This is a genomic window from Acinetobacter sp. WC-743 (assembly GCF_000335555.1).
GTDB lineage: Bacteria > Pseudomonadota > Gammaproteobacteria > Pseudomonadales > Moraxellaceae > Acinetobacter > Acinetobacter bereziniae.
Genome location: NZ_AMFQ01000152.1, coordinates 57,672 through 106,977, shown reverse-complemented (window position 1 = coordinate 106,977; position 49,306 = coordinate 57,672). Strand labels below are relative to the sequence as shown.

General features: G+C 35.7%; 40 protein-coding genes, 1 tRNA gene and 1 CRISPR repeat array (1 of these 42 running past the window's edge). Of the genes, 16 read left to right on the top strand and 25 right to left on the bottom strand.

Annotated elements, in window-relative coordinates; translation table 11 throughout:
- The coding region (locus ACINWC743_RS23470; RefSeq protein WP_009587243.1) for a filamentous hemagglutinin N-terminal domain-containing protein at nt 1-842 on the bottom strand (842 nt) is incomplete at its 3' end.
- A 1,231-nt stretch (nt 843-2,073) separates the two neighbouring features.
- A CRISPR array of direct repeats spans nt 2,074-3,125; the repeat unit is 28 nt; unit sequence TTTCTAAGCTACCTATACGGTAGTGAAC.
- 1,057 nt (nt 3,126-4,182) lie between these two features.
- On the bottom strand, nt 4,183-7,284 hold the full coding sequence (locus ACINWC743_RS23465) for an SIR2 family protein (protein WP_009587272.1): 3,102 nt from the start codon (nt 7,282-7,284) through the stop codon (nt 4,183-4,185).
- A gap of 176 nt (nt 7,285-7,460) precedes the next feature.
- On the opposite strand from ACINWC743_RS23465, the gene ACINWC743_RS23460 reads away from it, so the two are divergent.
- Complete coding sequence (locus tag ACINWC743_RS23460) at nt 7,461-8,054, top strand: recombinase family protein (protein WP_009587245.1); 594 nt, start codon at nt 7,461-7,463, stop codon at nt 8,052-8,054.
- 3 nt (nt 8,055-8,057) lie between these two features.
- Nucleotides 8,058-8,576 (top strand): hypothetical protein, encoded by a 519-nt coding sequence (locus tag ACINWC743_RS23625; protein ID WP_052012589.1) that lies wholly within the window; start codon nt 8,058-8,060, stop codon nt 8,574-8,576.
- A gap of 93 nt (nt 8,577-8,669) precedes the next feature.
- Here ACINWC743_RS23625 and ACINWC743_RS23450 read toward each other — a convergent pair whose 3' ends face one another.
- From ACINWC743_RS23450 to ACINWC743_RS23440, 3 genes are all read right to left on the bottom strand, one after another.
- A complete protein-coding gene (locus ACINWC743_RS23450) occupies nt 8,670-8,930 on the bottom strand; it encodes an AlpA family phage regulatory protein (protein ID WP_052012590.1) in 261 nt (86 codons plus the stop codon).
- A 19-nt stretch (nt 8,931-8,949) separates the two neighbouring features.
- The gene (locus ACINWC743_RS23445; protein ID WP_009587229.1) at nt 8,950-9,903 is read right to left on the bottom strand and encodes a phage/plasmid replication protein, II/X family; all 954 of its coding nucleotides are present in this window, start codon (nt 9,901-9,903) and stop codon (nt 8,950-8,952) included.
- Between the two features lie 380 nt (nt 9,904-10,283).
- Nucleotides 10,284-10,805, bottom strand: coding sequence for a hypothetical protein (locus ACINWC743_RS23440; RefSeq protein ID WP_035301624.1), 522 nt, complete (start codon nt 10,803-10,805; stop codon nt 10,284-10,286).
- Between the two features lie 169 nt (nt 10,806-10,974).
- Between ACINWC743_RS23440 and ACINWC743_RS23435 the strand changes: the two genes are divergently transcribed.
- Nucleotides 10,975-11,376 (top strand): hypothetical protein, encoded by a 402-nt coding sequence (locus ACINWC743_RS23435; protein WP_009587240.1) that lies wholly within the window; start codon nt 10,975-10,977, stop codon nt 11,374-11,376.
- 45 nt (nt 11,377-11,421) lie between these two features.
- On the opposite strand, the gene ACINWC743_RS23430 is transcribed toward ACINWC743_RS23435, so the two are convergent.
- The 9 genes from ACINWC743_RS23430 to efp form a co-directional block, all read right to left on the bottom strand.
- Nucleotides 11,422-12,630, bottom strand: coding sequence for a tyrosine-type recombinase/integrase (locus tag ACINWC743_RS23430; RefSeq protein WP_009587233.1), 1,209 nt, complete (start codon nt 12,628-12,630; stop codon nt 11,422-11,424).
- A 176-nt stretch (nt 12,631-12,806) separates the two neighbouring features.
- A tRNA-Val gene (locus ACINWC743_RS23425) sits at nt 12,807-12,883 on the bottom strand.
- 44 nt (nt 12,884-12,927) lie between these two features.
- Nucleotides 12,928-14,943 (bottom strand): transglutaminaseTgpA domain-containing protein, encoded by a 2,016-nt coding sequence (locus tag ACINWC743_RS23420; protein WP_009587253.1) that lies wholly within the window; start codon nt 14,941-14,943, stop codon nt 12,928-12,930.
- Nucleotides 14,944-14,952: 9 nt separating this feature from the next.
- Nucleotides 14,953-15,861, bottom strand: a complete 909-nt coding sequence (locus ACINWC743_RS23415; protein ID WP_009587258.1) for a DUF58 domain-containing protein — start codon at nt 15,859-15,861, stop codon at nt 14,953-14,955.
- 13 nt (nt 15,862-15,874) lie between these two features.
- Entirely contained in the window at nt 15,875-16,834 is a 960-nt protein-coding gene (locus ACINWC743_RS23410; protein WP_009587262.1) for an AAA family ATPase, read from the bottom strand.
- 164 nt (nt 16,835-16,998) lie between these two features.
- Nucleotides 16,999-18,042, bottom strand: coding sequence for a 2-dehydropantoate 2-reductase (locus ACINWC743_RS23405; RefSeq protein WP_009587220.1), 1,044 nt, complete (start codon nt 18,040-18,042; stop codon nt 16,999-17,001).
- Between the two features lie 677 nt (nt 18,043-18,719).
- Complete coding sequence (locus ACINWC743_RS23400) at nt 18,720-19,022, bottom strand: YbdD/YjiX family protein (protein ID WP_004831204.1); 303 nt, start codon at nt 19,020-19,022, stop codon at nt 18,720-18,722.
- Nucleotides 19,023-19,047: 25 nt separating this feature from the next.
- Nucleotides 19,048-21,150: a carbon starvation CstA family protein gene (locus tag ACINWC743_RS23395; RefSeq protein ID WP_004831205.1), complete on the bottom strand. Its 2,103-nt coding sequence runs from the start codon at nt 21,148-21,150 to the stop codon at nt 19,048-19,050.
- Nucleotides 21,151-21,523: 373 nt separating this feature from the next.
- Nucleotides 21,524-22,093, bottom strand: coding sequence for an elongation factor P (efp, locus tag ACINWC743_RS23390; protein ID WP_004831207.1), 570 nt, complete (start codon nt 22,091-22,093; stop codon nt 21,524-21,526).
- Between the two features lie 404 nt (nt 22,094-22,497).
- Between efp and epmB the strand changes: the two genes are divergently transcribed.
- From epmB to ACINWC743_RS23375, 3 genes are read left to right on the top strand one after another with little or no spacing between them, the layout of a single operon-like run.
- Nucleotides 22,498-23,514 (top strand): EF-P beta-lysylation protein EpmB, encoded by a 1,017-nt coding sequence (gene epmB / locus ACINWC743_RS23385; RefSeq protein WP_009587268.1) that lies wholly within the window; start codon nt 22,498-22,500, stop codon nt 23,512-23,514.
- A 14-nt stretch (nt 23,515-23,528) separates the two neighbouring features.
- Entirely contained in the window at nt 23,529-25,283 is a 1,755-nt protein-coding gene (locus tag ACINWC743_RS23380) for a hypothetical protein (protein ID WP_004831209.1), read from the top strand.
- Complete coding sequence (locus ACINWC743_RS23375; RefSeq protein ID WP_035301622.1) at nt 25,265-27,523, top strand: EAL domain-containing protein; 2,259 nt, start codon at nt 25,265-25,267, stop codon at nt 27,521-27,523. The genes ACINWC743_RS23380 and ACINWC743_RS23375 overlap by 19 nt, the downstream gene beginning before the upstream one ends.
- 118 nt (nt 27,524-27,641) lie before the next feature.
- Here the strand turns inward: ACINWC743_RS23375 and rpmE are convergent, their stop codons facing one another.
- From rpmE to ACINWC743_RS23350, 4 genes are all read right to left on the bottom strand, one after another.
- On the bottom strand, nt 27,642-27,866 hold the full coding sequence (gene rpmE / locus ACINWC743_RS23370) for a 50S ribosomal protein L31 (RefSeq protein WP_004831212.1): 225 nt from the start codon (nt 27,864-27,866) through the stop codon (nt 27,642-27,644).
- A gap of 230 nt (nt 27,867-28,096) precedes the next feature.
- Nucleotides 28,097-29,077 carry a bile acid:sodium symporter family protein gene (locus ACINWC743_RS23365; protein WP_004831213.1) on the bottom strand — a complete coding sequence of 327 codons (981 nt, stop codon included), beginning with the start codon at nt 29,075-29,077 and terminating at the stop codon, nt 28,097-28,099.
- Nucleotides 29,078-29,241: 164 nt separating this feature from the next.
- The gene (gene gloA, locus ACINWC743_RS23360; protein ID WP_004831214.1) at nt 29,242-29,643 is read right to left on the bottom strand and encodes a lactoylglutathione lyase; all 402 of its coding nucleotides are present in this window, start codon (nt 29,641-29,643) and stop codon (nt 29,242-29,244) included.
- A 311-nt stretch (nt 29,644-29,954) separates the two neighbouring features.
- Entirely contained in the window at nt 29,955-32,141 is a 2,187-nt protein-coding gene (locus tag ACINWC743_RS23350; RefSeq protein WP_009587215.1) for an AmpG family muropeptide MFS transporter, read from the bottom strand.
- Nucleotides 32,142-32,322: 181 nt separating this feature from the next.
- On the opposite strand from ACINWC743_RS23350, the gene ACINWC743_RS23345 reads away from it, so the two are divergent.
- On the top strand, nt 32,323-34,947 hold the full coding sequence (locus ACINWC743_RS23345; protein WP_009587249.1) for a Lon protease family protein: 2,625 nt from the start codon (nt 32,323-32,325) through the stop codon (nt 34,945-34,947).
- A gap of 115 nt (nt 34,948-35,062) precedes the next feature.
- Here the strand turns inward: ACINWC743_RS23345 and grxD are convergent, their stop codons facing one another.
- Nucleotides 35,063-35,407, bottom strand: coding sequence for a Grx4 family monothiol glutaredoxin (gene grxD / locus ACINWC743_RS23340; protein ID WP_004831217.1), 345 nt, complete (start codon nt 35,405-35,407; stop codon nt 35,063-35,065).
- 162 nt (nt 35,408-35,569) lie between these two features.
- Between grxD and ACINWC743_RS23335 the strand changes: the two genes are divergently transcribed.
- On the top strand, nt 35,570-36,781 hold the full coding sequence (locus tag ACINWC743_RS23335; protein ID WP_009587226.1) for an aspartate aminotransferase family protein: 1,212 nt from the start codon (nt 35,570-35,572) through the stop codon (nt 36,779-36,781).
- Between the two features lie 120 nt (nt 36,782-36,901).
- Here ACINWC743_RS23335 and ACINWC743_RS23330 read toward each other — a convergent pair whose 3' ends face one another.
- The 3 genes from ACINWC743_RS23330 to surE all read right to left on the bottom strand — a co-directional run bounded on the left by ACINWC743_RS23330 (nt 36,902) and on the right by surE (nt 39,659).
- Complete coding sequence (locus ACINWC743_RS23330) at nt 36,902-37,834, bottom strand: LysR family transcriptional regulator (protein WP_004831219.1); 933 nt, start codon at nt 37,832-37,834, stop codon at nt 36,902-36,904.
- A 94-nt stretch (nt 37,835-37,928) separates the two neighbouring features.
- A complete protein-coding gene (locus ACINWC743_RS23325; RefSeq protein ID WP_004831220.1) occupies nt 37,929-38,768 on the bottom strand; it encodes a peptidoglycan DD-metalloendopeptidase family protein in 840 nt (279 codons plus the stop codon).
- Nucleotides 38,769-38,873: 105 nt separating this feature from the next.
- A complete protein-coding gene (gene surE, locus ACINWC743_RS23320; RefSeq protein ID WP_004831222.1) occupies nt 38,874-39,659 on the bottom strand; it encodes a 5'/3'-nucleotidase SurE in 786 nt (261 codons plus the stop codon).
- Nucleotides 39,660-40,080: 421 nt separating this feature from the next.
- On the opposite strand from surE, the gene ACINWC743_RS23315 reads away from it, so the two are divergent.
- The 4 genes from ACINWC743_RS23315 to ACINWC743_RS23300 all read left to right on the top strand — a co-directional run bounded on the left by ACINWC743_RS23315 (nt 40,081) and on the right by ACINWC743_RS23300 (nt 42,982).
- Nucleotides 40,081-40,446, top strand: coding sequence for an MCR_0457 family protein (locus ACINWC743_RS23315; protein ID WP_009587230.1), 366 nt, complete (start codon nt 40,081-40,083; stop codon nt 40,444-40,446).
- A gap of 174 nt (nt 40,447-40,620) precedes the next feature.
- Complete coding sequence (locus tag ACINWC743_RS23310; RefSeq protein ID WP_004831224.1) at nt 40,621-41,016, top strand: MCR_0457 family protein; 396 nt, start codon at nt 40,621-40,623, stop codon at nt 41,014-41,016.
- Nucleotides 41,017-41,156: 140 nt separating this feature from the next.
- Nucleotides 41,157-42,305, top strand: coding sequence for a D-alanyl-D-alanine carboxypeptidase PBP5/6 (dacC, locus tag ACINWC743_RS23305; RefSeq protein WP_004831225.1), 1,149 nt, complete (start codon nt 41,157-41,159; stop codon nt 42,303-42,305).
- Between the two features lie 134 nt (nt 42,306-42,439).
- A complete protein-coding gene (locus ACINWC743_RS23300; protein WP_009587260.1) occupies nt 42,440-42,982 on the top strand; it encodes a gamma carbonic anhydrase family protein in 543 nt (180 codons plus the stop codon).
- A 487-nt stretch (nt 42,983-43,469) separates the two neighbouring features.
- Here the strand turns inward: ACINWC743_RS23300 and ACINWC743_RS23295 are convergent, their stop codons facing one another.
- From ACINWC743_RS23295 to ACINWC743_RS23285, 3 genes are read right to left on the bottom strand one after another with little or no spacing between them, the layout of a single operon-like run.
- A complete protein-coding gene (locus ACINWC743_RS23295) occupies nt 43,470-43,952 on the bottom strand; it encodes a hypothetical protein (protein ID WP_004831228.1) in 483 nt (160 codons plus the stop codon).
- 12 nt (nt 43,953-43,964) lie between these two features.
- Nucleotides 43,965-45,011, bottom strand: coding sequence for a linear amide C-N hydrolase (locus ACINWC743_RS23290; RefSeq protein WP_004831230.1), 1,047 nt, complete (start codon nt 45,009-45,011; stop codon nt 43,965-43,967).
- 12 nt (nt 45,012-45,023) lie between these two features.
- A complete protein-coding gene (locus ACINWC743_RS23285) occupies nt 45,024-45,779 on the bottom strand; it encodes a hypothetical protein (RefSeq protein ID WP_009587256.1) in 756 nt (251 codons plus the stop codon).
- A 469-nt stretch (nt 45,780-46,248) separates the two neighbouring features.
- Here ACINWC743_RS23285 and ACINWC743_RS23280 point away from each other — a divergent pair, with 469 nt between their 5' ends.
- The 4 genes from ACINWC743_RS23280 to purB all read left to right on the top strand — a co-directional run.
- Complete coding sequence (locus ACINWC743_RS23280; RefSeq protein WP_009587264.1) at nt 46,249-46,734, top strand: NUDIX hydrolase; 486 nt, start codon at nt 46,249-46,251, stop codon at nt 46,732-46,734.
- Nucleotides 46,735-46,738: 4 nt separating this feature from the next.
- Nucleotides 46,739-47,878: a tRNA 2-thiouridine(34) synthase MnmA gene (gene mnmA / locus ACINWC743_RS23275; RefSeq protein WP_004831234.1), complete on the top strand. Its 1,140-nt coding sequence runs from the start codon at nt 46,739-46,741 to the stop codon at nt 47,876-47,878.
- Between the two features lie 27 nt (nt 47,879-47,905).
- Nucleotides 47,906-48,637, top strand: a complete 732-nt coding sequence (gene hflD, locus ACINWC743_RS23270) for a high frequency lysogenization protein HflD (RefSeq protein WP_004831235.1) — start codon at nt 47,906-47,908, stop codon at nt 48,635-48,637.
- A gap of 120 nt (nt 48,638-48,757) precedes the next feature.
- Nucleotides 48,758-49,306, top strand: partial view of an adenylosuccinate lyase gene (gene purB / locus ACINWC743_RS23265; RefSeq protein WP_009587232.1) — the 5' portion only. It continues 840 nt past the right edge of the window; the window shows 549 of its 1,389 coding nt (coding positions 1-549); it begins with the start codon at nt 48,758-48,760; the stop codon falls past the right edge of the window.

The following is a 49,306-nucleotide window of genomic DNA, read 5'->3' as shown; positions in this document are numbered from 1 at the left end:
GCTTTTGCAGTTAAATAGACTGCGCCATTATCAGCAAGAATTGCTCCTCCATTGTCCACTAAACCTTTAAGAACCCCTTGATCCACTTGGTACTGGGTCAATGAACCATCTTGTAAAGCAAGCGTGACTTGACTAGCGGATGTTAAATGCGTAGTTCCATTTGGTGTGGTAATAGAACCTGTATTTTTAACATTCGGCGCAATCAGCGCCACTGTTCCACCTTTTAAAGTTTGAATAGTGCCATAATTTTCTATACTTGCATGACTATTGGCATCGCCTTTTAAAGTGAATTGACCATTTTGAATATCATGATCCGTAAGTGCTAACGTTGAAGCAACCAATCCCCCAACATTCACTTGAGCGGTTTTAGAGAAAACCACACCATTCGGATTGAGCAGAAACACCTGACCATTGGCATTTAAACGCCCCATAATTTGCGAAGCGTTACTGTCTAATACATGGTTAATTGCGACTGAAGATGCATTATTTTGGTTAAAATTGACTGTCGCATTTTGACCAATGTTAAAGCTGTTCCAATTGGTGCTCAGTGTTTGACTGCTTTGATTAATATTCAGGGTATGCCCATTTTGAGAAATCGTTGCCGAACCAGAATTAATCTGAGCGCCTGTCGGTAATTCGATATTTGAAATCGCTGCATGCACAGATAAAGGGAGTAAGGCTAATCCAAATAAAAACAAAGCTGATACTTTTTCAGCAATTCCGATTATTTTATTTTGATCATTCACTGTGCTTTGTGAAGGACTGTGGTTTTTTGCCAGTTCTGAGACAGCTTGCCAACAGCCAATTTTTTTATTCCAAATAACTTTGTAAATTTTATTCATAAGTATGTCCAAATGGTATTGTACGTAAATTAACCATTTAAACATAAGCACGCATAAAAAAAATAGACTTTTATAAATTTTTCTAAACAAATCATTGAATTATTTTTTATCAAAGTGAGACAATTTTTTAGCTTATGTTTGAATATTAAAAAATTGTCACACTTTAGAAAATCATAGAAAATGTCAATTTCGTCTCAATTCAATTTTTTTAAAATCCAAAAATTGTATAAACAAGCAAATTTAAAAAACTAATTTAAGCAAAAATTTGCTATTTAGGCACTGCGTTCATTAGTTGCTGCGAAATTATAAAAAATCGACGTAACTATTTTATTTTTAAATTAAAAATCAAGTAATTTTCAGCGCTATAAATACGCCTATTCAATAAAAAGATGAGATTTATTCATTTAATTTTTTCAAGTTCAATAAGAAAATTACTCATCTATTATCAACTTTGAATATAAAAGATCTTGCCTAACCCATTTATTGAAATTGAGATAAATAAAAAAAGCTGATCATCCTGTTAAACAAAACAGTTTTCTAAGCGATATTGGAGTAGGAAACAATTTGTGAAATTTATGAATTTTACCTAAACAATCAAGTGAAAATAAACATTCTATTTAGCACATACAAACGACTTATACGGTAGTGAACTCTTAGACTTTCAGTAGTACACATGTTGACATTTTCTAAGCTACCTATACGGTAGTGAACTCGGTGCGATGGCTTATATCGCTTTGGTAAGGTTTCTAAGCTACCTATACGGTAGTGAATGCTTGTTAGAGAATGATCAGATTATACGAAAGGTATTCTCTTGACGTCTCTCAGTGTACAAAACAGATAAAATAAATGATCGCGCTGAATTGAAAGTGAAAAAAGTGAATATGGTAATTGAAGAAGAAGAAGACAAACGCTGGATAGGATGTAGTTAACCTCATCTCTTTAAACAACAAAAAGCGCCCATGGGCGCTTTTTGTTGTGTTACAGTAACCTGCCCTAGTCATTGGGGCTAGGGTGACCTGTAACGGTGTTTCGTTACATTAATCCTTGGAGGTTTACGATGCGCTTTTGTCTAATCATCGTTGTCATCCTGTTATTGTTGTTGATTTCTCAATCAGCTCACTAACAGAATGCGTCGGGTAGTTACCGCTACTCGGCGTCTCCAAGCAAATAATAAAACAGAAATGAATATAAATCAAATTTTGAACAATTCAAATTACGAATGAAGAAATCTTTTTCTAAGCTACCTCTACGGTAGTGAACATGTATCTGAAACTTCAACCGATGCCATGAATTTTCTAAGCTACCTATACGGTAGTGAACTTTATTGTTTTGATCGTTGTTATTTATTGAAATTTCTAAACGACCTATACGGTAGTGAACCTCGCGCTTTGATATACATTGCCTGTGCTTCTTTTCTAAGCTACCTATACGGTAGTGAACGCAGTATTGTTCCCGACGTTACAACTCCAAAATTTCTAAGCTACCTATACGGTAGTGAACATAAAGCTGTACCCTCTAATTCTGCCGTTGTTTTTCTAAGCTACCTATACGGTAGTGAACGAACAGGCGCAGGGTTATATTCTGCACCTACATTTCTAAGCTACCTATACGGTAGTGAACTGAGGATATGGCAAACGACATTGCAAACGCTTTTTCTAAGCTACCTATACGGTAGTGAACTGGGAAAGATTACCTACATCTCATACAGCTATTTTCTAAGCTACCTATACGGTAGTGAACTGTGATTGTCTGCAGCTTGGTTTGTAGTCTTTTTTCTAAGCTACCTATACGGTAGTGAACTGTATTTTCACCCGAGATTGTAAGGGTGTACATTTTCTAAGCTACCTATACGGTAGTGAACTGTCGATCAAGCGACAAACACATGTACGCAATTTTCTAAGCTACCTATACGGTAGTGAACTTGTATCTGTATCAATCCCACAGAAGCTTAATTTTTCTAAGCTACCTATACGGTAGTGAACCTGTAAAATCCAAAGCAACCAATTGAGCCACTTTTCTAAGCTACCTATACGGTAGTGAACTACTATCTACGCTCATTTGCTTTTAGCCTTTTTTTCTAAGCTACCTATACGGTAGTGAACTAAAAGACCTTTAACCCATTCTTGAAGTCTTGTTTCTAAGCTACCTATACGGTAGTGAACTGAGATTCTACTTGATTGTTTGCAATTTGAACTTTTCTAAGCTACCTATACGGTAGTGAACTGTCTGATCCTGAGCTTATTAACTTTACTAAATTTCTAAGCTACCTATACGGTAGTGAACTATAATTTTAAAACAAAAAATAAAATAATAACAGTAAGTTAAACCTAAAAATCATCAAATGACCCAAGTTTTTACTTACAATTATAACTTATTGATTTTATTCAGTTGTTAAAGAGTTAAAAAATATTGGGGTAAAATTTTAGAATATTTGTTTGATTAATTAAGCCTATATACTCTAAATCAGCTACTTTTATCTTATCACTAAAAGATTTTCCAATATTCACACATGTTTTTAATGCCACTCATTTAATTTATCATTAGAAAATGAAGAAATCTTACATTTCATTATTTTCTTAGTAAAACAAACTTCACCACGTTTAATCGGTTTTGGTATTTTCATTATCTTAAACTCAAAAGCTTGACGTAATCTTGACGTAAATTATTCGGCTAGATCGGCTAATTTCACCATTTAAACCTAGTAGGCTGATATTATCACATATTATTATACGCATAAAAAAAGGGCTTTAAGCTACTGATTTCGCTTAAATCCCTTATTACATATACATCTAAATCTTGGTAGGTATATCCACTACCAAACAAAACAATAACTATCTGTTTTGTTTAATTATTTAAAATAATTTTTTCAATATGATACACATTATGATACAAATAAGAATTTCCTATAATCTGTACAATTCCGAGGGTCGAACTCAATTAAATAAACTAATATATTGTTTTAAAAGTAATTAATATATAACAAATCAAAAAAGGTACTGCCAAAGGTGCTCATTACTATTAGTAAAAACATGTAAATTTCAAATATGTAAACAAATAAGAATATTAACAACTCTTAACATACTTGAATAATTAAGAATTTAGGGTTCGACATCAAACGACTTAATTAATGAATTTATTTCATCATAGAGTGGAGTTATATAGATATCACTTCTTTAAGAGATAGTGCTATAACTAATGGTCAATTTGATCGCTATCAAATACCATTTCAAATGATTCAGACTATAGAAGAAAATCTTTAGATGAAATAAATCAAACAATTAAAAAATATTAGAGCATTTAATTCAAAAACTAGGTGCTGACTTGCAGCACCTTTTAACTATTATAGAATCGCTACCTTAGCTCTAGGCCCTCTAAAACTAAAACAAATAGATATTTTTAAAGGGTCACCTGGTCTCAAAGCCTCCCAATCTTCTTGATCTATCATTGCAGACTTATGGATATATATATTTCCAGTGTATTTGGATGTTTTAACAAACCCAAATTGATCATTAATAGTCACAATCAAACCATCATAAAAAACTTCTTCTCCATGAATATTTAAAATTGGACGTGAAGTTCTATTTTTAATTTTTGGTCTTATATTTGCTTGGGTCAAATCTTTGAATATTTTTAAAGCTTTTTCTTCACTCTGATAAACATATTCTAGACAAGCATGTAGAAATTTTGGTTCATAATTTGTATCATTTGATGAATAACATTTTTTTAAATAATTTATAGCTTGCTTATTGTATAAAATTTCATCTTCATCTATAAAAGAACAAGCCATTAAATAATTAATAGCACGATTATTAACATCATTTCTTAAAAAATTTAACATACATTTTCTTGCTTCAGCATAATTTTTTTTACTAATATAAAATTTTGCATAACGTTGTACAATATATACATTATCACTATTTTTTCTAAGTGCTTCTTTAATTTTCTCTATAGCACGAGGTGAGTTATTCATCTCTTTTGAGAAGTCATGTTCAAGTAATGTAAGTGTTTCATCATATGGAAATTTTTTAAATCCTGAGGACAAATTATTTTCAAAATCCCTTATAATTTCAACTAAATCATTCTCATTATCACAATCTTTAATTTCATCCAGTAAAACAAGACCCTTTGTATGATATGGCATTGATGTCTTAACTGAAGTCCTTATATTTTCATTTAATAATTTTAGGCTTAGATTTCTATACTTTATTTTTTCATGTCTGGAAGATACATTTAGAGCCAATCTTCTATATACATTTGCTTTAGTATGCTCTACAGTCCTCATATCATAATAACTATCACTATTATCAATTCTCTTCAAATATTCTAGAGCTAAATCATAATTTGGATTTGCATGATTAATTTCCAAAATGGCTCTTTGATGCAATATAAATGCACTATTTACCCCAATATCCTGTGCTACATTGAAAATTGAGTGTGCAAGTTTTTTATCATTAAACTCTTCGGCAAGTGCTCTACCTTTCAAAATACAATCTAGAGCTTTTGCATCAGTATCAAATCCTATATTTAAATATCTTATTATTTTTATTATCTGTTGTGCCTTATCTAATTCAGACATAAATGCTTGTTGAAAAACATGCTCTGCAATATGAGTATGTCTAGATGTATAAACAACATCATTTAAACGATAACTATGATAACTAACTACTAAAAGCTCAAGCGGTTGTAAAAATTTCTCTTTAAATTCCTCAAAATCAATTCCACTTAATCTTTTTACCATGCCTGCTCTTAGTTCAACTCCATGTCTATGCAGACAGCATATTCCCAAATATAAATCTTTTGCAGATCTATCATAAATACCCTCATATTCATCTTTTATAATTTCAGAAAACTCTTGCCCATAATGAGTAGCTTCTAATAACGTTACAAGTAATTGATTATTACTTTTCTCCTTAATAAATTTATATTTATCTTGATCTCCTAATTCTTTTAAGTTACCTTCAGCTTTAAATTCTTTCAACTTATCAATTAAGTTTCTGATTTCTATATCATTAAGATCTTTCAAACTAAAGAAACTTGGATTCAATTTATCTAATTTATTATCACTATTATTCCATTCATTACTTCTAGCTGTTCCGACTATAAATATTTTTGCACAAGCTTTTATTGAAAAATTTCTAATTTCTAATATTTCTTCTTGATGATCAAGAATATCATCTACAAAAATAATTATTGGTTCTTGTATTAATTTTATTAACTCAAAAATTAATTTAGTATTAAGTGATGATCCTTCTTTCAAATAAAAACAAAAATTACTAAATTTTGAAACACCGTTCCATGCAAGTCTTTTCAACAAAACACTTTTTCCACTACCAGCATATCCATTAATTATTAAAAAATTAAAAAAATGATTGGATATTTCAAAATTTTCAAATAATTCGATTTCTAAACTTCTTTCAATACTTCTTTGAAAGTCTAAATTTTTATCCAACCAACCAAACCCATGAGAGTTTCCTCTATAAAAAATATCAATATTATATTTATCAGATTCCGATTTTATATCATCATTCATTTCCATAAATATTAGCTGATTACATAGATAATTTTCTAACTCAGTACTCGGTCTATTGTCCGAAGGAATTATTTTAGAAATGACAGAATCATTTTTCAAAATATTATTTAAAGATAACAAACCATTGTTTTGTATAGATTGTATATCTGTTAAATAACTATGTAAGTTAGTGACTTTACATTCTAAATTTTTAGACTGCCAATAATTCTTATGTATTTCTTTCATAAAAGGATCTATCCAAATGTGACGCATACGATTTACGCCATCTTTTTCTAGATCATCTAGTATCCCAATTATATTCAAATCAGCCAAACCATATCCATAAAAAATCACTAGGTTACTAGTTAGACATTCTTTTAAATACTGATATAGACTAGATCTATTTTCCAAGTGCCTTCTATAATCACTGCTTGCTATAACTAAAGGAACTCTACTATCATTAGCTCTAGTAATACATCCATGAATTTTAATTAATGGCAACTTTTCTGGATTTACTATTACTTTTTGCAGTGAATCATTATCACTAATTATTTTTTCGACTCTTTGTAACGATGATTTATTTTCTTTAAATGCAGTTTCAATAGCTTCATCATAATTGGTTGTAAAAATGGCTTTCCATTTGAAATCAGTGATAAGCTTATGTTCCATTGTAGGCTCAAAATCACATACTAAATTCTTTATAAATTGATCAAAGTTTTCTCTTCCAGAAATCTGTATAGCCATAGTAGATGCAAAATCTAATGTTAAGGGATCAGATGTGTTACCTAGAAACTCCTCATTTATTTTTTGTAATAGTTCTCCACCTGTAAAACCTATTCTTTCATTTTTTTGATTTGTGCAATTATAAGAAGCGCCTGCACCTAAAAATAGTACAGCTTTACCTTCTAAAATTTGTCTTTCTGTATATTCCATCACTACCTCTTAAATGTAAAATTATTGTCTAATTGACTATGATATTAATTTTTCTATCAAATAACTATACTCAAAAAATAATAAAAATAAATGATAAATTATCTATCAATAGACTATAAAAATAAATTAAATGATAGTATTATCATAATACTTAAAAAAACATAGTTAAACGAGAAATGACAACTAGAATTTATGTACGTGCCAGTACCAAAGACCAAGATGCAGAAAGGGCATTAGATGATTTAAGAGAGTTTGCTAGATCCATAAAAGGTGATGTGAAAGAATATGTAGAGAATGAATCAGGTACAAAGCTAGATAGACCTGTTTTAAACAAATTATTAGATGATTCTAAGAATGGTGATACGTTGTTAGTTGAGAGTGTAGATAGGCTGTCTAGGCTTTCTCAAACCGATTTTGATGTATTGAAAGGACGTATAAAAGAAAAGGGATTAAAGCTAGTTGTAGCTGATCTGCCAACTACACATATGCTTATTAGCTCAAACGATACCATTACAAGCTCTATCCTAAACCTTGTAAACGACATGCTTATAGATTTATTGGCAACTATGGCTAGATTGGACAATGACAAACGTAGGGAGCGAATTAAGCAAGGTTTAGAGAGAAGCGGATATAAACCAAGTGGCAAGAAAGCTGATACAACAAAACATGATAGAATTAAAGAGTTAAATAATAAAGGTTTAACAAAAGAAGAAATAGCTAAAGCTGTGGATTGTGGTGTAGCTACTGTATATCGAGTATTGAAAGGATAAGATATGATTATTTGTAGTTTTGATTGGGGAGCTATAGGAAGTATTGCAGGAGCAATTGCAACTTTTATAGGTGCAGGAGTAGCTTTATTTATTTCATGGCAATGGAAGAAGCAAAAGAGATTAGAAAGTCTATCAAGTTTATCTAAAGATACCATTGTATTGCTATCAGATTCCTTATTTGTAAATACACAAATATCTATGTATATAGAGGATGTTAGCAATGGAAGGTCTGTTGAAAACGGAAAGATTAAAAAACTTAAAGAAGAATATGCTAAAAAAAATGATCTAGCTATTGGTTGTTATATAAATATTTTAACTAGCTTTACAAAAGATATGTCTGAGAATGAAATTAAAGAACTATCTTATCTTTCTGATATGTATTTCAATATAAAATCATTCATTGAGACCTATAATGAAAATTATACAAACAACTATATATCTCAATATCAAGGATTTGATATACAAATACATCATTGTATATCAATACTAATTAAGTATTATCATTATGATAAAGATGTATAGGCACACCGCACCTCAAACGGGAGAAAGGTAATAATAAATCTTCATAATCAATTGTTTTAAAAATAAAAAACGGCGTTATTACGCCGTTTTATTTTAACTCAACTGCATTGTACGTGAGTTTTCTTTCCAACTCTCATACCATTCAGAAATTTCTTGATAGTCATAATATACTGCTGATTGTCTATTTTTGCCATCTTTCATTGATTTTGGGAAACTTTGATCTTCTTTTTCCAATCGATTTAGCTTATCTCTACCTACCGACAACATTGTACATACTTCATTGATAGTTAGACGAAATTTTGGTATAAAAAAAATATTATTACTTACAATCGACGGCTCTTTTAATGTTTTCATTTTTTCTCCTCTTATTATTTTAATTGGCAATTTCATCAATATCAATACCATACAATTCTAAAAATCTAATACGCTTTTTATAAATTGTGGCTCTAGAATATAAATCATTAATACAGCTGTTTTTTGCAAGTAAATAAAATTTTCTATCCGCAGAGTCTTTTATATCTAGTAATTCATTGCGTTCTTTTATATTTGGTAATCTTAAATTGGTAAATTTCTCTGTAAAAAAATTATTTATTTGATTTAAATCTGACCATTGGTAACCATACTTCAAATTCCAATCCTTTAGTTGGTCATTAAGAATTCTTATTTCAGATCTTATCATCAACTCAGACAATGCAAATAATTCACGATTTGCTTTAATCATTGGATTTTGGTTACTTATTTCAGTGCCTTTATGATAGTACTGTAAATTCCAACGTGTACGACTTTCAAAACCAAAATAGCACCCGTTTTTAAAGATTTTTTTTGCTTTATATGGGTAAATGCCAAGTTTTTTTATATGATCTAAATACCTTAAAGCACTATTTTTATCGGAAAAAATTAAATCTTGTTTAACATCAACTCTATAAACTCTAAAATTACCTTTTCTTATATTTGATAACTGCTCTTCTGTTGGATCAATTAATCCTTTATCCTTTAAATCTTCAACAAACTTAACCACAAGAAAAATTAGATTTGAATCTCCAGTTATATTATGCCCATTAAGCCACTTAAAGATATTAGATTTTACAATGATTCTTTTACCATCTATTGAATTTAGTTGAATTAATTTTCCAAAATCTGAAAAAATATTTTTTGGCTTACTCTTTATGATAAAATTGCTTTCATCAATTTTCTTTATATCCTCAAAATTATTTACATATATATTTGAAAATATAATTGACCCATCTGATATTTTTGCTGGATCATGATTTACCTCAATATTAAAACTTATCCAATCAATTTCTATTTCTTTTCTAATAAAGTTCATAAATTCTCCTTATTTTATTGTTTTTTGTATAAAAATAATCTACATAAAAATTTATTTAATTATTTTTAATTAATCCGAAAAATTAATCAAAAAAATAACTAATATGGAATATATTTTGCAAGATTAAATTACTGAATAGTTTTTACTTAAAATTTTAAATTAAAGAATATAAAAAGTATAATTTTTTAATTTAATTATATTTTTATTTTAAATAAATGTATAATTAATTATTATTTTAATTTTATACAAATGTGGTCTTAACATTAACTACTATGTATAGTTTATTACAAAAGACACTATAAAGTCAACATAAATTTTCTCAACCATACCAGAAGACCTGTTTTGAATACTCAAAAAAAGGTCTTCTTAAATATTCTTACTTAACGTGCTACTCCACCAAATTTATAATTTCCATAATTTGTTTTTACCTCAACCTCTCTTACATAGTTCGCATCACAGCTAATTGGTAACTCAATTAAACGTCCGAAATTCAAATTTGCAGGTAATTTTTTATTATGATCATAATTCCCGATACTACAATTATTCCCACGATTTATAATCACATCATTTACAAGAACCTCATCTGCCTTAGATTGAATCACGATGTTATAAGCTATTTTTCCATAAACATCCGTATTAAACTTATTTACATTAAATGTCACTTCAACAGGCTCTCCTTCTAATAGTTGCTTTACTGGGTTAGCAACGCCTTTATCTTCAAATGCCTTTATTTGCTCGGTAGAATTAGTCAAATCCTCAGAGTGTTCATCAGCTAATGCTGTTGCGCCTTCATCTGCCGATGTTGTCGCCATGTTACTTTCATTACTTGTTAAGTCACTACATGCTGATGTTATACATAAGACTGTTAAAACAATACCGCAGACAAATTCTCTTCTAATCATGTTCAACCCTTCTCAAAAGTTCTCTAAATTAATTTTTGACTACCAATTGAAATCTTATAAATATTTCAATTTTATATAGTTAAGAAATTTACGTAACTAAAGTTTAATTATTAACGTAATTAAAATCAAATATTACGTAACTTTTAGTTAAGCTAACTATTTTGAGAGAATGAAATATGAAAATGAAAAAAACTTATTTGCACAACGCTTAGCTTTAGCGATGAAAGCAAAAGGTTATGAAGCTAAACCTTCAGTTCTAGAAAGAGAATTCAATTTGAATTACTCAGGTAAACCCATGACATTACATGGCGTTCGCAAATGGCTCATTGGAGAAGCTATTCCTTCTGGTGATAAACTTCTTATTCTTGCAAATTGGCTAGAAATTCCACCAGAGGAATTAGCTTTTGATAAAGATATTCTAAAAGCTATTGAACAGCGTGATAGTAAGTGGAAACAAGAATTAGGCTACAAGGACAAAGAAGTATTTGAAGCTTTTATTAAGCTATCCCCATCCAATAAAAAACTTGTTAGAGAGTTAATTATTGCTTTATCGAATCAACATACAAAATAATTAGTAGTATCTATAAGTGGCTTATTAAAATCGTAAGATATTTACTTATGAGTTAAACTTTACTATCCCATCAATATAATCTGCCCACCATTGCATCATATCAACACGCTCTTCAAGATGTGACCCTTTGTCATACGCACCCTTTACACCCTTTTTCATATGGGCTAAACATGCTTCAACCACTTGCTCTTTATCACTAAATTGATTGTTTAATGCCGTACTTGCAATATGTCTAAAGCCATGTGGATTTTGACGTCCCTTATATCCCATACGATTTAAAGCCATATTAAAGGTATTGTCAGATATAGGTTGACTTAGGCTATTACGACCTGAAAACAATAAATCCGATTCTGTTCGATATTGCTCCAACTCTTTCAACAAAGTAATGGCTTGTCTAGATAAAGGTACAGCATGAGCAATGTCTTTTTTCATAATATCAGCAGGCTTAACCCAAATTGCTTTATCAAAATTAAATTGATCCCAAGTCGCAAATCGTAACTCAACAGGTCGTGGAAATAATAAAGCCATTAACTCTAAACCTATCGCCAATTTACGTTGGTGATAACTACGTATATCGATAATTAGTTGGGGCAATTCATCTATTTCGACAAACTTCATATTCCCCCCAACTTTTTTATCTAAATGCTTGGTCATCCCATCAATTGGGTTAAAGTTGATCTTTGCTTGGAATTTCGCCCAATCATAAGCATTACGACAATAAGATGTTAATTTTTCAACTTGGGTGTAGATGTTTAATCCTCGCTGCAAACCTTGAAAAAAATCAAACCATTCTTTAGGAGTGATTTCAGTAAAATCACGTCCGCCAAATTTAGGAATGATATGACGATTAATAGATTTTTGCGCTTTATCAAAAGTTGTTTCACCCCATGCCAATTTTCTAGTATCCAACCATTCCGCCATTAAGATACTAAACTTTTGCCCCTCAATCTCTTGTTGCTTTAGTTTAATGTGTTTCCTTGTTTCCAAGACTTCACCATTAGCTAATTTTTCAAAAAGCTCATTTGCTTTACGTCTAGCTGACGCTCCACTAACACTTGGATATCCACCAATCCCTTTCCATGACCAATTTCCTTTTTCATTTTTATAACGTAATTGCCAAGACTTCTTTCCAGTCTTTTGCACGACAAAATACAAACCGCCAGTATCACGTTCACGGTAATCTTTGTCTTCAGGTTCTAAATTTGCCAAAGTTGTGTCGGATAAAGGTCTTTTTTTAATAGTATCTCGTTTCATTCGTTATTTGTATCATGAGTTAAGTTTTAGTTCATGATACACCATATGATACACGGCGGACAGTAGTATGTATCGTTATATTACGGTATAAAAAGCAATAAAAAACCCTAAATAAATGATATTTAGGGTTTTTCAACTTATATATCGTTATAGAAAGATATATAAATTTAATATATTGGTAGGTATATCCAGACTCGAACTGGAGACCTCTACGATGTCAACGTAGCGCTCTAACCAACTGAGCTATACACCTGAAGTGCTGAGAATATTATTCATTTTTCAGCAATATGACAAGACTTATTTTTTAGCTTTTAACGCATTCGAACACTCTTTAAGCAATTTCTTAATTTTTTGAATATCTTGTTGATTTTCATTAGCTAAATATGTGATTTTTTGAAAAACTTGATTTGCCTGTTCAAAGGAACTTTTTTCTTCAACCTGACTTGCTAAACGAGACATCCATTGTTGAAAAGTTTCAAATTGTGCTTTTTGATTTAGCTCAGGTAACTGCTGATTAAATTTAAAAATCAAGCGCTCAAGTTCAGACATCTGACGCACTCGAAAAAGTTTTGTCGCCCCCCAGTAAATCAGTAACAATCCAATGATTCCAAAAATTAAAACTAGTCCATAACTATAGACTGAAGTGAGCCCCAGTTTTTTCATCCACCCACTTTGCTTTTCTGCATCATAACCCACGACTTTGCTTTGCCATTGAAAACTTGCGTAGTCACTCCAGACTCTTAATGTTCTCAATACGGATGAATGTTGAAAGCGTAAATTTGAATAAGCTGCATCGCCAAAAAACGCTGCATTGCCATCTATGGTCGTTTGCATTCCCTGATCTATTCGCATCGGCGCAATGATGGCTGTAGGATCAATTCGATGCCATTGTCCTTGTTGATACACTTCTGCCCATGCATGTGCATCTAACTGACGTACTTCCCAACTTTTTCCGTCAGGTGCAAGTTCTCCACCCTGATAGCCTGTGACGACCCTAGCAGGTATTCCGACATAACGCATAAGCAAAACAAAGCTTGAGGCATAGTGTTCACAGAAACCCTGTTTTGATTGAAATAAAAACTCATCAATTCGATGATTCCCCAATTTCCCCGGAGCCAGCGTGTAAACAAAATTCTCTTTTTTATACCAGTTTAAAATATTTTGAATATAGATATCAGGGTTTTCTTGGCTTTGATGAAACATACTCACTGCAAACTTCTGCGCTTGTAGATCACGATTTTTAGGATATTTTAGATTATTTTTAAGCATCAATTGTTCAAACACCGGTGCTTGAACATCCTGTATACGCTGACCAATCCATTGCAATTCGATAGGTTGCACCCGTTGTACAAGCCGTTTCGGTGTAATAGACCAGTCTTGATGTAGTTCAAAACGTTGTTCTATCGGTATCGATTTTTCTAAACCTGTGATCCATTGTTGACTTGGATCACTGGCTAAATATTGATAATGAAATCCATCCACTTGACCTGCTATTTTGGCATAGGATTTGCTCTGCTTATTGCTTAAATCACTTGTCCAAGTTGTGCCATCATAACGATCCAATACCATCGCTCGCCAATACAACTCATTGCGGCTTGGAAACTGTTTCATGTCTCCAATAATTCGAAAAGCCAAGGCACTCGATTGCGACAATGATGCAATATCACCTGGGGACATTCGATCACTCAATCCTGTCACCGCTTGATTATTGGGAATCGGAATTTGCCAAAGTGGAGGCAGGCGTGGAAAAAACAAAAATAGTAAAATAAAAAAGGGTGAAGCCAAACCAATAAACTTAACGATATGGAATGAGTCATTTTTAAGAGATTGTAAAACAGGCTGTTTAATTTCAAAATTGGCTGTCTGTACGCGGTACAATCCAACCAAGCAACTGATTAAGCAGCACAATACTAAAACAGCCATTAAAAAAGATTGGCTGTGTAAAAATAAACTTGCACTCACAAACAAAGCAAAATTAAACAGGATAATAAAGTCACGTTTAGACTTGGTTTCAAATGCTTTGGCAAATAAGAATGTAGAAAGTACGGCAGTTCCAGCTTCTACGCCTAAAAATGTTTGAGTGTGCAGATAGATAATTAATAAGGCAAAAAATGCAAATAATAGCTTCGGCGCTTGCAACAAAAAACGAGGAACATTGAGTGTTTGATGAGTATTTATTTTATGATAATACCCCCCTAAACCGAGGATATTCACCAAGAACAATATCGACAAGGCAATTGGCATATAAGCAAGCTGTGCCAACCAAATCAAACTTAAGACAACTAAAATTGAAACTTGAATTGATCTATTCATACCCACTCCTCAAGCTTGTGCCAACAAAGTTTTGATATGAATATAATGCTGCTCCCCTACACCATTTTCAGTCTGAGCATGCGGTAAAATAATGCAATAAGGTGATTGTAGTTGTTCGCAACGGTCAACCAACTCCATCATTAAACTGAGTTTTTCTTCATGCTCAGCACTGGGCATTTTTGCATATTCAATTTGCATAGCATGGGTATCGAGTAAATCTTCAAACTGCTTCACAAAAAGTCCTTGTCCTCGAGCAGCCTGCTTCCATGAAATACTTTGTAATGAATCACCAATTTTAAAATTTCTTAACTCTTTAAACTCGTCCAAATCAGGTTGACCCGTATTCGCCTGAATATGTGAATATTGCACACCAGACTTTGCTTCAGGGGCTATCCAATAATCATGGGTCAGATAAATGTATGTCCATGCTCGGACTAAGCCTAATGGGTAAGTTGAATAAATCTGAATCGGAGGAATTGAAAATTTGCCACGCTTTTGCGGGATAAAATTTAACTCAACACGCTGTTGTTTATCCTGAAATAAAAAAGGTAGTAATTGATCATCGAATTTAAAATTTAAAAACTTCGAGCTTGCGCGATGTTGTTGCAAAATCACGGTGACTTTAAAAGCTTCATTAACCTTACCAACTTCATCAACAATGACTTCTATTGTCACACCATGCAATTGTTTAAAACTCAAATAAAAACTAATACACAAGATGGCACTTATTAAAAAGCAAAAACCTAAAATTAAGTTATTTGCATAGTTAATTCCTGCAATAAATGTGATCAAAATAAGCACAAGATAGAGGAAGCCTTGTTGGTATATAAATACTAAGACTTCATTTTGTTTGAGTGTGCGTATACCTGTATAACGAAATCTTTGATGCAACCATTGCACGAATCTTTTAGCAAACATGGTCAAATCCCAATTAACCTTGAACAGGAACTTTTTGCATCAAAGCTAAAGTTTCAGACTCACCCAATCCTATACGATGCGAAGTAACTGCAACAAATACGGCTTGTACATCATCTGCAATTACAAATGATCTTTTTTCAATAAATGCATGCGCTTGAGCAGCCTTTTTCAATGCCAATACACCACGCGTAGACACCCCATGACGTCCCTTTCTGGTTTCTTCCACTAAATCAAGTATATAATCAAAAACCAAATCATTAATTGCAATGTTGTTGACTATACATTGTAATTGCAGAATCTCTTCTTGTTTAAAAATGGATTGTAAATTTTCAATTAAGTCATGACGAGAATGTTGTTGTAAAAGTAATTTTTCTGCTGAACGTGATGGATAACCCAAGGATAACCGCATTAGAAAGCGGTCTAACTGAGATTCAGGTAGGCTATATGTACCACTTTGAAAAAGTGGGTTTTGTGTTGCAATCACCCAAAATGGCTGTGGCAGTGTATAACGGACACCATCCACTGTGACATTGCCCTCTTCCATTGCTTCCAACAATGCACTTTGGGTTTTTGGACTGCAACGATTGATTTCATCCGCAAGTAATATTTGAGTGAAAATAGGTCCATACTTAAATTCAAATTGATGTTCTTTTTGATTAAACATATTAATCCCAATCACATCACTGGCCAGCATATCATTGGTAAATTGAATTCGTTGAAAATCAAGCCCTGCTAAACGAGACAAACTGCTGGCTAAAGTCGTTTTACCTAAGCCTGGCAAATCTTCAAAGAGCAAATGCCCTCCAGCCAATAAACTACACAAGGCAAGTTTTGTTTGTTGCTGTTTATCTAAAATGATTTGGTTAATTTGCACTAAGAACTCATCAACCTTCGGATAATAACCTGATAAGTCTAAATCACTTAATTCGGAATTCTGTTGTAGTGTATTTCCTTGTGTTGTTCCCCAAATCACCTTATTTTCCCCAATCGTAATTTTTTAAGTAATTTGATTAACATACACGTTTTTAAGGGATACTCAAAGTGCAACAATTCATGAATTTCACCACTTGGTTCATTTTGACTAAAAACCGATTCTTATCATTCTTTAAAGATTAATTTAGGGTCTAAATCATGTGTTCATACAAATCTATTTTGAGCATGGTTTAATCTTGATTTTAAATCATTCGCACTCATTGAAAATTCAATATCAGAAACCTCAGCTTGCTTAATCAATTCAATGAGCAATTGATTGATGGGTGCTTGGGTATTGAGTCGATGTGCTAACTTCACCACCTCACCGTTAATCCAATCAACTTCAGTGCTTCGCCCTGCAATCAAATCATCTTGCATAGACGAACGTGCCAACGGATCAATTTTCAGCATTTTACGACTTAATATTTTAAATAAAATATTCGGCAGACTCATGATTTTAGGAAGCAAATGTGCAGAAATTGCAGTCAACTTTGCAGGCTTGATCTGCGCCAAATCCAGTAAATCAAGTGCTTCTTGTTGCGCCATTGCGAGACATTGACGATATTGCTGATTCGATAATTGTGCTTTTAAAGGTAATTTTGATAAGGCATTAATAGAATTATTTAAGTTAAGTAAAATTTTTGCCCACTGCACAGCAAGCATGTCCTGATCAAATACAATATCTAATTGCGATTTCTGAAAAAGTTGGGCTAAATCTTGTTGTTTGGAAAATTTTTTGACATGAATTGCCCCTGATGTACCTTGATGAAAATGTCCAGATCGCAAGGCAGCCACATTAAAAGGAACCATCCCCGCTAAGATTGTCATATCTGGTAAAAACTGTTTAAGTACAGCAACATTACTTAATCCATTTTGAAAGCTCAGGATATAAGGTCTGTGCTTAAGACCAGCATTACTTTGAACGAATATTTTCTGAAGCGCTTTGGCGACTTGTTCAGTTGCCGCTGATTTAACACAGACAAAAATAATATCAGCATCCAAAGCAATACTCGGATCTTGTGATAATTTTAGTTCATTTGCAGGTATAGATAAGTTATTCCCTAAATAATCCGTAAGTTTCAAACCAGATTTGGATAATTCATCATACATGCGTGGACGGGTCATAAATGTAACGTCTACACCTGATGCAGCCAATCGACCACCAATATAACACCCAATACTTCCCGCACCATAAATACAAATCTTCATCTCAACATCCCTTTAACCAATATATTTCTGTCATTTTTCTGATTCAACATTTTATCTGAGATAATTGAAATGAACTGTCCGCTATCCGACAATTCATAATGTTTATTTCATGGCAATTTACAATAACGCTTTGCAATCACAATTTACCTAAGCCCACGGAATAAAAATGATAGCGAATATAGTTAAACCGTCTAATAATTCATACAAGTATTTTGCGATCAATCATTGATATTCAATAACATTTACACCCACTAGAAGATTTTGATCATTCATTTACTTCGCCCTTTTGAATCATAGATGGACTTGCTATCGTGAGTCGCCATGTTGAGCGAGGGTATGTGAGCAAAAACAAAGCACTGCTTTGTTTGCAACGCAAGATCCCTGTTCAACGAAAGATTTTCGTTACTTTTCATCTCTGAAAAGTAAAGTGTCGCCTACGCAAAACAATTTAAACTTTAGAAGTAAAGCGTGACAGTGCAAGCTTTGGCTCATCAAACAATTTATTGATCGCTTTAATTTTAATAATTAAGAGAAATGATATTTTACTGTATGAATTTTTCATCAGATTGACTATACCTTAACTAAATCACTACCAATGAAAAACGGCACCGAAGTACCGTTTTAACTACCATTCAAAACAGCATCAAAGTACTATTCCATGTGATTAGACACTCATCTCAGCATGGACACTTTTTCATCGTACCACCAGCACTCGGATAACGAGCATCTACACAGTAACGATGAAAAGTTTTCTCATCCATTGCATCCATATCAGGATGATGCTTTTTCATATGTTCCAAATAGTTTTGATAATCTGGTACACCAACCATCAAACGAAAACTCTGCTGTAAGCGTGTCCATAATGTTGCAATTCTTGACCAATTCTTAGGATTAAAAATTAGATCCTTTTGCGACATGATGGTCATTTTGATGATTTTATAAATTACCGTCTTACCACCTTTGGCGAATTTAAGATTCATCTTACTCACCTCACTTATAAGTCAATTAATGCTTTGCAGACGTGACAACAGTTTCTTCAGGGTCAGCATATACTGCAGGCGCTTCATTAACTGTTGGTGTTGGGCTTGCCAATGCGCGGCGAATTACCCCAATAGCGGCAACCAACATTACGACCGCAACAATCATAAAGAATGCACACAATGCTGCATTGATCTGATTCGATAAAACAATCGTTTGCATCTCTTCAAGTGTTTTTGCAGGTTTTAAAATTTCACCCTGAGCAATTGCCGCTGAGAATTTATCTGCTTGTGCCAAGAAACCAATCTTTGGATTTGAATGAAAGATTTTTTGCCAACCCGCTGTCATACAAGTAATGAATAAGAAAACTGTAGGTACAATCGTGACCCACACATACTTTTCTTTTTTCATTTTAAATAGAATGACCGTACCAAGAATAAGCGCCATAGCAGCGAGCATTTGGTTACCAATACCAAATAAAGGCCACAAGCTATTGATACCACCCAGCGGATCAACAACACCCTGATACACAAAGAAGCCCCAGCCAGCAACCGCCACCGCTGTACCAATCATGTTTCCAAAGAAGTTATGTGAATTTTTAAGTGCAGGAACAACTATACCCACGGTATCCTGAACCATAAAACGGCAAGCACGCGTACCCGCATCAACCGCAGTCAAAATGAACAAAGCTTCAAATAAAATCGCAAAATGATACCAGAACGCCATCATCGAACGATTATTAAAAATATCCGTGATGATATGTGCCATACCAATTGCAAATGTTGGTGCACCACCAGTACGAGAAAGAATGGTACTTTCGCCTACTTCTTTAGCCAGTAGACTTAATGTTTCTGGCGTCACTACGAAACCAAGATTACGTACTGCTTCTGCTGCACTTTCTACAGTTGTACCCAATACTGCTGCAGGCGCATTAATCGCAAAGTAAACACCAGGCTCAAGTACAGTTGCACAAATCATTGCCATAATCGCGACAAATGATTCCATGAGCATGCCGCCATAACCAATGACACGAATATTGACTTCGTTATCTACCAGTTTAGGTGTAGTCCCTGAAGACACTAAGGCATGGAAGCCTGAAATCGCACCACAGGCAATGGTAATAAATAAGAATGGGAACATTGATCCAGCAAAAACAGGACCAGTACCATCAACAAAATGCGTTACAGAAGGCATTTTTAACATCGGCATGGCAACAATGATACCCACTGCCAAACCTGCAATTACACCAATTTTTAAGAAAGTTGATAAGTAATCACGTGGCGCCAATAGTAACCAAACAGGTAATACTGAAGCTACAAATCCGTAAATGATCAGTGCCCAAGTCAGTTGAGTCCCAGTTAAAGTAAAGAATGGTCCCCAATATGGGTCAGCAGCAACATTACCACCATACACAATTGCAGCCATCATCAAAACAAAGCCAATAATCGACACTTCTGCAATTCGTCCAGGGCGGATATAACGCATATATACCCCCATGAACAAGGCGATCGGTATGGTTGCTGCAATACTGAATACGCCCCACGGACTGTGTGCAAGCGCTTTAACCACAACCAATGCCAGTACAGCAAGGATAATGATCATCACCCCCAATGCACCCAGCATCACTACAACACCAGCAAATGAGCCAAGTTCTTGCTTCGCCATCTCCCCCAATGAACGTCCATCGCGACGTGTTGAGATAAAAAGCACCAAGAAATCCTGAACAGCACCCGCCAAGACCACTCCGACTAAAAGCCAAATTGTTCCTGGTAGATAGCCCATTTGGGCGGCAAGAATAGGTCCAACTAATGGACCTGCGCCTGCGATTGCTGCAAAATGGTGACCAAAAAGCACATACTTATTGGTTGGCACATAATCCAGACCATCAGCTAAACGATGTGCAGGGGTTAACCGTCTCGGATTGAGCTCAAAAACTTTATTGGCGATAAATAAACTATAAAAACGATATGCAATGCTATACACACACACTGCAGCAAGCACCAACCATACAGCATTGACATGCTCACCTTTACTGACTGCGAGTATTCCAAAAGATACTGCACCAATTATGGCGACAATCACCCAGACCAATTTTGATAAGGGCGATGACTTTGTCTGAATATTTTCCATTAAAACCTCACATCTTGATTACAAAAAGCAGTTCCATTGTTTTTATAAAGCGTAATGCATTTCCGTGTGACTCTTTCCCTGGTGACTCTACTCCTCATTTTTTTGTTTTCATCTAAGACTTTGGATGTAAAACTGGTTTGAATATGTACTATTAGCATGACATCACAATGACTTAAACTATTACAATGTTATTTTTATCATTCTTGTCATATTCCGACTATTCGACTCTACTATTAATTATTCTCAGTCGATCTACGACTTTAGTCGGAAATTTATCCATAACTCGCTAGTGTCAATGCCCCTAGCTCAACTCAAATTAAAAACAAAAAAAGGGATGATTTTCATCATCCCTCGCATCATCATTGAAAAATGATTAAGCACGCTCTAAGTAGTCACCTGTACGGGTATCTACACGAACGCTTTCTTCTTGCTGTACGAATAATGGAACACGTACCACAGCACCAGTTTCAAGCTTCGCTGGTTTACCGCCACCACCAGAAGTATCACCACGTACACCTGGATCAGTTTCAACGATTTTCAACACCACAAAGTTAGGCGGGCTTACTGTTAATGGCACACCATTAAACAGCATAATCGTACATTTTTCATTTGAATCATCTTTTAACCATTTCGCAGCATCACCCATCGCAACTTTATCAGCAGCAATTTGCTCGAAAGATACAGGATCCATGAAGTTCCACATTTCACCATCGTTGTAAAGGTAATCCATCTCAACTTCAACGATGTCAGCAGCTTCTAATGAATCACCTGATTTGAAAGTTTTTTCTAATACTTTACCAGATTTAAGGTTACGTAATTTTACACGGTTGAACGCTTGACCTTTACCTGGTTTTACATATTCGTTTTCCATGATTGAACATGGGTTACCATCAAGCATAACCTTTAGGCCAGCTTTGAAATCATTTGTAGAATAATAGGCCATGAAAGGCACACTCCAAACTTACTAATTTAAATCTCTAATGTCATGCGATCAACAAATCATCTGATTTGTAATCGGGTCTATTTAACACTTCAAAATCGCTGAATTGCCAACACACCCAGAATGATCATTCTCAACAATAAAGAATGTATTATACATTTTTCGTATTCTAAATGAGCAATACGTCGTGAAGCAATGAAAAATTACCCATGTTCTGTCAGATTGAGGGTAAAATCTCCGATTCATTGTTTTTTTGTACTGATTGACTCTCCTTTCAGTGCGATGTAATGAATCAGCTGTATAGGTTTAGATACAGCTCACAATGTTATTATGTCCAATCTGACAGATTTAATCTGAATAGACATTTGAACCCTTCTCTCCTCCATTGACTATTTATCGCACGTGGCATGTTAAATTATTTATATCAAGAGCAAAATTGGCAATCTCAACTCAGTGATTTAGTGACTGATCCACTCGAATTACTTGAACTTCTCGCGTTGTCGAAAGAACAATTATTGTCTGGTGCAATTCTTGCGACTGCTCAATTTAAATTACGTGTACCTCGAGCGTTTGTTGCGAAAATGGAAAAAGGCAATCCGTTAGACCCCCTACTTTTACAGGTACTCCCCCATCATCTTGAACTTGAAGAACATGAAGGTTTTGTAACGGATCCATTGGGTGAGGAACAGGCAAATCAAATTCCAGGTGTTTTACATAAATATAGATCACGTTTTTTATTGACCTTAACAGGTGCTTGTGCAGTTCACTGCCGTTATTGCTTCCGTAGACATTTTCCATATCAAGAAAATCTACCTAAAAACGATGATTGGCTGAATATTAAAAACTATTTAGAGCAACATCCAGAAATTAATGAAGTGATTTTAAGTGGGGGGGATCCCCTAACCTTATCAAATCGCAAACTGGCACTCTGGTTAGAACGTCTAGCATCTCTCAGTCAAATTAAAATCTTGAGAATTCATTCACGAGTTCCTATTGTTATTCCTGAAAGAATCGATGAAGAGCTAGTTTCTTTATTGAAAAACAGTAGGCTACGTGTGATTCTAGTGGTACACTCAAATCATCCAGCTGAACTCGATAATTTGACCTGTTCAAAACTTGCTCACTTGGCAAAACAAAATATTCTTGTGTTGAATCAAGCCGTTTTACTTAAAGGTGTGAATGATTCTGCACAAACACTCGTTGATTTAAGTCAGCGACTTTTTGAAGCACAAGTTTTACCTTACTATTTACACGTTTTAGATAAGGTCAAAGGTGCGTATCATTTTGATTTGGGGGCAGAAAAAATTGATCAGATCTACAAGGATGTATTAGCCAGCTTACCTGGATATCTAGTCCCAAAACTGGTTCGAGAAGTTGCGGGAGAAAATAATAAAACACCGCTGTTTGGAGTCACAACCTTTTAAGAGTTGAAACGCTCATGATAAATAAAGAAATTTCTGAAATTTTTCAAAATATCACGGTTCTACAACGAGAAAGTTTAAGTTTTGCAAATCCCTCTGTAGATTCTGTGAGCGCATGGGTGGCAACGCTCTCAATCATGCAATTGGGCGACACTTCTGAGTCTGTTTTAAATGCGATTTGTGAAATTGCAGAGCTAAACTGTAGTGAAATGCTCCGTTTTGACCTTATTCAGGTGTTGCACCCGATTACGGAAAGCATTCTCTCCAGTTTAGAAAAAAGTATTCTGAATCAAGGGCTTTCTCAAACAGATCGAATTGAGCATATCATTGATTTATCTTCCAGAATTCGTACCTATTTTGCCAATGTTTACATCAATATCGTGCAAAGAAGCCATCAAACATTAACATCGAGTAAATTCTCATTTTTCAATTTTAAACAAAAGAGAAATTTGCAAACTGCTCGGACTTTGGCAACATTTTATGCATTAGAACAATTGGGTTTGTTGCTTGTTCAGCAACAAATGATTTATAGCGGTCCTTTAACCCATCAATGGCTTACTACACACCATTTATATGAGCTCGCTGTTAAAAACCAAGAATTCAGCATAAATATCAATCAGCTACAAGGTACACATTTTACTATTCATAATATCCAACAAGCCTATGCACAAGTTTTACTGTTGGATATTTTCAATACGCATCAAATTCGCCCATCTGAAACTCAGGCATTATATCAATGTACATTTGACTGGGTGAAATTGGTCCAAATCTTACCAAGAGAAACCAGCCTTTCTCGTTATATTGTTGATGGCTCTAAAGATATACCACCGATCTATAACCGCAAACAACATGCAAACTTTCATACATCCTTATATATTTCCACGCAAAATTTACTCGAACATATTAATTTAACCATTCATAAAGAAACTGAATATTTATCGAAGAATGAGCAGATTTATTTATCAGCTGCCTTAAAGTTTCATGTACAAAATGTATTAGGAACAACCATTGAGCGTCGTCATGAACGTTATGAATATTCAGCTCAACTGCAAATCTGCTTTAGTTTACAAACAGCACATTTTTATCTATCTAAAGCTAAAAATTTCTATGAAACCCTCAACCTCAATAACAATTATGCTTTTCAGTCGGAATCAAATATTCATTCCTCTATTTCGACAGGTTCAAGTACGGGATCTAATTTAAGTCAGATTAAAAGTTTGGACCGAGAAGCCAAACAAATTTATCAAGCACAAGTACTCGATATTAGTGTCAACGGTTATCGTATTCGCTGGTCAAATGAAGCCCCTCGAAATCTAAGAACGGGGGAATTTATCTTGATCAATGAAAGCCTGAACAATAAATGGAAAGGTGCAATCATCCGCTGGATTAAACAATCGATCCAGAAAACCTATGAAGTCGGTTTAGAGGTTTTAGCACAGGACATCTACCCTTGTGCAGTAAAGGTTCCTGCTGATCGCTCAACGATTAATTATCATCCATGTCTCATGGTACAGGTACCAAATCTAAATGAATCAAATACTTCAATTATTTTGCCAAACTTACCTTTTTTTAAAGAACAGCAAGCAATTTATCTGCGTTTAGATACTGATGAAATTAAGGTGTATTTAACGAAAACGTTGTTAATTACTCAAAGTTTTGTTCAGTTTGAATTTGAGTTGATCAATGATGAAGAAAATCATCGTATTGAACAATTCATTCAACTCCAATCAACCAATTTGAATAATCAAGATGTATGGGAAGCTTTAAAGTGAGAAATTTATTATTATCGAAAAAATTAAAACTCTCGGAAACTAGATTACTTATTATTGATGACAATCAAATTCGCTATAATGAAATTATCAGTTTATTTCAAAGCAAAAATCATCAAGTACAGGCGATTTTACTTGATGAGTTAAAAAGCTTTGAAAAACAACTTAATACATCGTGGGATTTAATTATTTTTGGTCGCGCTTATGATATTAAGATTGAGCAAGCGGTCACCCTTATTCAGGCTTCTGCAGAAATTGATATCCCTGTTTTATTGCTAAAACCTGAAGATTATCAACATAGCCAATATCAATCATATATACAAAAAGGTATCTATGATGTTGTAAACCTAGAATATACTGAACGTTTTTACATCAGTTTAATTAGAGCACTCTCCTATAGCCGCACACTACAAAGCAAGCAACATTTATTGACAGATCTTGAAAGTGCAAAAAATCAGGCACAAGCTTTGGTTGAAGAACAACATAAAGCTGTTGCACTGATTCAAGAAGGTATTCACACTCAAGCCAATGATGAATATCTAAAATTATTCGGTCTAAAAGATGAAAATGAAATCATTGGCTTACCTTTATTGGATATTTTACAACCTCAAAATATCAACGATTTCAAACAACGTTTTAAAAAGATTTCCCAAGGACAATTTGATTTAGCCCGTTTTGAAATCGATACACTCAATAAAAATGCCAAATCTGAAAATCCTTTGAAGATTGAATTTCTTCCTTCCAATGAAGAAGATTGTATTCAAATCACCATTGAAACGCATTCTGTCTCTCAAAAAACATCTACTCAATCCAACGAATCGAGCAAAAAAGCGATTAGCCCTGTCGTCAGCAGTTTGCAACAAATCCAATATGCGTTGATTAATCAACCCGCCAATGCCAATGCGCTGGTATTATTTAGTTTTGCAGCTTGTCCTGATCATATTTTGTTATCCAATTGGAAAACTGCGATTCAGTATTTAGATGGCTTTAAAAGTTTTATTAAAGAACAGACCAATACAACAGTCTATCAAATTGACATGTTGCTATATGCGGTGATTTTACAAGCAGAATCAGATGCCATTTTAGAGTCACGTATTCATGGTCTACAAGCATTAGAAAAACCTCAATTACTTGAAATTAATGGAACAACTTATCCATTAAGCATCAAAATTGGTTATACCAACATTCAACAAAATAGCTTTAATGAAAGCAACTTTAGTGATGTTTTAGAACAAGCCTATGATCATCGTCTAAGCAAAAAAGGCTCTGTTTCTGAACAACAATTAACAGCAACATTACAAGATACTAAAATTGAATTGTCTTTAGTTGAACCTACTTCAACTCCTGTAGAACCACTTCAACTTGAACGCAACTCACTTCAATTAGAGCCAAAGCCGCAACCAGATCCTGCACCAACACATCAAGATACTGCACCAACACATCAAGATACTGCTGCCCAAGATATACAAGCCAAACCAATTTTCAAAAATGCACCGATCCTAGAACAGATCATGCAATCTCTCGACAAAGGTGAAATTCAGCTTAAATATCAACAGCTTTATGATAAACATGATAGTAGTCTTAATACTTATGAAGTCACAAGTGGTTTTATTTTTGAAAATCAATGGAAAAAAGTCAGCAATTTAATTGAACTCGATGACGATATTGAACTATCTATTAAACTTGATCGCTGGATTTTAGTTGAAGCCTGCAAGCAACTTCATAACTTTATTACTCAATATCCACAAGCAAAATTAATTGTTAATTTGAATCGGCATGTATTATTCCACGATAAGCAATTTCCAGAGCTTATTTCTAAACTCCTAACCATTGTTGGCAGCCGTCAATCACATCCATTGATTCTACAGTTTGACGAAGAAGATATTGCAAAAAGTATTCTCGAGACACAAAAGCAATTTGCAATTCTACGCGACCACGGTGCTGAGATTTCAATCCGTCGCTTTGGCTCAAGCATTTCCAGCGAAACGATATTAAAACAGTTAGATGTCAGTTTATTAACGCTGGATGAGAAATTCACACAGAAGCTAAATAGTGATACGACCATGGCTCAATTTCAGCAGACACTTGAAAAGTATCAAACCATTAAACCTGTGGAAATGCTGCTTAAAAACCTGAATGATATGAGTTTATTCGCTAATGCTTGGAATGTTGATGTTCGATTCTTACAAGGTGAATATTTCCAGAAAAAACTCGATCATCTAACCGATGTTCAAGATCAATAAATAATGCTTATTTAAGATTGAGTATAGGGGTTCAATACTCAATCTTTTATACATCAATCTTTCATTGATCATAGACACAAAAAAACGGGCAAAAGCCCGTTTTTTATGTTTTGTCGTATTAACGCTTAACAGAGCGTGACATACCAGCAAAACGTTGTTTGAACTTATCGATACGACCGCCAGTATCAACATTCTTCTGTTTACCAGTATAGAATGGATGGCAAGCTGAACATACGTCTAGGTAAATCGTTTCTTTACCTAAAGCAGAACGAGTTTCGATAACGTTACCACATGAACAAGTAGCAACTAATTTTTCGTATTTTGGGTGAATATCGGCACGCATGGTCGATTCTCCTAAGTTAAGAAAGGTTTAGCTGTCATCGCAATTAACCACTCTCAAACATCTAAAAAAGCTTTGAGGAAGGCTGAACATCTTCAGCAGGTTAACACCACAACAGACCATTTCTTTTGGCCCACCGAGACTATAAGTGTCAGAGCTAAGCACAACAAGTGGGCAACATTATACGTGATAAATATTTCGATTGCGATCTATTTTCAACAATTTGATTAAATTTACTCGCCTGAATGTTGCTGTTTAGACCAATAGTTTGCTATGACTCCACAGACCATTAACTGAATCTGATGAAAAATCATGATCGGCAATACGATCATACCTAAGGGTTGACCAATAAATAAAATTTGTGCCATCGGTACACCACTGGCGAGAGTTTTCTTCGAACCACAAAAGAAAATAGAGATTTGATCTGCCTGACTAAAGCCCAACCATTTTGGAATATATAAGGCTAATAGCATAATCGCAGTCAATAAAACCGAGCAAGCCAATACCAAATAGATTAATGTGGTTAAGCTGACTTGATGCCATAGCCCCGCAACAACTGCCCCACTAAATGCGCCGTACACCACCATTAAAATAGAACCTTGGTCAAAAACTTTGACAATTTTTGGCATTTTTTGCATTAAAGGAAATACATAAGGACGCAAAACCTGTCCAAGAATAAAAGGCACCAACAGCAACAAGGTAATTTCAATGATCGATGAAGTTGGATCGTAATTGTGCTTCGATTGTCCAAATATAAACAAGCTGACTAATATTGGTGTAATAAACATCCCGATTAAATTTGAAAATGATGCACTACATACTGCTGCCGCCACATTACCTTTTGCCACCGAAGTAAATGCAATGGATGATTGCACCGTGGATGGTAAAAAGCACATGAACAGAAAGCCCCAATACAATTGTTGACCCAATAAAGGTTCAAGTACGGGTTTAGCCATCAATCCCAATACAGGAAATACAATAAATGTGATCGCAAAGACCAAAGCATGTAATTTCCAGTGCAGAATACCTTCAACCACAGCTTCACGAGATAGCTTTGCCCCATGTAAAAAAAACAAAACTGCAATTGCGATTGTGGTAACTTTACCAAAAATAGCGGCTGCTTGACCTGAAATGGGTAAAAATGAAGCTAAAAGCACCATTGCTACCAACAGTATCGTAAAGCGATCTAATGCCAATAGTTTCAACATTTTCATAAGCAACTTCCTGTATTTAAAATATGAAAAAGCTCAGTAGTTTAATTTTACTTTGAGGTAAAATTCAATCTTACTGAGCTCCAAAAATAAAGCTACTAATTTGGCTAAATGTTCACTATTTATTTACGACACATATCAACTTAATTTAACACACTGTTAGGTGATTAATTGTTTCTTGCATTTTGATCTTGTTGGATTAATTCAATTTTATAGCCATCTGGATCTTCAACAAAGGCTATTACAGTTACTCCACCTTTCATTGGTCCAGCCTCACGCACGACATTTCCACCACGTGCTTTAATCTCTTCACATGCTTTATATGCATCTTCAACACCAATCGCAATATGTCCATAAGCATTGCCTAACTCATAGCTTGCAGTGTCCCAGTTATGGGTGAGTTCCAATACAGTATTATGCTCTTCATCACCATAGCCGACAAAAGCAAGGGTAAAACGCCCTTCTTCATAGTCACGTTTACGAAGTAATGTCATACCGAGAACTTCAGTATAGAACGCCAAAGACTGTTCTAGATTGCCTACGCGTAACATGGTATGTAGCATGCGCATGATTGATTGTCCTATTAAATCAGATATTGCCTGTCAATATAGGCAATACTGTTCGATTTTTCAATTTTTACCAATTTAGCAAGATTAAAGCACATATCAGATGAATGAAGTTTGACCACAAACTGACTTTTTTACTGAGTCCAGCCTCAAATGAAGTTTTGCTTTGCCCCTTAATCCCAACGTCCATACGGTATAGATTGCCTTTCACTTTCAATTTGTCAATCTCGATAAAAAAACCTATTTTATCTTCATGATAAAATAGGTCATTTTCCAAAACATTCCATCAAATTGAGCAATGAAAATAAATCGTTTTAATCTTGCGTCTCTCTTAATTGATGTTCTCTTAATAACTTTGCCACCCAAAATACCAACAATAAAATTGGGATACCAATTAAGGTGGTCATTAAGAAAAATTTTGGATAGCCAATATTGGTCACAATGGTTCCAGAATATCCACCTAATATTTTAGGCGTTAAGGTCATTAACGAACTAAAAATTGCATATTGAACAGCAGTGAATGACACACTCGTTAAACTAGACAAGAATGCAATAAAGGCAGCACCTGCCAACCCTGAAGCTAAATTATCCACCACAATCGCAAAATACAACCATCCCGAGCTATATTGCTCAATCACCTTACCTTTAATTTCAACAGATGTATTGGTATCTGCTTTCACCACAGGGACAGGTTGAATATCAACGTCAATATCTGCTTTTTTCTCAGTCAATTGATAGCGCTGATCAGTGTAAAGCGATGTTTTTGGATTTTTATAATTGACGACTGCAATGATCGTTTTAGATGCTGATGCTTGTAAATCTTTTCCATCGATCGTCCCACTAAACAAACCATCTTTATCCAGTTTAGCCGGATAAGTTTTAGCATCCAGTTTTAAAGTAATCGGTTTATCTTCTTGGAGATCAGTAAGTTTCAACCCAACTGTTTGACCTTTAATCACAATACTTTGCTTGGACTCGGCAGCAGTTAAGCTATTATCGCTAGTGACTGGAAATAATTTGATTTGGGCAGTACCATTGTCAATTAAATAAGGCACTGTATATTGCTGAGCTACTGTTTGATCTGCTAGAGCGGCATCAATACGTAATGTTTTAGTTTGAACCAAATCTTGGCTTGGTATTGTGACTTTCCAGTACCCCACCTCATCAGGTGTTGCTTGAAAAGTTTTATCGGCAACATGGATTTGAACCGCTTGCATCGGCGCGCCAGACTTCACCAAACCAATAAAAATCAAGTTAGTTGAACTTGCCAGAACAGCTCCAACAAACATTAATTTCATAATGTTCATACGTTGTGCAAGTAATCCACCCAGAAAACCACCCAGTAAGCTAAAAATTACACCATATATTTTAACAGCTTCAGCAATTTGTTCTTTGGTAAAGTTGAGATCTTGATAAAAAACGTTTGAAATAACGCCTGCAATAATGTCTGAAATTCGATAAAAACCAATGAGCAACAATAAAACCAATGCCAACTTTAAACCATAACGTTTAAAAAAGTCTGCGATCGGATTCACCCATGTTTCATAAGCCATCTGTTGATTGACAACCCCCAATCGAATCAACACAGATGCAACAAATACAGCACCAGCACCTGATCCCAAAAACCGTACAGCTTCCATTAAAAATTTAAGAAAACTATCTTCAATTTTCCAAATTGATTGCAGGTATTGAATGAGGTCATCTGAATAAATATAAAAACATACAAAGCTTGCAACCGCTAAAACAAATACGAGAACCAGACGATAATAATCAATATTCTTATAGTGCTTATCAACACGGTTAACCTGTGGTTCACGGATCAAAAGTGTGGTAACTACCCCCACAACCATGACAACAGCCATCGTTAAATATGTGTATTTCCATGCCTCATAAATATAATTGCCTTTTGCTGTTCCTAATGACGCAGCTAAAAACAGTGCACCAGCACCCGCAACAATCATCCCCAAACGGTAACCTGCGTTATAGGTGGATGCCAGTACAGTTTGCATTTCAGTTTCAGCTAACTCGATTCGATAGGCATCGATAACAATATCTTGGGTTGCGGCGGAGAACCCTAGCAATACAGCACCCACAGCCATTTGGTAAATATAACTTTGACCCAATGCTGGATCTGAAAATGCCATAATACAAATTGCACAAATAATCAGTAATTGTGCGATCAACAGCCAAGCTCGTCGACGACCCAATTTTTTCGTTAAAACAGGTACTGGCAGTTCATCAATCAATGGCGCCCAAACAAATTTAAAAGAATAGCCCAAAGCTGCCCAACTAAAAAAAGTAACAGCACTTTTTTCAATTCCAGCCTCTCCCAGCCATAGAGATAAACTCGAAAAAATCAATAAAATCGGAATACCTGCTGAAAAACCAAGAAATAGCATGATTGCAGCGCGGCGGTCTAAAAATGCAGCAAAAGCAGATTTCCATCCATTTTTCGCGGTTAAATTCTGCTCAGACGATTGCTGAGATAGTTGCGTTGTCATTGCGTTGTTATTTTCTGAAAAATGAAATAATGCTATTCAACCTTTTAATGCTTAGAGTTTCAATCACTTTTATGCAACTAAGGTCGCCTTTTACAGATATTTCCGCTATAGATGCTTGATCTTTACCCCCAATCCTGTATACCTTAAAGCTTTCAACCCATATAAGTTTTGGATTTCACCTGTGACCCAAAGACACGATCAATTAAGCTCTACCGCTGTTTCAAATACTCACACTGCAAGCCTAATACAAAAAACTGAAACCCATTTTCCATCTGCTTTTGATCAAACGGAAATTCAAAATACCTTGACACTCACAGCCCTAAAACCTGAACAACTGACGCATATTCCTGATCTCTCCAAGATTCCTTCTTCAACCAGAAGAATCAAACCCTTAAACAATTTTTTGGGTCAAGATCGTGCTAAAGCCTCTGTTGAGGCTGGTATTGCCCTACCTTATTCTGGCTATAATATTTTTGCTGTAGGTACAGCAGGGCTAGGCAAACGTACCATGATTAAACGTTTGCTTCAGCAACATGCTAAAGCGATGCAAACGCCAGATGATTGGGTATATGTCTATAATTTTAAAAATGCACGCCAACCTATTGCATTACGCTTTCAAGCTGGGCAAGCCAACAAATTCCAAACACTGCTACATCAAACTTGGCAAACCATCCTTAAGCAGCTTGAACGTCGTTTTAGTGCAGAAACCTATCATAACCGTATCGAACGCATTCGCCAGATTACAGGCAATGAGCAACAGCTTGCATTAGTTGAACTGACCAAAGAAGGTGAAGATCTCGACTTAAAGCTAGTCAATCGAAACGACGAACATATTTTTGTACCCATCCATGTCAAAGATGACAAAGTATTGGAAATGTCACAAGAAGACATTAATGCACTTGATAGCAAACAACGTGCAGAAATCAACTCCAATATGCGTTATATGGATAAAAAGCTGGAACGCCTCGGTCTGCAATTAGGTGATCTTGAAGATGATGCACGTGATCAAGTTTCTGAACTCAATCGTGATATTGCCAAGCAAGTGGTGCTTCCTCGTATTGAGCAGATTCTCAATAAATTCAAAACTGTGCATGGATTAGAGCAATATTTAAAGCTTTTTGCGGCTGATATTATTGACAATGTTGAGACAATTTTAGATCAAGAAGGCGAAGAGTTTTCTCCATCGCTCTTTAATCGCGTCCCTTCCAGATACCAAGCCAATGTTGTGGTGAGCAACAAACCAAACTCTGGTGCACCTGTAATTTTTGAAGACTTCCCTACCCATTACAATTTACTTGGGCATGTGGAGCAACTCACACAAAACGGAACCATTACCACAGATTTCACGCTGATTCGTCCAGGTTCATTGCACCAAGCCAATGGTGGTTTCTTAATCTTAGAAGCTGAACAACTCTTAGAACAGCCATATGCATGGCAAGGATTAAAACGTGCTTTAAAATCAGGTCAGCTCAAACTGTCATCTTTAGAACATATGCTGACTTTGACAGGAAGTATTTCTATAGAACCTGCTTCAATTCCACTCAACCTTAAAGTAGTTTTACTCGCTGAACCAGAAATATATTATGAAATTTTAGAAGTAGAACCTGAGTTAGGCAGTGTCTTTAAGATTCGTGCAGATTTTACTGATACCTTGCAACGAAATGATGACAATGAACAAGCCTACATGCAGTTGATTGCAGACTATGTTCAACAAGACAAGTTATTACCTTTTGATCGCTCAGCTTTGGCTGCTTTACTTACAGACTCTAGCCGTCAAGCAGAAGACCAAAGTTCTCTGTCATTACATGCATTGACTTTAGGAGATTTGATCCGTGAGTCACACCATCATGCTGTACAATCGGATGAAAAGCTCGTAACCTCACATCACATCAACACAGCGCTCAAACATCGTCAGTATCGCTTAGGTTATTTAAGAGAACTATATTGGCAAGACCTTTCCCGTGGCACACAGCTGATTGAAACGCGTGGGCATCGTTTAGGTCAAATCAATGCCTTATCTGTGATCCAATATGCGGATGTTGAATTTGGCTTACCATCACGTTTAACTGCTTCAGTATACCAAGGTGGTGGTGATATTCTTGATATTGAGCGTAGTGTTGAATTAGGCGGCTCTTTACATGCAAAAGGCGTTTTGCTCATGTCCAGCTTCCTTAAAGCGCACTTTGGACGTGAACAAATCCTTCACTTCTCTGCGGCACTTGCCTTTGAGCAAAGTTATGGACAAGTCGATGGTGACAGCGCTACGGTTGCTGAGTTGTCAGCTTTAATCTCTGCAATTTGCCAATTGCCAATTGATCAATCTTGGGCAATTACAGGTTCAATGAACCAATTGGGTCAAGTACAACCTATCGGTGGGGTTAACGCAAAAATCGAAGGTTTCTTTGATGCATGTAAACTGCAAGGTTTGACTGGAAAGCAAGGCGTCATTATTCCACGTCAAAATATGCAACATTTAATGCTACGTCAAGACGTTATAGATGCAGTAAATCAAAATCAATTCCATATTCATGCCATAGACACGATTGATCAGGCATTGGAAATTTTAATGGCTCGTCCAGTCGGCAGTTTGGATAAAAAGGGACGTTATACCAAAGGTTCTATCTATGCTGCTGTGATGGCTCAACTTGAATATTGGCAAGCACTTGAGGATGGTGTTGAAATCGAAGAAAAACCAAAGAAAAAGAAAAAAAAGAAGGATAAAAAAGCCAAGAAAGTTGAGATTGACCCTGCATTATTAACTGAAGATGCCGCAGACCTTGTAACTCAGCAAAATAAATGCAAGTAAAACCTATACAAGCTAAGCTTGGTGAAGCCCCTAAATTGGGGCTTCATCTATTATTGTATTTTGCAACATTAGGCAATAAAAAAGCACCTTACGGTGCTTTCTTTGCATCAGTGGCTTATTTTGCTTCTGGTGCTGGGCTATATTGTTCAATCAATGGTTTTAATTCACCATTTTGGAACATTTCTAGCATGATATCGCTACCGCCAATCAACTCACCATTGATCCACAATTGTGGGAATGTAGGCCAATTTGCAATTTGTGGCAAAGTTGCACGAATATCTGGATTTTCCAAGATATTTACATAAGCAAATGGACGACCAATTTGGCTAAGTGCCTCTACTGCACGAGCAGAGAAACCACATTGTGGGAATTGTGGTGTACCTTTCATATAAAGAAGTACAGCATGTTTAGCAATTTGGTCGCGAATTAACGCTTCTGTATCACGCGCTTGTTCAGTCATTGATTAAATCCTCAACTCATCTGCCTGCATTATACCTAAATCCACAATAAAGAGTATGTCTAGACGATTATTTCCAATTTTATTTACATTTAGGCTTTAAATCTTCCGCATATTTTGGTTAGATAATCCTTTCTTTTCCCTCCTAACAGATAAGAGTTAGTCATGAACAACATTACCCTTGCTCCGGTACAAACTGATCAACCTTCACATTTGATGCCTGTATTCAGCCGTCAACCGATCAGCTTTGTTCGAGGGCGAGGTTCTTATCTTTATACTGAGGATGGAACTGAATATCTTGATGCATTAACAGGTATCGCTGTCTGTGGTCTTGGTCATGCACATCCTGTATTGGCTGAGGCAATCGCTGAACAAGCTGCAACACTTATCCATACCAGTAATATTTATGAAGTCCCTTGGCAAACAGCAGCTGCACAAAAGCTGGCTGAAGTTTCAGGTATGGAAGAAATCTTTTTCTCAAATAGTGGTGCTGAATCCAATGAAGGTGCAATTAAAATTGCGCGCAAATTTGGTCACTTACAAGGCATCGCCAATCCTAAAATTATTGTAGCAGATCATTCATTTCATGGTCGTACACTTGCCACACTCTCTGCCACAGGCAATAAGAAAGTACAAGAAGGTTTTGCACCTTTGGTTGATGGTTTCATTCGTGTACCTTTTGGAGATGTAGAAGCGATTGAAGAAGCAGCAATTAATCATCCTGATATTGTGGCAATTCTGGTTGAACCGATTCAAGGCGAAGGTGGTGTAAATACTGCCCCTCAAGGCTTTAGTTATCTTGAAGATATTCGTGCTATTTGTAACCAACACAATTGGTTAATGATGTTAGATGAAGTGCAGACTGGTAATGGTCGTACTGGTCAATATTTTGCTTATCAACACACCAATATTGTTCCTGATGTTTTAACTACGGCAAAAGGTCTAGGCAATGGTTTCCCGATTGGTGCAGTAATGACTCAGGGTCGTGGTGTTGGTGTTTTGACTGCTGGAAATCATGGTTCGACTTATAGCGGTACACATTTAGGTTCACGTATTGTGTATACCGTGATTGATTTAATCCAAAAAGAAAATATCATGTCCAATGTGAATGAAATTGGTACTTATTTGGTGGATCAGTTCCGTATTCAGCTTGCAGCACAAAATGTGATTGTCCGTGGTTTCGGTATGATGATTGGGATTGAACTTCCAAAAGACTGTGGTGAATTGGTGAATATTGCTCGTGATGAACATCATTTAATTATCAATGTGACTTCTGGCAATGTTGTTCGCCTATTACCTGCATTAAATATGAATCGCCAACAAGCTGATGACCTCCTACAACGCTTAGTTCCTGCAATTCAGAAATTTCTTGGATAAGACTGTTTTTAAATATCATTTAAGGAGATTAAGTTGATGATCTCCTTAAATCCAAATTTCAAATATAGAAAAGCCGCTTTAAAGCGGCTTTTTTATTCAAACTTATTAGAACTTGGGCTTTTAAGAAGCTTCTTGGAAAATTCTGCCACCAGGTAACTGGCTAAAATATTGTTTTAAAGCATCCAAACAGCGGTGAATTTTCATCGGTTGCTGTTCACGCTTTAAAGTAACTGCACTTAGCGTGAAAGTTGGTAGTTTCCATTCAGGAAGCACTTCAACCAAAGTACCGTTCATCAATTCTTTTTGTACATCTAAATAAAGAATACGTGCAATCCCATGTCCGTGTTGGCACAATGATTTTGCAACAAATACGTTATTTGTTTGAAGACGATGCTTCATTTCTAAATTTACAACTTCACCTGTTGCACTATGCTGAAATGAAAAATGTTGATAATTTTTCATAATATTCACAGGAATCAAATCATGATTCTGTAAATCTTCAGGTCGTGAAATGGGCACAGTCTGATTTAAGTAGCTTGGCGATGCGACTAAGATTTGATCTACTCTCGCAAGTGGCGTACAACTTAAATTATTCGCATCTTCCATTTTAGAAGACATACGAATTGCAATATCTATGCGTTCCTCGATTAAATCGATATATTGGTTATCCGCTTCAAAATGAACCATCAAACCACGATGCGCAGACATCCAATGTGATAATGCAGGCACAACATGTGTAGCACCTATTTCCGGGGTGGTCGCTATGCGTAAATCACCGACTAAATCGTCTCGCAACTCATTAATACGGATTTTTCCACGCTCAGCCGCAGCGAGCATTTCTTGACAGCTGTGGAAAAAAGCTTGACCAGCTTCAGTTAGACTCAGCTTTCGTGTAGAACGATGTAGAAGTGTAACTTCCATCTCTTGTTCTAAAGATCTAATTTGCTGACTAACCGCACTAGTTGTAATGCCAAGATCACGCGCGGCACCACTAAAAGAGCTTTTTTCAACAACGCAAGCAAAGACACCCATTGCTCGAAGTTGATCTAACATAAATTTCCCTCTGAAATTATGAGCTGCTTCACATTTTTTATTTAAAGCAACTCATTGTATTATACGAAGAAAATTACATTTTGCATTAAAATATTTAATTTATTGGTAAAATATTTGCAGGATTGATAGGTTTTCCGTCCAAACGCACTTGGAATTCCAGCATTGTGCTTGTCGCACCAGAAGATCCCATCTCTGCAATCTTCTGTCCTGCGGTCACATTTTGACCACTTTTTACCAACATTTTACTATTATGTGCATATGCAGTAATGTAACCATCAATATGTTTCACCAAGACAAGGTTACCATATTCTTTCAATCCATCTGCAGCATAAACTACCTGTCCATCTGCTGCAGCAAAGATAGGATCGCCTTGATTTCCACCAAAACGCAATCCCTTAATATTATTCGCAAGATTATAACTTGCAATCACAGGTCCTGTAGACGGTTTAACCCATCTTAAACGAGTAGATTGTACTGTCGTTGTTGTTTGAGCTGGCACTGTTGTGACAGACGGTACTTTTGTTGTTACAGACGGTGATGTTGTCGTTTGCTGCGTCGGCAACTTAATGGTTTGGCGTTGAATTTGTGGCTCATTGTTTGTCAAAGCTTTAGTTGTTGAACGGTTAGCATTCGCCCCACCCTTTTTCAAACGCAATGACTGTCCAACATAAATTCGATATGGCGCAGCAATATCATTCATTTCAGCTACACTTAAATAACTCAAACCGTAACGCATAGCGATGCCGCTAAGCGTATCACCCGAACGTACAGTATAATACTCTGGTGCAACTGCATAACGTGTTGGATTATTAATCTGTGGCTTCGATGCACAACCAGTAACAAGTATTGTAGAAGTAATGGCAACTGAGGATAAAATGATTTTTACCCATCGCTTAGGCATTTGAATATAAAGCTTTGATCGAGCCAAAAGCATTGATTTCCCTCTCTACAATCTTAAATTTAAAAATATTTGCTTAAGATTAGCAAAAAACACACTTATTTCACTGTTTCGCAGTGCTTTTTCACAAACTTATAACACTCACACATCAAAATGACTATGTGAGAGCTGAGATTGTAAAGTTTCCAAGATTCCATAGTTGGTCGCATCCATTTGAATCGGTGTGATACTGACAAAACCATTGGCGATAGCAAAAAAATCTGACTGGATATGCTGTAAGTTCTTTTTAGGGTCTGTAACCGCCTCGCCTGCCAAGCCAATCCAATACACTTGACGACCACGCGGATCAACCTGACTGGTGATTGGTTTTGACTGTACCCGTCGCCCTTGATAGGTAATCTGAGCGCCCTGAATTTCAGCAACATCCGGGATATTAATATTTAAAATATGTCGCGGTGGTAGCTGTGGTAGTCCTTGAGCAATAAATGTGTAAACCCACTGTGCTGCTTGTGCATAATCATCAGCACGCTCATAAGCCCGAACATTACTACCTGCTAATGAAACTGCGATTGCAGGTAACGTCATCAAACGCCCCTCAAATGCAGCACCTACTGTTCCAGAATAAAGTACATCATCTCCTAGATTCGCTCCGCTGTTGATACCACTGACCACCAAATCAAATTCAAAATCAAATAAACCATTCATTGATAAATAAACACAATCAGCAGGAGTGCCATTGACTGCCCACATATCTGGAGCAACTTGGATCGGACGTAATGGTCGATCTAAGGTTAAGGCGCTAGAATAACCGCTACGTTCACTTTCAGGTGCAACAATTACAACACGTCCTAGCGGTCTTAATGCTTTTGCTAAAGCTTGGATACCTGGTGCAAATACACCATCGTCATTGGCAATTAAAATATTCACTCAAAAACTTCTCTTAATAACAGTATGAATTCATGATTTCTTTATCTAACAATGTATCAATTCATTTTAAAACATACACTAAATTGTATAACACTCAATGCTTATGACTTAAAGTCTCCATTCCTACAAATCTGTTGTTAAAAAGAAATCCTTCTTGAAATTATAGACCAAATCATTTAACGCGCTCACTTAAAGCAATTAATTTCTCAATCAGGTCATTTTAAAAATATCAAGTCTCGGCACATTCAGGTTATCAACCTATTCACTTACATCTTCTAAAGGTTATCTTGACACTCTTCAATAAATTACCACCCAATTTCACATAAATTATGTCATGACTGTTGAGTAATTTAATACAAATTTATTCAGCAATTATATATAGTTACTCACTCAACTTTAAATTAAATTTGTGACTAAAAAGATGATTACACGTTCTCTTACTCGTACAATTTCTATTGCATTCATCACACTTTGCACACACACTGCATTTGCAGAAGGCTTAACCACTCAAGAGGCTGATCTCTTAGCCAAAGAAGATATTGCAGCTACACAGGTACTTGCTGAAGTCTGCCCGTCACTGATTGGAAATAATGCTACATTCCAAAGTAAGATTGATACATTAACGCAAACTTTATTGAAAGATTTATCTAAAACAACAACTTTAGATCAACTTAAACTAGATCCTGAATATCAATCAGTTTTTAAAGAAGCACAATCAAATGCCAAAGAAGTAGACCAAGCCGAACACAAAGCTGTCTGTAATGATGTACTTGAACTCAAACACTAAAAATAAAAATGAGGATAAGAGATGTTAAAAACATTTTTTTAACATCTTTTTAAAATACTCTTTTGCGAAAAATTCAAATAAATCTACAACATCAATACATTTTATCTATATTTTTGACTGTTTTTACGTTTACTCTATGCCTCTTGTTAAGAGAAATAATTGATTAGGTCCATCATGCGTATGACTTTAAAAATGCTTACATTAAGCCTTGTTTCAGCCAGTGGTTTATTTATGACTCATGCTTTTGCAGCACCTAAAGACGCAGCTTCGCATGAACAGAATATTGAAGTCACACAACAACAAGTCTCTAAAGAAGAACTTGCAGCAATTTATGTACTTTCTGATATTTGCCCGAGCTTGATTAAAACTGATGCTGCATTTGATAAAGGTTTCAATCACTTATTGAAAGATTACATGCCAAATGACAAGAACCCGAAAGAAGCTTTAAAAACTTTAGCCAAACAAAAGGATTTTCAACGTGCTTTGAAAGAAGCCAAAGCTGACGCCAAGAAAGCTGGAGATACTGAAAATACTGCGATTTGTAACGACATTAGTCGCTACGGTGCATAATCATGGTGCAATTTATTAGACAAATAATGAAATAGTTACAATAAGTAAGAAATAAGCCGACTTTCTGTATAGAAGTCGGCTTTGCTTTGTCCTAAAATGCTAGCCTGTTTGTGCTCATATAACGATTGGAACGACCTAGAATGACCCCAAAAAGCGCCATTGCTGCATTATTACTTTTACCTTCATTTTCTTATGCAGCAACCGTCTTAACAACTCCGCCAGAATTAAATAATAAATCTTACGTCTTAATGGACTATGAGACAGGTCAAATTCTTGCTTCGAAGAATGAAAATGAAAAACTAGCACCTGCTTCGATGACCAAAATGATGACCAGTTACATCATTGAGCAAAAACTCCTCAAAGGTGAACTGACTGAAAATGAAAAAGTTCGCATGAATGAGTCCGCTTGGTGTCGAGGAAGTAGCACTGAATCTTGTATGTATGTTCCGCTCAATGGTACTGCAACAGTTTTAGAAATGTTACGCGGTATTATTATCCAATCGGGTAATGATGCTTCCAAAGCGATGGCTGAACACATTTCTGGCAATGAAGGTTCATTTGCTTATGTCATGAATCAAGAAGCTAAACGTGTCGGCATGACCAATACTCACTTCATCAATGCAACAGGTATGCCTGCTGACGGTCATTACTCCACTGCAAAAGATATGGCTGTTTTAGCCAAACATATCATTCATGACAGCTCAAAATACTACCCAATTTATTCTGAAAAAGAATTTACCTTTAATGGTATCAAACAAGGTAACCGAAATGCCTTACTTTATACCGACCCAAGTGTGGATGGTTTAAAAACAGGTCACACCAATGAAGCAGGTTTCTGTTTAACCACTTCTTCTAAACGTGGTCCAATGCGTTTGATTTCTGTGATTTTTGGTGCCCCATCAATGAATGAGCGTGCCAATCAAACACGCTCACTGCTTTCTTGGGGATATTCAAACTTTGAAACTGTGAGTGTTCATCCTGCAAATCAAGTTCTTGCTAAAGCTAAAGTTTATTTTGGTAAAGAAAATGATGTTCAAATTGGTTTAGCTGAAAACTTCAATGTGACTATGCCAAAAGGTCAGGCGAATGCCATCAAAACACAAGTCACAGTTCAACCAAACTTGAATGCACCATTAAAACAAGGTCAGGTTGTCGGTAAACTTACGGCAACATTGGATGGCAAAGTTATTGCTGAAAAACCTTTAGTGGCATTAAAAGCAGTGGAAGAAGCAGGTTTCTTCTCTCGATTGATTGATCACATCAAAATGTTCTTTAGCAACTTATTTTAATTTATTTGTGAAAGTCTAATTCAACTTTACTGATTAGACTAAAGCACAGGCATCCTGATCGAAGATTAGGATGCCTTTTTATTTTATACTGTGATGACGGTTTTTAAGTTTTAAGCTTTGATAAGGACGCCAACATGAAAAAGAATATCCGTACGTATTTACAACATCATCCTAAAATTGACTCGACCTGCTACATTGATGATTTATCTGTGATAATCGGTGAAGTCAGTTTAGCTGAAAATGTTTCGGTATGGCCTTTTGCTGTAATTCGTGGTGATGTTAATCACATTAAAATTGGTCGAAATTCCAATGTGCAAGACCATTGCATGCTACACGTCAGCCATAAAAATGATGCAAAACCTAATGGTTCACCATTGATCATTGGTGAAGATGTCACTATCGGGCATCATGTGACCTTACATGGTTGCCAAATAGGCAATCGAGTTCTCGTTGGAATCAACAGTATTGTGCTGGATGATGTGATCATCGAAGATGACGTAATGATTGGTGCAGGCTCATTGGTTCCACCACGTAAACGCTTAGAAAGCGGTTATTTATATGTAGGCAGTCCTGTACAAAAAGTGCGCCCATTAACAGACAAAGAAAAAGAATTTTTGCCTTATTCTGCAAGGCATTATGTGAAAGTAGCGAATAATTATATTGATGAATTGAATTAAAATTAAATCTACTGCTTTATCAAGGAGATCATGCTTTGATAAAGCAATTATGACTTCAATTTGTTCAAGATTTAAATCATCCCAAATCTGATGTTCAGATAAATAAATCCCAGCATCTTTAAAAAGATTATCCATATCCCTTAAAGTGCTTTGTTTTAAGCTAAGTTGATTCTCTAAAAAGCCAATCATAGCTTGTGTTTGTATGTGTAAAATACCTTATTTTTGCCCTAACTATAAGCTCTACTTGCGCTAAAAATACTCGCTTTCCAATTGACCAAGCCAATACGTTAGATATTTCATTTTTCCAAAAACTGGAAATTCTTGTATATTTGTATGTGAAAAAATCGCAACTCATTTATAACCACATAATTTTCAATATTATTTTTAACGTGACACGTCGAGGAAATTTCCAAATATCCAGATAAATGGGTTTTAATTTCAGCTAAATCAAGTGAAATTAAAACCCAATTTGATCAATATAAAGTGCTTATTCATTCACTTTATAGTATTTACTTAACTCTTCAAACACAGGCGCTTTCACATTATCTTTCACGATATAACGTTTAATTACACCCTGATCTGTATGAATTTCCATAAAGACATTTTCTGAGCCTCTGAAATCAACCATCATATTCACAGGAACTAAAACACTGTTACGTGAACGATTGGCTTTAAATGCAAAATCAATTTCAGTAGGTCCAATCACATTAAATGAATGACTTTTCACCCCATCACTAAATACAACTTTTTCAATATTATATTTGGTGTATGCGCTGTTTAAACTCAGTTTAACTTTTAGAATGTCTTTATGTGCTTCGTTCCATGCCACTGTCACAATCGGGCAAATTTCACTTGGCTGACAGATTAATAAGCCTTGAGTACCCACATTTGAATTCGCATTATTAGGATTTGAAGCACATCCTGCGATAAGCAATGCACTCAAAGGAATGTACCAAAGTTTCTTCATCATGTTTTTTATATCCTATTGGATGCCCAGAAATTGGAATGGTTGAGCGACCTTAAAAGAAGAATTAGCCTTACCTGCATACACTTTCGCTTGGTCAGCACCCAACTCAAGCTTTCTGGTTTGACCATCTTTAAAATCAATCTCCTTTAAGTCTACCCAAAAAACATTAGGTGATACAGCAGATTCAAAGAAATATAGTCCTCGTTTATGATCTACAACGGTTCGCCAGCGTGTAGACGAAATATTCGGCTCCTCTTCAGTATTGAGTCCAAAAGGAACTGAGGTATTACGGATCACACTAAATACGCTGGCTAATGAATGTTCCGGAGAGGCATTTTTAGGGATGGCATTGATATAAAACGATGCTCTTGCAAATCGATCTGCAGCACGATTTGTCCCTGGTAACATCGTTGTTCCACCAATCTGTTTCCAGTAAGTATTCAATGCAAGCTGTTGATCAAAGGTAGGAGAGTTCGTCATGACTTGATATTGACGATTATGATGAATGACTTGCTTACCGCCAATATATTCTATAATAGCACTGTCACCAGTCGAATCAGAAATAGATAAATGTAGCGTTGCTAAACGTTTCTCTCCTGGCACTTGATCTGTGACAATCATGAATGGCTCTTTTTCTAAGGCTTGTATCGCCTCATTAACTGTTGCGTAGTTATCCAATACATACTGCGCCCATAGTGAAATACTGAGCGGTGGTTTTTTATTGTTTTTTACATCTGGATATTCCGACTCCACCAACCACAGCAAATTTGCTACTAACCCTTTTTCATTGACGCCATCAGTTGTAGAAATATCATACCCAGTAGCCACAACACTGCCATATTTCGATGTCCACTGAATTGACTTTGGTCCAGCCATTCCAGTGCGTTTAACATTATTCGGTAAAATCCATAGATTTGTTCCAACATCGCTTTTCCAATCCATCGAACGTGCTGTCATCACATCATTATTGCCAAGATACACAACACGAGTACATGCAGTTGCCACCTCAGCAGCGACCAAAAGCCCTGCTGCAAACAACACTTTTTTTATTGCCTTATTCATGATTAAACCCTCTTAGAAAATTGGTAGATTGATCCCTATCACAGGACCTTGCTGACAAACATCCCAGTGAAAATTATTCGATTTATGATCTTGTTCAAAGTAACGATAGCCTGCGCGTAAATTGAAATTTCGATGAAAAACAGGAATCCGATAACCTAGATATGCATGTGCAACAGTGGTGTTTTCAGTGCCAACTGTGAATTCTGCTGCTAAATTCCAAGGCGAGTCGAAATTGTATTTAAATCGTGATCCCCAAAAAAACTCTGTCCACTTTGCATCTGCTGCCAGTGTTTGATTAAACGCTCCAAGTGTTGCTTCTGCCTGAGTTCGATGTAAACCAAGTGTAGGTTCTACAATAAACTTTGCCTGTTGTTGCGATGTTGTTTCGGTTGAGACATAGGCTTGATAATACACCCCGTAACTACTTTGATTGAGCTTAGTGCTCAATGCGACGGGGATATTGATTGCGCTTTTTTCCTGAGATGTTTTGACATACTGGTGATCTGCATAAAGCCCCCAGTTGCCTTTACTCAAATCCACATGCCCCATAAAGGATTGATCAAGCGCCTTGACTATTTCTTTAAATGGCTGATCGATATCGTATTTTATTTTACCCTTTTGGATATTCCCATCCACATCTGCAGCAAATACATAGAGATTAAGATTAAGTTTTACAGGTCCTTGAAATGTATCTGAGAAAGTGTCAGCGAGTGTTGCTTGATTTAAAAGCAAACCGATCAGAAAAAATAAGTATTTGTTTGTTTTCATCAATACCCTCTTTATAGATATTTTTTATCATGTGTTTTAATAAGCATTGCGTTTAAATATGAACCTTAATCACATAAAGAATCAAGGGAATTAAGTATTAAAAAATAAATAATCTAATAAAATTTAGTTTATTCCCACTGACAATATTTTAAAATAAAAATATAAATTAATGACTTACAACAAGAACGTCGTGAAAAATATTTTTTATGAACTATACCCCTTAAAAAAGAAAAATAACTTTTTAATTAATTTTTACAGTGGATTTATTAAATTAAACAATACTCTTGATGACATTCAATGTTCTGCTCATCTCGGTACTTATATTGAAATAAGTCATACATTACCAATCAATAGATTCGCCCAATTAGGTGGATATACTTTACCCCCATTGCTCAAAGAAAAAGCCTTGAACATAGCCACCAAGCTGAAAATTTTGTAGAATAATGCTTTATCTCCCATGGTGCTGATTATGAGCTCTTGGTCTCCACATGTAACGGTCGCAACTGTTGTTGAAAAAGATGGAAAATTCCTGTTTGTAGAAGAACATACAGAAGGTGTTAGTCATACTGTTTTTAACCAGCCTGCTGGACATGTAGAGCGCGATGAAACCATTATTCAAGCTGCTATACGTGAAACAATGGAAGAAACAGGATATGCGATTGAGGTTGATTCTCTAGTTGGCATCTATACCTACACTCCGCCCATGTTTCCAGATCGTACTTATTTTAGATTCTGCTTCTTAGCCCATATCACAGAATACTTCCCTGATGCTCAACTTGATACTGGAATTATTGGTCCGCAATGGATGAGCCTTGAAGAATTACTTGATTCTGCACGTGCCAGAAGCCCTCTTGTGATTAAAGCTGTACAAGACGCATTATCTGGGCAAAAATACCCACTTTCGCTCATCTATGAGCACCAAAACTCTCCTTTAATTTCAAACTTGGATGCCTAATCCTATGCAACAACGTGTCATCGTCGGTATGTCTGGTGGTGTAGATTCATCTGTTTCTGCTGCGCTTTTACTTCAACAAGGATATCAAGTTGAAGGTCTTTTCATGAAAAATTGGGAAGAAGATGATGGTACGGAATACTGCACAGCTATGGAAGATCTTGCTGATGCACAAGCGGTCTGTGACAAAATTGGCATCAAATTACATACTGCCAACTTTGCCATGGAATATTGGGATCGTGTTTTTGAGCACTTTTTAGCGGAATATGCTGCTGGTCGTACCCCGAATCCAGATATTTTATGCAATAAAGAAATTAAATTTCGTGCCTTCCTCGACCACGCTGTAAGCTTAGGTGCTGATTTTATTGCGACTGGACATTATTGCCGTCGTGGAGAAACAGCGACCAATAGCAAAGGCGATCAATATGCACCTTTACTCCGTGGTGTAGATAATAATAAAGACCAAACTTATTTTCTGCATGCTGTTCATGGTCGTGAAATCAACAAAACATTATTCCCTGTGGGTGAGATTGAAAAGCCTCAAGTCCGCAAGATTGCTGAAGAACTTGGTTTGGTAACTGCAAAGAAAAAAGATTCAACAGGTATTTGTTTCATTGGTGAACGCCGTTTTAATGACTTCTTAAAACAATATTTACCTGCACAACCGGGAAAAATTGTTTTAGATTCTGGAAAAGAGGTTGGTGATCATCACGGCTTAATGTACTATACGCTCGGTCAACGAGGTGGTATTGGTCTTGGTGGATTAAAAGGTGCCGAAGAAGGCGCGTGGTTTGTTCTACATAAGGACCTTGAAGGCAACCGTCTTGTCGTTGGTCAAGGTCACGAACATCCATTGATGCAAAGCACCGTTTTATGGTCTGAAGCAATTGATTGGGTTGCTGGAGAGCAAGAGATTTCTGAATCAGGTTTCCGATGCACGGCAAAAACTCGATACCGCCAACCAGATCAAGCATGTACAATTTATAAAGACAGCAATACACCAAGTGGTGTACGTGTCGAATTTGATGAACCACAACGTGCCGTTACACCGGGACAAAGTGTTGTTTTTTATGTTGATGAAGTTTGTTTAGGTGGTGGGGTGATTCATCATACCAATGCACCAAAACCAGACTTTATCGAGTCATGATTAAACATTATTTAAAGGAATTTAGGCATGGTTGAGTTGCCCTTTCAACAGCCTCAGACTTTGAATCAACGCCAAAATCGAGCTTTGGCGTTAGCGGCTGTGTTTCAAGCAACACAGCTGACCCATATGACGGCTATGACTGGTCGTCAAAGCATCGGGGAAAGTGGCAATTTTTATTTTGAACAATTGATTAAAGCCAGTCTCAATATACGCCCTTCAGACAATCAGTCTGGTCAAACCTTAGATTTTTTTAATCAATTGGCTGATATCTCTTTAGGTTTAAAGGCATTAGAAAGCAGCATCACTCAGCCCTTTTCCACCTCACCCAAATCCAGAATTCCCAAGTTAGCCAGTGCAAAACTGCCAATGTCATATGCAATGTCATTGTTAGCATTAGAAAAAAAAGTCTATAGCAACCCAAAATTCGTAGAAATTATTCATCAATCCCAGCAAAAAATTTTAAAACAGTTGTCCTTCTTCGATAATAACTACTTACACCCGAGTATTATTGCCAACTTAGCACAAGCATATGTCGACACTGCTGGTCAAATTAATCCAAGAATTTTGGTGCGGGGTAATGCAGAAGCATTTAAAGATACTGCACACACCAATCGTATTCGCGCAAGTTTATTTACAGGTTTACAGATGGCTCACCTATGGCGTCAATTAGGTGGTAGTTCATGGAATATGATCTTTAGCAAACGTAAACTTCTTCAAGATATTCAGGATCTTGCTCGATTACAATATCAGGTTGTGTAATTTGATATTGATCGAGTTTCGGTTTTACACAGGGTCATGTTGATATTTTATAGATGGTTTTAACATTGAGTATTTGTAAAATATAAATATGACCTATATTCCAAAGTTTAAGGAATCTTTATGAACGCTTTAACCGCACTTTCTCCATTAGATGGACGCTATGCAAGTAAATGTGATGCTTTGCGCCCTTTCCTCTCTGAGTTTGGTTTAATCCATGCTCGTGTGACTGTTGAAGTGCGTTGGTTACAAGCGCTTGCAAACCGTCCTGAAATCACCGAGGTGCCTGCTTTCTCAACTGACACAAACAATGCTTTAGATGCAATTGTGGCTCAATTTTCTGAACAAGATGCTAATCGCATTAAAGAAATTGAGCGCACAACCAATCATGATGTAAAAGCAGTTGAATACTTCCTTAAAGAAAAAATTGCACATATTGATGAACTTAAAAATGCGGGCGAATTCATTCACTTTGCATGTACATCAGAAGACATCAACAACCTTTCTCATGCATTAATGCTAAAAAATGGTCGTGATGTTTTAGTGGCTTCAATGCAACAAATTGTTGATTCAATCGTAGATTTGGCCGAGAAACACGCTGAACAACCGATGTTGTCGCGTACCCATGGTCAAACAGCCAGCCCAACAACTTTGGGTAAAGAAATGGCGAAT

Excerpts from the sequence above, each read along its gene's own strand:
- ACINWC743_RS23465 (WP_009587272.1), bottom strand. The coding sequence starts at position 7,284 with ATGGAATATACAGAAAGACAAATTTTAGAAGGTAAAGCTGTACTATTT.
- ACINWC743_RS23315 (WP_009587230.1), top strand. The coding sequence starts at position 40,081 with ATGATTACACGTTCTCTTACTCGTACAATTTCTATTGCATTCATCACA.
- ACINWC743_RS23440 (WP_035301624.1), bottom strand. The coding sequence starts at position 10,805 with ATGATTAGAAGAGAATTTGTCTGCGGTATTGTTTTAACAGTCTTATGT.
- ACINWC743_RS23285 (WP_009587256.1), bottom strand. The coding sequence starts at position 45,779 with ATGAAAACAAACAAATACTTATTTTTTCTGATCGGTTTGCTTTTAAAT.
- ACINWC743_RS23625 (WP_052012589.1), top strand. The coding sequence starts at position 8,058 with ATGATTATTTGTAGTTTTGATTGGGGAGCTATAGGAAGTATTGCAGGA.
- ACINWC743_RS23435 (WP_009587240.1), top strand. The coding sequence starts at position 10,975 with ATGAAATATGAAAATGAAAAAAACTTATTTGCACAACGCTTAGCTTTA.
- gloA (WP_004831214.1), bottom strand. The coding sequence starts at position 29,643 with ATGCGCATGCTACATACCATGTTACGCGTAGGCAATCTAGAACAGTCT.
- epmB (WP_009587268.1), top strand. The coding sequence starts at position 22,498 with ATGTTAAATTATTTATATCAAGAGCAAAATTGGCAATCTCAACTCAGT.
- hflD (WP_004831235.1), top strand. The coding sequence starts at position 47,906 with ATGGTTGAGTTGCCCTTTCAACAGCCTCAGACTTTGAATCAACGCCAA.
- ACINWC743_RS23350 (WP_009587215.1), bottom strand. The coding sequence starts at position 32,141 with ATGACAACGCAACTATCTCAGCAATCGTCTGAGCAGAATTTAACCGCG.
- efp (WP_004831207.1), bottom strand. The coding sequence starts at position 22,093 with ATGGCCTATTATTCTACAAATGATTTCAAAGCTGGCCTAAAGGTTATG.
- ACINWC743_RS23405 (WP_009587220.1), bottom strand. The coding sequence starts at position 18,042 with ATGAAGATTTGTATTTATGGTGCGGGAAGTATTGGGTGTTATATTGGT.
- rpmE (WP_004831212.1), bottom strand. The coding sequence starts at position 27,866 with ATGCGTGCCGATATTCACCCAAAATACGAAAAATTAGTTGCTACTTGT.
- ACINWC743_RS23295 (WP_004831228.1), bottom strand. The coding sequence starts at position 43,952 with ATGATGAAGAAACTTTGGTACATTCCTTTGAGTGCATTGCTTATCGCA.
- ACINWC743_RS23375 (WP_035301622.1), top strand. The coding sequence starts at position 25,265 with ATGGGAAGCTTTAAAGTGAGAAATTTATTATTATCGAAAAAATTAAAA.
- mnmA (WP_004831234.1), top strand. The coding sequence starts at position 46,739 with ATGCAACAACGTGTCATCGTCGGTATGTCTGGTGGTGTAGATTCATCT.
- ACINWC743_RS23310 (WP_004831224.1), top strand. The coding sequence starts at position 40,621 with ATGCGTATGACTTTAAAAATGCTTACATTAAGCCTTGTTTCAGCCAGT.
- ACINWC743_RS23415 (WP_009587258.1), bottom strand. The coding sequence starts at position 15,861 with ATGTTTGCTAAAAGATTCGTGCAATGGTTGCATCAAAGATTTCGTTAT.
- ACINWC743_RS23450 (WP_052012590.1), bottom strand. The coding sequence starts at position 8,930 with ATGAAAACATTAAAAGAGCCGTCGATTGTAAGTAATAATATTTTTTTT.
- ACINWC743_RS23430 (WP_009587233.1), bottom strand. The coding sequence starts at position 12,630 with ATGAAACGAGATACTATTAAAAAAAGACCTTTATCCGACACAACTTTG.
- dacC (WP_004831225.1), top strand. The coding sequence starts at position 41,157 with ATGACCCCAAAAAGCGCCATTGCTGCATTATTACTTTTACCTTCATTT.
- ACINWC743_RS23445 (WP_009587229.1), bottom strand. The coding sequence starts at position 9,903 with ATGAACTTTATTAGAAAAGAAATAGAAATTGATTGGATAAGTTTTAAT.
- ACINWC743_RS23330 (WP_004831219.1), bottom strand. The coding sequence starts at position 37,834 with ATGTTAGATCAACTTCGAGCAATGGGTGTCTTTGCTTGCGTTGTTGAA.
- ACINWC743_RS23400 (WP_004831204.1), bottom strand. The coding sequence starts at position 19,022 with ATGAATCTTAAATTCGCCAAAGGTGGTAAGACGGTAATTTATAAAATC.
- ACINWC743_RS23395 (WP_004831205.1), bottom strand. The coding sequence starts at position 21,150 with ATGGAAAATATTCAGACAAAGTCATCGCCCTTATCAAAATTGGTCTGG.
- ACINWC743_RS23300 (WP_009587260.1), top strand. The coding sequence starts at position 42,440 with ATGAAAAAGAATATCCGTACGTATTTACAACATCATCCTAAAATTGAC.
- ACINWC743_RS23380 (WP_004831209.1), top strand. The coding sequence starts at position 23,529 with ATGATAAATAAAGAAATTTCTGAAATTTTTCAAAATATCACGGTTCTA.
- ACINWC743_RS23335 (WP_009587226.1), top strand. The coding sequence starts at position 35,570 with ATGAACAACATTACCCTTGCTCCGGTACAAACTGATCAACCTTCACAT.
- ACINWC743_RS23290 (WP_004831230.1), bottom strand. The coding sequence starts at position 45,011 with ATGAATAAGGCAATAAAAAAAGTGTTGTTTGCAGCAGGGCTTTTGGTC.
- ACINWC743_RS23365 (WP_004831213.1), bottom strand. The coding sequence starts at position 29,077 with ATGAAAATGTTGAAACTATTGGCATTAGATCGCTTTACGATACTGTTG.
- ACINWC743_RS23280 (WP_009587264.1), top strand. The coding sequence starts at position 46,249 with ATGAGCTCTTGGTCTCCACATGTAACGGTCGCAACTGTTGTTGAAAAA.
- ACINWC743_RS23460 (WP_009587245.1), top strand. The coding sequence starts at position 7,461 with ATGACAACTAGAATTTATGTACGTGCCAGTACCAAAGACCAAGATGCA.
- ACINWC743_RS23325 (WP_004831220.1), bottom strand. The coding sequence starts at position 38,768 with ATGCTTTTGGCTCGATCAAAGCTTTATATTCAAATGCCTAAGCGATGG.
- grxD (WP_004831217.1), bottom strand. The coding sequence starts at position 35,407 with ATGACTGAACAAGCGCGTGATACAGAAGCGTTAATTCGCGACCAAATT.
- ACINWC743_RS23420 (WP_009587253.1), bottom strand. The coding sequence starts at position 14,943 with ATGAATAGATCAATTCAAGTTTCAATTTTAGTTGTCTTAAGTTTGATT.